45 protein-coding genes (2 of these 45 cut by a window edge) are annotated in these 57,671 nt (G+C 47.9%); 27 read left to right on the top strand and 18 right to left on the bottom strand.

Going from position 1 to position 57,671, the window contains the following annotated elements:
* The 5 genes from RDN79_RS04880 to RDN79_RS04900 all read right to left on the bottom strand — a co-directional run.
* Positions 1–309, bottom strand: partial view of an L-ribulose-5-phosphate 4-epimerase gene (locus RDN79_RS04880; protein WP_298547328.1) — the 5' portion only. The gene continues 378 nt to the left of window position 1, outside the view; only the first 309 of its 687 coding nucleotides appear in the window; it begins with the start codon at positions 307–309; the stop codon falls past the left edge of the window.
* Positions 310–558: 249 nt separating this feature from the next.
* Positions 559–1,251, bottom strand: a complete 693-nt coding sequence (locus RDN79_RS04885) for an NUDIX domain-containing protein (protein WP_298547326.1) — start codon at positions 1,249–1,251, stop codon at positions 559–561.
* 26 nt (positions 1,252–1,277) lie between these two features.
* The gene (galK, locus tag RDN79_RS04890; protein ID WP_374044480.1) at positions 1,278–2,423 is read right to left on the bottom strand and encodes a galactokinase; all 1,146 of its coding nucleotides are present in this window, start codon (positions 2,421–2,423) and stop codon (positions 1,278–1,280) included.
* Positions 2,424–2,523: 100 nt separating this feature from the next.
* Positions 2,524–3,807, bottom strand: a complete 1,284-nt coding sequence (locus RDN79_RS04895; RefSeq protein ID WP_298547324.1) for an MFS transporter — start codon at positions 3,805–3,807, stop codon at positions 2,524–2,526.
* A 49-nt stretch (positions 3,808–3,856) separates the two neighbouring features.
* A complete protein-coding gene (locus RDN79_RS04900; protein ID WP_298547322.1) occupies positions 3,857–4,936 on the bottom strand; it encodes an aldose epimerase family protein in 1,080 nt (359 codons plus the stop codon).
* A gap of 189 nt (positions 4,937–5,125) precedes the next feature.
* Between RDN79_RS04900 and RDN79_RS04905 the strand changes: the two genes are divergently transcribed.
* The 9 genes from RDN79_RS04905 (at position 5,126) to RDN79_RS04945 (ending at position 17,861) form a co-directional block, all read left to right on the top strand.
* Positions 5,126–7,078 carry an alpha-L-arabinofuranosidase C-terminal domain-containing protein gene (locus RDN79_RS04905; protein ID WP_298547320.1) on the top strand — a complete coding sequence of 651 codons (1,953 nt, stop codon included), beginning with the start codon at positions 5,126–5,128 and terminating at the stop codon, positions 7,076–7,078.
* A complete protein-coding gene (locus tag RDN79_RS04910; protein WP_298547318.1) occupies positions 7,075–9,018 on the top strand; it encodes a glycoside hydrolase family 97 protein in 1,944 nt (647 codons plus the stop codon). Before RDN79_RS04905 ends, RDN79_RS04910 begins: the two co-directional genes overlap by 4 nt.
* Positions 9,019–9,144: 126 nt before the next feature.
* Positions 9,145–11,697, top strand: a complete 2,553-nt coding sequence (locus RDN79_RS04915) for a hypothetical protein (RefSeq protein WP_298547315.1) — start codon at positions 9,145–9,147, stop codon at positions 11,695–11,697.
* A 120-nt stretch (positions 11,698–11,817) separates the two neighbouring features.
* A complete protein-coding gene (potA, locus tag RDN79_RS04920) occupies positions 11,818–13,224 on the top strand; it encodes a polyamine ABC transporter ATP-binding protein (RefSeq protein WP_298547313.1) in 1,407 nt (468 codons plus the stop codon).
* Between the two features lie 16 nt (positions 13,225–13,240).
* Complete coding sequence (locus RDN79_RS04925; RefSeq protein ID WP_298547425.1) at positions 13,241–14,014, top strand: ABC transporter permease; 774 nt, start codon at positions 13,241–13,243, stop codon at positions 14,012–14,014.
* Entirely contained in the window at positions 14,011–14,799 is a 789-nt protein-coding gene (locus RDN79_RS04930; RefSeq protein WP_298547311.1) for an ABC transporter permease, read from the top strand. The genes RDN79_RS04925 and RDN79_RS04930 overlap by 4 nt, the downstream gene beginning before the upstream one ends.
* 16 nt (positions 14,800–14,815) lie before the next feature.
* On the top strand, positions 14,816–16,144 hold the full coding sequence (locus tag RDN79_RS04935; protein ID WP_298547309.1) for an ABC transporter substrate-binding protein: 1,329 nt from the start codon (positions 14,816–14,818) through the stop codon (positions 16,142–16,144).
* 40 nt (positions 16,145–16,184) lie between these two features.
* Positions 16,185–16,799: an HAD family phosphatase gene (locus RDN79_RS04940; protein WP_298547307.1), complete on the top strand. Its 615-nt coding sequence runs from the start codon at positions 16,185–16,187 to the stop codon at positions 16,797–16,799.
* Positions 16,800–16,898: 99 nt separating this feature from the next.
* Positions 16,899–17,861 carry a FimB/Mfa2 family fimbrial subunit gene (locus RDN79_RS04945; protein WP_298547305.1) on the top strand — a complete coding sequence of 321 codons (963 nt, stop codon included), beginning with the start codon at positions 16,899–16,901 and terminating at the stop codon, positions 17,859–17,861.
* Here the strand turns inward: RDN79_RS04945 and RDN79_RS04950 are convergent, their stop codons facing one another.
* Positions 17,862–18,548, bottom strand: a complete 687-nt coding sequence (locus RDN79_RS04950; RefSeq protein WP_298547303.1) for a queuosine precursor transporter — start codon at positions 18,546–18,548, stop codon at positions 17,862–17,864.
* 321 nt (positions 18,549–18,869) lie between these two features.
* Here RDN79_RS04950 and RDN79_RS04955 point away from each other — a divergent pair, with 321 nt between their 5' ends.
* A complete protein-coding gene (locus RDN79_RS04955) occupies positions 18,870–19,271 on the top strand; it encodes a hypothetical protein (RefSeq protein WP_308572951.1) in 402 nt (133 codons plus the stop codon).
* A 264-nt stretch (positions 19,272–19,535) separates the two neighbouring features.
* Here the strand turns inward: RDN79_RS04955 and RDN79_RS04960 are convergent, their stop codons facing one another.
* The 3 genes from RDN79_RS04960 to RDN79_RS04970 form a co-directional block, all read right to left on the bottom strand.
* A complete protein-coding gene (locus tag RDN79_RS04960; RefSeq protein ID WP_298553691.1) occupies positions 19,536–20,186 on the bottom strand; it encodes a DUF2490 domain-containing protein in 651 nt (216 codons plus the stop codon).
* Between the two features lie 87 nt (positions 20,187–20,273).
* A complete protein-coding gene (locus RDN79_RS04965) occupies positions 20,274–21,815 on the bottom strand; it encodes a ClC family H(+)/Cl(-) exchange transporter (RefSeq protein ID WP_298553693.1) in 1,542 nt (513 codons plus the stop codon).
* Between the two features lie 66 nt (positions 21,816–21,881).
* Complete coding sequence (locus tag RDN79_RS04970) at positions 21,882–22,742, bottom strand: hypothetical protein (protein ID WP_374044483.1); 861 nt, start codon at positions 22,740–22,742, stop codon at positions 21,882–21,884.
* 92 nt (positions 22,743–22,834) lie between these two features.
* Here RDN79_RS04970 and RDN79_RS04975 point away from each other — a divergent pair, with 92 nt between their 5' ends.
* A complete protein-coding gene (locus RDN79_RS04975) occupies positions 22,835–23,743 on the top strand; it encodes a ThuA domain-containing protein (RefSeq protein ID WP_298553698.1) in 909 nt (302 codons plus the stop codon).
* Positions 23,744–23,804: 61 nt separating this feature from the next.
* Here RDN79_RS04975 and cysK read toward each other — a convergent pair whose 3' ends face one another.
* The 5 genes from cysK to RDN79_RS05000 all read right to left on the bottom strand — a co-directional run bounded on the left by cysK (position 23,805) and on the right by RDN79_RS05000 (position 30,570).
* Positions 23,805–24,752, bottom strand: a complete 948-nt coding sequence (gene cysK / locus RDN79_RS04980; RefSeq protein ID WP_298553701.1) for a cysteine synthase A — start codon at positions 24,750–24,752, stop codon at positions 23,805–23,807.
* 33 nt (positions 24,753–24,785) lie between these two features.
* A complete protein-coding gene (locus RDN79_RS04985) occupies positions 24,786–25,913 on the bottom strand; it encodes an isochorismate synthase (protein ID WP_298553704.1) in 1,128 nt (375 codons plus the stop codon).
* Positions 25,910–27,142 (bottom strand): Cof-type HAD-IIB family hydrolase, encoded by a 1,233-nt coding sequence (locus RDN79_RS04990; protein WP_298553707.1) that lies wholly within the window; start codon positions 27,140–27,142, stop codon positions 25,910–25,912. Before RDN79_RS04990 ends, RDN79_RS04985 begins: the two co-directional genes overlap by 4 nt.
* 120 nt (positions 27,143–27,262) lie before the next feature.
* Positions 27,263–28,288 carry a BF3164 family lipoprotein gene (locus RDN79_RS04995; RefSeq protein WP_298553710.1) on the bottom strand — a complete coding sequence of 342 codons (1,026 nt, stop codon included), beginning with the start codon at positions 28,286–28,288 and terminating at the stop codon, positions 27,263–27,265.
* A gap of 362 nt (positions 28,289–28,650) precedes the next feature.
* Complete coding sequence (locus tag RDN79_RS05000; protein WP_298553820.1) at positions 28,651–30,570, bottom strand: AAA domain-containing protein; 1,920 nt, start codon at positions 30,568–30,570, stop codon at positions 28,651–28,653.
* A gap of 135 nt (positions 30,571–30,705) precedes the next feature.
* Between RDN79_RS05000 and RDN79_RS05005 the strand changes: the two genes are divergently transcribed.
* From RDN79_RS05005 to RDN79_RS05035, 7 genes are all read left to right on the top strand, one after another.
* Positions 30,706–31,362, top strand: coding sequence for a glycine zipper family protein (locus tag RDN79_RS05005; protein WP_298553712.1), 657 nt, complete (start codon positions 30,706–30,708; stop codon positions 31,360–31,362).
* A gap of 293 nt (positions 31,363–31,655) precedes the next feature.
* The gene (locus tag RDN79_RS05010) at positions 31,656–32,366 is read left to right on the top strand and encodes a hypothetical protein (protein ID WP_298553714.1); all 711 of its coding nucleotides are present in this window, start codon (positions 31,656–31,658) and stop codon (positions 32,364–32,366) included.
* An 11-nt stretch (positions 32,367–32,377) separates the two neighbouring features.
* Positions 32,378–33,085 (top strand): hypothetical protein, encoded by a 708-nt coding sequence (locus RDN79_RS05015; RefSeq protein ID WP_298553716.1) that lies wholly within the window; start codon positions 32,378–32,380, stop codon positions 33,083–33,085.
* A 12-nt stretch (positions 33,086–33,097) separates the two neighbouring features.
* Entirely contained in the window at positions 33,098–33,463 is a 366-nt protein-coding gene (locus RDN79_RS05020; protein ID WP_298553719.1) for a hypothetical protein, read from the top strand.
* Positions 33,464–33,624: 161 nt separating this feature from the next.
* Positions 33,625–35,100, top strand: coding sequence for a T9SS type A sorting domain-containing protein (locus tag RDN79_RS05025; RefSeq protein WP_298553722.1), 1,476 nt, complete (start codon positions 33,625–33,627; stop codon positions 35,098–35,100).
* Between the two features lie 146 nt (positions 35,101–35,246).
* A complete protein-coding gene (locus tag RDN79_RS05030; protein ID WP_298553726.1) occupies positions 35,247–36,539 on the top strand; it encodes a serine dehydratase subunit alpha family protein in 1,293 nt (430 codons plus the stop codon).
* A 10-nt stretch (positions 36,540–36,549) separates the two neighbouring features.
* Entirely contained in the window at positions 36,550–37,605 is a 1,056-nt protein-coding gene (locus RDN79_RS05035) for a winged helix DNA-binding domain-containing protein (protein ID WP_298553728.1), read from the top strand.
* 282 nt (positions 37,606–37,887) lie between these two features.
* On the opposite strand, the gene RDN79_RS05040 is transcribed toward RDN79_RS05035, so the two are convergent.
* On the bottom strand, positions 37,888–38,814 hold the full coding sequence (locus tag RDN79_RS05040; RefSeq protein ID WP_298553732.1) for a magnesium transporter CorA family protein: 927 nt from the start codon (positions 38,812–38,814) through the stop codon (positions 37,888–37,890).
* 311 nt (positions 38,815–39,125) lie between these two features.
* Here RDN79_RS05040 and RDN79_RS05045 point away from each other — a divergent pair, with 311 nt between their 5' ends.
* Entirely contained in the window at positions 39,126–40,295 is a 1,170-nt protein-coding gene (locus RDN79_RS05045) for an ATP-binding protein (RefSeq protein ID WP_298553735.1), read from the top strand.
* A 58-nt stretch (positions 40,296–40,353) separates the two neighbouring features.
* Here RDN79_RS05045 and RDN79_RS05050 read toward each other — a convergent pair whose 3' ends face one another.
* Positions 40,354–41,697, bottom strand: a complete 1,344-nt coding sequence (locus tag RDN79_RS05050; protein WP_298553738.1) for an MATE family efflux transporter — start codon at positions 41,695–41,697, stop codon at positions 40,354–40,356.
* 122 nt (positions 41,698–41,819) lie between these two features.
* Here RDN79_RS05050 and RDN79_RS05055 point away from each other — a divergent pair, with 122 nt between their 5' ends.
* The 5 genes from RDN79_RS05055 to RDN79_RS05075 all read left to right on the top strand — a co-directional run bounded on the left by RDN79_RS05055 (position 41,820) and on the right by RDN79_RS05075 (position 52,442).
* The gene (locus tag RDN79_RS05055) at positions 41,820–42,758 is read left to right on the top strand and encodes a site-specific integrase (protein WP_298553741.1); all 939 of its coding nucleotides are present in this window, start codon (positions 41,820–41,822) and stop codon (positions 42,756–42,758) included.
* 450 nt (positions 42,759–43,208) lie between these two features.
* Positions 43,209–43,964: a DUF4469 domain-containing protein gene (locus RDN79_RS05060; protein WP_298553744.1), complete on the top strand. Its 756-nt coding sequence runs from the start codon at positions 43,209–43,211 to the stop codon at positions 43,962–43,964.
* Positions 43,965–44,166: 202 nt separating this feature from the next.
* On the top strand, positions 44,167–47,946 hold the full coding sequence (locus tag RDN79_RS05065; protein WP_298553749.1) for a DUF6383 domain-containing protein: 3,780 nt from the start codon (positions 44,167–44,169) through the stop codon (positions 47,944–47,946).
* A gap of 19 nt (positions 47,947–47,965) precedes the next feature.
* A complete protein-coding gene (locus tag RDN79_RS05070) occupies positions 47,966–52,003 on the top strand; it encodes an Ig-like domain-containing protein (protein ID WP_298553751.1) in 4,038 nt (1,345 codons plus the stop codon).
* A 190-nt stretch (positions 52,004–52,193) separates the two neighbouring features.
* Positions 52,194–52,442 (top strand): DUF6364 family protein, encoded by a 249-nt coding sequence (locus tag RDN79_RS05075; protein WP_298553754.1) that lies wholly within the window; start codon positions 52,194–52,196, stop codon positions 52,440–52,442.
* Positions 52,443–52,545: 103 nt separating this feature from the next.
* Here RDN79_RS05075 and RDN79_RS05080 read toward each other — a convergent pair whose 3' ends face one another.
* Positions 52,546–53,490: a GNAT family N-acetyltransferase gene (locus RDN79_RS05080; RefSeq protein WP_298553757.1), complete on the bottom strand. Its 945-nt coding sequence runs from the start codon at positions 53,488–53,490 to the stop codon at positions 52,546–52,548.
* 9 nt (positions 53,491–53,499) lie between these two features.
* On the bottom strand, positions 53,500–54,408 hold the full coding sequence (locus tag RDN79_RS05085) for a DUF2156 domain-containing protein (RefSeq protein ID WP_298553761.1): 909 nt from the start codon (positions 54,406–54,408) through the stop codon (positions 53,500–53,502).
* Positions 54,409–54,622: 214 nt separating this feature from the next.
* On the opposite strand from RDN79_RS05085, the gene RDN79_RS05090 reads away from it, so the two are divergent.
* The 3 genes from RDN79_RS05090 to RDN79_RS05100 all read left to right on the top strand — a co-directional run.
* The gene (locus RDN79_RS05090; protein WP_298553764.1) at positions 54,623–55,429 is read left to right on the top strand and encodes a helix-turn-helix domain-containing protein; all 807 of its coding nucleotides are present in this window, start codon (positions 54,623–54,625) and stop codon (positions 55,427–55,429) included.
* A gap of 35 nt (positions 55,430–55,464) precedes the next feature.
* Positions 55,465–56,301 carry a helix-turn-helix domain-containing protein gene (locus RDN79_RS05095; protein ID WP_298553767.1) on the top strand — a complete coding sequence of 279 codons (837 nt, stop codon included), beginning with the start codon at positions 55,465–55,467 and terminating at the stop codon, positions 56,299–56,301.
* Between the two features lie 248 nt (positions 56,302–56,549).
* Positions 56,550–57,671 carry the 5' portion of an FAD-dependent oxidoreductase gene (locus tag RDN79_RS05100; RefSeq protein ID WP_298553770.1) on the top strand. The gene runs 255 nt beyond the window's last position, so only the first 1,122 of its 1,377 coding nucleotides appear in the window; the start codon lies at positions 56,550–56,552; its stop codon lies off the right edge, out of view.

The following is a 57,671-nucleotide window of genomic DNA, read 5'->3' on the forward strand; positions in this document are numbered from 1 at the left end:
CCAGGATGTAGCATATGTTGAGTGAGTGTGTACGATTCCCCCGATTTCCGGAAATGACTTGTACAGGACCAAATGAGTAGGAGTGTCCGATGATGGTTTGAGGCTGCCTTCCATAACATTCCCGTCCAAGTCGAGCACCACCATGTCACTGGCTTTCATCGTTTCGTAAGAAACTCCGGAAGGTTTGATTACGACCAGGCCTTTTTCCCGGTCTATGGCACTTACGTTTCCCCAGGTAAAAATGACCAATCCGTGTTTTACCAGGTCCAGATTGGCTTTAAAAACCTTTTCTTTTAACTCTTCAACCATACTTATTACTTCTTTATTTGTGGTTTGTATGTGTTCGGGTGTAAAAGTAACACTTTAGTACGGCGAGTGTACAAAAAAAGCTATGTTTTACAACATAGCTACCTTTGTTTTTGCTTTTTATTCTACTGGTATGGGATTTCTGTTCCATGGCCGTAAGATAGTTGTTTCATGGTCATGAGAAGTTTGTTCCATGCCCATGAAATTATAGTTCCATCGGAATGGAAATGAAAAAACATTCGATATCCTTTCCTATAAGGAGAAATAGAACCCTTGTTCGAGCAGATGATCGTATTTTTCTTTGTTGAACATATAATAGAAAGCTCCTCTTTTGGAACCTTTCTTGTCTTTCTCATCCAATTTTTCCAGAATATCCATCGCATTCAGTTTTTTGCGGAAGTTGCGCTTATCCAGCTGGATCTGGTAGATAGCTTCATACAGGCTTTGCAATTGCGGTAACGTAAACTTTTCGGGAAGCAGGTTGAATCCGACCGGGCGGGTAGCCGCTTTTCTGCGCAGACGGACCAATGTGTCGGTGATCATTTGGTTATGGTCGAAAATAAGTTGCGGGACCTCGCTGATCTTGGTCCAGACCGCATTGTGTTCCTCCAGTGTCTCGGCACTGAAGTCGTTCATATTGACGAGTGAATAGTATGCTACGGAGATCACCCGCTCTCCGAGGTCGCGGGTAACATCTCCGTAAGCACCTACTTGTTCCATAAAAAGATTATCGATGCCGGTACAGTCGGTAAGTACGCGTGACGCGGCTTCCTCGATACTTTCACCTGCTTTGATAAAACCGCCCATCAGAGACCATTGTCCCATCATAGGTTCAAACTTACGTTTATAAAGTAAAACATTGAGCTCTTTTTGATCGAATCCGAGTATGATACAATCTACTGCAACGTAAAATTTGGTTTCGTTCTGATAAAAAGCGGCTGTCATGATTTTATGGAATTATAATTAATTTATTATGCGAGCTTGCGTGCGCCGTCGCTGATTACTACATTATACAACTTAGGTTCGTGACCGAATTTAGCAGTGTAAGATTCGAATGCTTCTTTTACGAATGCATCGTATTTTTCTTCTTTCACCAGGTTGATTGTACAACCACCGAAACCGCCACCCATCACACGTGAGCCGGTTACACCGCATTTCTTGGCTACATCGTTCAGGAAGTCCAATTCTTCGCAGCTGACTTCGTACAATTTGCTCATGCCGTGATGTGTTTCGTACATCTTCTTGCCTACGGTCTCGTAGTCGTCTTTTTCCAAAGCGTCGCAAACGTCGAGTACGCGCTGTACTTCTTCGATCACATATTCGGCACGCATGTAATCTTCAGCGCTGATGTCGCCTTTGACTTCATTCAGCATATCCATTGTCGCATCGCGCAGGAATTCGACTTCTGGATGATTGCGACGGATAGCGGCGGCGGCGTTTTCGCACGACTGGCGGCGTTTGTTGTAAGCCGAAGATGCCAGTTCGTGTTTAACGACAGAATCCAGCAAAACCAATTTGTAGCCGACCGGATGGAACGGGAAATATTTATATTCGAGTGAACGGCAATCCAGGCGGATCAAACTACCTTCTTTTCCGAATACGGAAGCGAACTGGTCCATAATACCGCAGTTTACACCGCAATAGTTATGCTCCGTAGACTGACCGATCTTAGCTAATTCAAATTTATCGATGTTCAGGGAGAATAAGTCGTTTAAAGCAAATGCGTAGGTACTTTCCAATGCTGCGGAAGAGGACATGCCTGCACCCAGAGGTACATCACCTGCAAACACGGTGTCGAATCCCTGGATCTGTCCGCCACGTTTGATGGTTTCGCGGCAAACACCGAAAATGTATCTTGCCCAGCTTGCTTTGGGAGCGTCTTCTTCGTTCAGACCAAATTCGGCGTAGTCGTTCAGGTCAACAGAGAAAGCACGAACTTTACCTGTGCCGTTCGGTTTGATTTCGGCAATCATGCCTTTGTCGATAGCACCCGGAAATACGAAACCGCCGTTATAATCGGTATGTTCGCCAATCAGGTTAATACGGCCCGGAGATGCATATACGCTACCTTCTGTTGAGAATAACTCCTGAAATTTATTTCTGATTTTTTGTCTCATGATAGATTTGTTTTTAATTAGGTTATTAAACAATTGAAGAAATTATCCGACTACAAATATAGTTAGATAATTTCTTCAATCATATAGTTACACTTGTTTTTTATTCTACAGGAATGTTCTTGTTTACGTTCTTGCAACCAACCAAAGCATAGAACAACAGGTATGCCAGCGCGATCAGAATAACTACATAGCTGGTCATAAATCCGGACATGTCAGCGATTTGGCCCTGGATCAGCGGTAAAATACCACCACCGCAAACCAAAACCATGAAGATACCGGAAGCGGCTTCCGTATATTTACCCAGACCTTCGACAGCCAGGTTAAAGATACCACCCCACATGATAGAAGTACAAAGACCGCAAAGCGCCATAAACATGATGCTGATAGGAACTTGTGCCACACCGAATGAAATGTCACTTTTGAATACAGGCATGCTTACCATTGTCGTGATCGGACAGATAAAGGCAAGGATAATGAACAGGATGCCGACACCGGATGCCACTGTAAGCATGGCCTTACTTGTAAACTTGCCTCCTAAAGAAGCACCGACCAGACGTCCGATTAACATCAAGAACCAGTAGGTCCCGACTACAGAACCGGCAATTGTTGAGTCGATTGCCAGACCGCCTCCGGCTTCGGGTGTCATCATGAACAGACCAGCAAAGTGAGGAATACCGACTTCAATACCTACATATACGAAGATAGCCAATGCTCCTAATTTGAAGTGGCGGAATGCAAGCGGGCTGTGTTCGTTCTTTGCATTGTTGTTTGCTTTAGCCAGACTTGGTTCCGGGATATTCATGATGAATAATACCAGGAATGCCACGGCGAAGATGGCCATTGCGATGTACAGAGCCGGCAATGCTTTAGCAATCGTACGTTCTTCAACGACGGTTCCCATCAGATAACCGACCAAAACCGGAACGATAGTTGCTGATACCGAGTTCAACGAACCACCCATCTGGATTAACTGGTTACCTTTTTTACCACCGCCGCCTAATGTGTTCAACATCGGGTTTACGACTGTATTTAACATACACATGGAGAAACCGGAAACGAATGCACCGGCAACATAGGTGGCAAATCCCATTTTAGAGGAAAGGACTTGAATACCGACACCCACAAAGCCGACAACGATCGCGATCAAAGCTGTTTTCTTGTAGCCGATCTTCTGCAAAAGCATACCGGCCGGAATACCCATGAAAGCATATGCAATAAAGTTTGCGAAGAAACCTAAAGTGGCTTCGAAATTGGATGCTCCGAACTCATTTTGAACAATTGCCCCGAAAGGTTGAGGCAGACCCGTAACGAAAGAGATCATAGCGAACAATGCGAACATCATCGCTATAGGTAATACATAACTTTTTTGTTTAGTTGACTCCATTTCTTTTTAGATATTTAGATTATTAATTATTTAGGTCGATTGAATAGTCTTATTCTGTTGTGAATTTATAGATTGTCTTGCTCTGGAATGTTTCGCCCGGACGTAGAACGGTGGACGGATATTCCGGTTTGTTCGGACTGTCGGGATAGTGCTGTGTTTCCAGGCAGAGGGCGGCACGTGCCGGATAGCGTTGGCCGTTCTTTCCGACGAAATTGCCCGTCATCCAGTTGCCTGTGTATAATTGCACGCCCGGCTGTGTCGTGTAGCATTCCATTACGATGCCGGTTTTGGGCGATACGCAACGGGCGCAGAGCGACAGCTCGTTTTCTTCTTTTTTATTTAATATATATGTATGGTCATATCCTTTTCCGAAATTCAGCGCTTCGAAATCTTCATCGATACGTTCGCCCACTTCGTGCGGAGTGCGGAAGTCCATCGGGGTTCCTTCTACTTTTTCCTTCGGACCGTAAGGAATAGCCGTTTCATCGGTCGGAAGATAGTAATCTGCATTGATTGTCAGTTTGTGATCGTATACGGAAGGATCGCCCTGGCCGGAGAGGTTGAAGTAGGAGTGGTTGGTCAGGTTCAGTACGGTCGGTTTATCCGTTACTGCATGGTACATGATTACGACCTCATTGTCATCGGAAAGATGGTAGGTCACCGTCGTGTCCAGCTTTCCGGGGAAACCTTCCTCACCGTCGGCAGACGTATATTTCAACTCCACTGTCTGGCCGTCGATTTTGTTCAGATCCCAGACAACGGAATTGAAGCCTTTCAGACCCCCATGCAGACTGTTCGGCCCGTTGTTGATAGCCAGTTTATCGTACACGACACCATCCAATGTGAATTTTCCGCCTGCGATACGGTTGCCGTATCGTCCGCAGATCGCTCCGAAATAAGGTTCTTCGGATACCAGGTATTCGTCTATGGAATTGTGTCCTGTCACTACATCGGTTAACTTCCCGGACCGATCCGGTACCATAAGCGATACAATTTTTGCACCGTAGTTGGTAATGGTAAGTTCTGCTCCTTTGTTATTTGTAAGGATACACAGCATCGTCTCCTTGCCGTCTATTTGCTTGCTGAAATTAGCTACAGTTAAGCCAGACAGCGTGCTTTCGTTCTTCATGTAAATATAGTTTCAAAATTGTGTGTAAAATTACTCTCTTCTTTGTATTCATGCACTACTTTAAAGATGTTTTATAGCATAAAACGGCTTTTTATACACTAAAATGAACGATTTGTCTCCCTTCTATCGAAATTATTAGTGTATATTTGCAACTAAATAATCTTTATATTCACGGAAAAACACATACCTATGACAAAAAGTATGAAAAAAGCCATTTCCCTATGTCTGTTTAGCATGGGCGCTCTCAGTTTAATGGCACAAAGTAATGAATTTAAGATAGATGTGCAGAAAACAGGTGCACCTATCCAGTCGACCATGTACGGGATCTTTTTTGAAGATATCAATTTCGGTGCCGATGGAGGCCTGTATGCCGAACTTATCAAGAACCGTTCTTTTGAGTTTGAAAACCCTTTCGTAGGTTGGACGCCCTTCGGAAATGTCAGTGTGCAGACCAAGAATCCCTGCTTCGACCGCAATCCCCATTATGTCCGCCTTTCGTATGAAAAGGAACTGACCGGAACTGGTCTTGACAATGAAGGCTTCAAAGGGATTGGTATCCGGGAAGGGGAGAAGTACGATTTCTCTTTATATGCCCGCAGTCAGTCCGGCATGCCGATCAAGTTGCGTATCAACCTGGTGAACAGTCAGAACGACCTGTACGAGCAAAAAGAGATCGAGGTGAGCGGCAAGGAATGGAAGAAATACACGGTTGTCCTGACGCCGGGAGCGACGGAGGCCCGTTCCCGTCTGCGTATCACGATGGCGACGAAAGGAACTGTCGATCTCGAGCACATTTCACTGTTTCCGCAAAAGACATTCAACAATCGTCCGAACGGTATGCGTGCCGACCTGGCACAGGCTTTGAAAGACCTGAAACCGGGTGTCTTCCGTTTTCCCGGCGGTTGCATCGTGGAAGGAACGAACAAGGCTACCCGTTACCAATGGAAAAACACGATCGGTCCGGTCGAGAACCGTCCGATCAACATCAATCGTTGGAACTATACGTTCTCGTATAAGAAGTTTCCGGATTATTATCAATCCTACGGTCTGGGCTTTTTCGAATATTTCCAGTTGAGCGAAGATATCGGGGCGGAACCGCTTCCCGTATTGAACTGCGGCCTTTCCTGCCAGTATGAGAACCAGGATCCGAACGAGAATTGTCCGGTTGACAAATTGCAACCTTATATAGACGACGCCCTCGATCTGATTGAGTTCGCCAACGGTCCGGCAACCAGTAAATGGGGGAAAATACGCGTCGATATGGGACATCCGGCTCCTTTCAACCTGAAACTGATCGCCATCGGTAATGAACAGTGGGGACCGCTTTATCCCGAACGTCTCGAACCGTTTGTCAAAGCGATTCGTGCCAAATATCCGGAGATAAAGATCATCGGCAGTTCCGGTCCGCAATCGGAAGGAGAAGATTTCGATTATCTCTGGCCGGAAATGAAGCGTCTGAAAGTAGATTTGGTGGACGAACATTTCTACCGGTCTCCCGAATGGTTCCTGAATGGAGCCAAACGCTATGACTCGTATGACCGCCAGGGACCGAAAGTGTTTGCCGGCGAATATGCCTGTCATCCTGCCAACCGCGAGAACAGTTTCCTGACCGCCTTGTGCGAAGCCGCCTTTATGACCGGTTTCGAACGGAATGCGGATGTGGTGCACTTATGCACGTATGCTCCGCTTTTCGCCCATGTAGACGCTTGGCAATGGCGCCCGGACCTGATCTGGTTCGACAACCTTTCGTTGGTAAAGACTCCTAACTATTATGTGCAGCAGTTGTATGGCCATAATGCCGGTACTAACGTCATTCCGCTGACCATGCAGGGCGAACCGGTTACCGGACAGCAGGATTTGTATGCTACGGCGGCTGTCGACAAGCGTTCGGACGAACTTATCATCAAAGTCGCCAATACCGGAATCCGTAACAAACGGATCAAGTTGAACTTGAACGGTCTTTCAGCCGGGAAACATAAAGGGACGCTTACGTTGCTCCATTCTTCCGACCTGGAAGCCAAAAATACGTTATGCAATCCTTCGGCGGTAGTCCCGGTCGTTTCCGATATCGAGATAGAGGCTCCGCAAGTGGAAGTGAATTTGAAACCGCTTAGTTTTTCCGTTTATCGTATCAAATTATGAAATCTTATTTAATAATATTGGCCCTGTCATTGACTGCTCCCGTGTTGCCGGCACAAGAACTGTCGGTGACAGGTCCGGATCAGCAGCTGAAAGTGCTCGTTTCATTGAAAGACGGGAAACCGGTCTATCGGGTCAGCTATAAGGATAAAACGGTTTTGGAAGATTCTCCTTTGGGACTTGTTTCGAATGCCGGAGACTTTAGTCGGGACCTGACCTATGTGGAGCATAAGGAAGGCCGGATAGACAAATGTTATGTGCAGGATCGTATCAAGCAGTCGAATATCCGCTATCAGGCGAACGAACTGACCTGCACGTTCGTCAATCCGGATAAGCGGAAGATCGATGTCGTTTTTCGTGTCAGCAATCACGATATCGCTTTTCGCTATGTGATGCCGCGATATGGGGAAACCGGTAGTTGTGTGATCGAGAAAGAAGCTACCGGCTTCGATTTCCCTTCATATACGACCACCTTCCTGACACCGCAAAGCGATGCCATGATCGGTTGGAAGCGGACGAAACCGAGCTACGAAGAGGAATACAAGGCGGATGCTCCTATATATGAACGTTCGCAATACGGACATGGCTATACTTTCCCCTGCCTGTTCCGCATCGGAGATGACGGATGGGTGCTTGTCAGCGAGACGGGAGTCGACAGCCATTATTGTGCTTCACACTTGAGCGATGCTACGGCGGAAGGTTTGTACACGCTTGCTTTTCCTATGCCGGAAGAAAATAATGGGAACGGGACGGTTGCTCCCGGCCTGGCTCTTCCCGGCTGCACTCCGTGGCGCACGCTTACCGTTGGCGAGACGCTGAAACCGATTGTCGAAACGACTGTTCCCTGGGATGTGGTGGAACCGCTCTACGAGACGGAGCACGACTATCGTTTCGGGCGGGGCACATGGAGCTGGATTCTCTGGCAGGATGGAAGCATCAATTATGACGATCAGGTGAAATATGTCGATCTGGCCGCTGCCATGGGCTATGAGTATATCCTGATCGATAACTGGTGGGATACGAACATCGGGCGCGACCGCATGAAATCGCTTGTCGGGTATGCGCATAGCAAGCAGGTGGATGTCTTTCTCTGGTATAGCTCCAGCGGTTATTGGAATGATATCGAACAAGGTCCGGTCAACCGCATGGATAATCCTATCGTCCGTAAACGGGAAATGAAATGGCTCCGCAGCTTAGGAGTGAAAGGCATCAAAGTCGATTTCTTCGGCGGAGACAAGCAGGAGACGATGCGTCTGTATGAAGCGATCCTGAGCGACGCGGACGACAACGGCCTGATGGTGATCTTCCATGGTTGCACTCTTCCTCGCGGTTGGGAACGCATGTATCCGAATTATGTCGGAAGCGAAGCCGTCTTAGCATCCGAGAATTTGATATTCAACCAGCATTTTGACGACAACGAGGCCTTTAACGCCTGCCTGCATCCGTTCATACGCAACACGGTCGGTTGCATGGAGTTTGGCGGTGTTCTGCTGAACAAGCGGCATAATCGGACGAACGATGGCGGTACGGTTCGCAAAACAACGGATATTTTCCAGTTGGCAACGGCTGTCCTGTTCCAAAACCCGATCCAGAACTTTGCCCTTACTCCGAATAACCTGACGGATGTTCCCGATTTTGAGATAGACTTCTTGAAGCAGGTTCCGACCACATGGGACGAGACCCTTTTCATCGACGGTTACCCCGGCAAGTATTGTGCCCTGGCCCGCCGGCACGGTGACAGATGGTATGTTGCCGGTGTCAATGCTGGCAAAGAACCTTTGAAGCTGAAAGTATCCCTTCCGATGATCGCCGGAAAGAAAGCCACTGTCTACGACGATGATAAGAAACGCAATCCCCGTATGTCGGAAACCGTTGTAAAAGCCGATGGGGAAATGCAGCTGGTTATCCAACCGGAAGGCGGCATTATTGTTGCAACCCGCTGAGACCGGAATCCGGAGTTCTGCCTCTTTACTTTCAGGAACGGTTCTGAACCTGAAGATATGGAGCCGTCCAAAGCGCTGTCCAATGATCCGGTAAACAACTGATTCTGCTTAAATGTTATTTCCCTGATGAGAAAATTTAAGCAAATATGTCAGTGTTACAGGAGCCTGCTTGTCTGCCTGCTATCCATCCTGCCGTTCTCCTTTTGTACAGGTGCGGGAGCGGTGGAGCAGGACACTGTGAGGCGTTCGATCTATCCGCAGGAGATGAAGGATAAAAGCGACCTGTATAATAAACTGTGGGGTGTACATTACCGGGCGCTCTATTCGATTCCGGTCACAGCCGAGGCCGTTACGTTGCAAACGCTTCGGGGAGGTATGGAGATCATGGAGCAAGCGGCGGACTTCCACGCCCTGATCCTTTCCGACCGGCTGAATCGCCTGTATATGCTCAAACCGTTGGGAGGTTCGACCAGTTTCCTCGAATCCAAGTTCTTTCGCGAGATGTATAATAAGAAAGATTTCAAAGGAACTTATCTCGATGCGTTTATCGGGGATGCTTATACCATCATCAACCCATATACCTTTCTTGCGGCCGACCGGATGGCAAAAGCGGCAGGATTGAACTTCAACAATCCCCATATCTATTTCATGCAAGGCGAGGAGAAGGGAGACACGATTGCCGACGGAAGCCGCATCCGTAACCGGCTGGTCAGCCTACGGAATGTACCCGACACTGCCACCCGGAAGAACATCCTCTCAACCGTCGCCTTGCTCAACCAGATCCGGCAGGACAAATCCCGCCGGGTGAACCCGGAAGAGTATATCGCCGAGCGCCTCTATGACATGTTGATCGGGGACTGGAACAAAATCCCGGAAAACTGGAATTGGCAAGCGAACCATACGGCCGACAGCATTCTGTTCAGCCCGATCGTCCTCGATCGCAGCCATGCCTTTACCAAAGTCGACGGTATTCTTTTCAAACGCATGCTGAAGGTGCTGGGACTCGGTTTCATCACCGACTACGGTAGCCATCCGAAGGATATCGGCAAGATAAACACGCTGGGCTATACGCTCGACATGGCGTTGGTAAGCGGTGCGGACGAATCGGTCTGGACGGCACAGGCCCTCGCCCTCCGGAAGAAGCTCTCCGACGCGGTCATCGATGAAGCCTTCCTTTCCCTCCCTCCGGAGATACGGGGAGCCGAGACGGAAGCCATCAAAAAGAAACTGATCATCCGCCGCGACAGCCTCCCGTATATGGCCCGCCGCTATTATAAGAAATTGCAGCGTACGCCTGTCCTGACCGGAACGGAAGGAGACGACCGGATCTTGCTCGAACGCTTCGGCCGCGACAGCCTGCTGGTCCGGATCTACCGAAAAGGAAGTCCTGTCCCCTCTTTCCAAAAGAAATATTCCGCCGGCAGCACAGAGGAGATCTGGCTGTATGGTCTGGACGGGAACGATGAGTATGAAGTCACAGGAAAGGCGCGGCGGGAGTTTCCCGTCTACCTTGTTTCCGGTCCGGGGAACAATACCTACAAGGCGGAGAAGGTCCGCAAGCTCCGCATTTACGCCTACGAGTCCGACCGGAAGCATCTGGAAGGGATTGCCGGTGTCCGTAAGATCATTTCAGATGATCCGGCCATCCACAATTACGACTACGAGAAAGTAAAATATAAGGAAGCGGACTTTACTCCCTGGGGTTTCTACGATTCGGATGCCGGCTTCAGTTTGGGCGCATTCTTCACCTATACGATGTACGGATTCAAGCAATCCCCTTTTACATTCCGTCATCGTGTCGGATATAACTACCTGCGCGGGTTCATGTACCAAGGGACTTTCCCATTTTATGACGGACGGAAAAGTTTCAATCTGGATGCCTTTATCGCTTCGCCCCGTAACTTCTTCAACTTCTTTGGCTACGGCAATGATTCGGAAGGGTTTAAAGACAAGGGCAAGTCCTATAACCGCGTTACCCTCCGACAGTATTCGGTGGTTCCGTCTTTCCGTATGGAAATGAAACAGGACAGGCAGCTGACATTGTCCGCTTCGTTCGAGATGTACAAAGCCAAGCATACCGAAGGCCGGTATATCGATGAAGTGTATCCGGGCAATCACCCTGTGTTCGGGATGAATCTCTTCGCCGGGGTAGAGGCCGCCTGGCAGGTCGGCATGGCCCCGGCCGCCTTTGTTCCGGAACTGGATATCGCAGCAACGATCGGTTGGAAAATGAACCTGAAGGAGGCCGGACGCAATTTCCCCTACTCGAAGTTAGATGTTTCCGCCACGTTCCGCTGTTCGGACCGCTTTTCGATCGAAACAGGTGTGGAGGCGAAGCTGTTGTACCGCAATGAATACGACTTCTACCAGGCTGCCGGCATCACTTTGCGGGGATTCAGGGATAACCGCTTCATCGGCAAGCAGTCTTTCTACCAGCATACCGACTTCCGCCTGGATATGGGGAAAATCAGGAATCCGTTCACGCCGCTCAAATACGGGCTGTTCGCCGGCTTCGATTACGGCCGTGTCTGGTTTCCGGGCGAACATTCCCGCAGATGGCATACCTCTTACGGCGGCGGCTTCTGGCTGACGATCATTAATAAGGTGACGACACAATACTCCTGCTTCGGTTCCGAAGATGGTGCGCGATTTTTGTTCGCAATAGGGCTGGGTATTTGATCCCGTTATGTAAATTTCAAATTTGACTCGCAATTATCAATTAATTATTACCTTTGTGCCGCTTTTTACATAGAAAAGTGGAAGTATGTTTAACTCTGTATTGGTAAAAGGGGATAGTCTATGCAAAAATCTGACTGCATCATCGGTGTGGAACATGTGTCTAAATTCTTCGGAGACAAGGCCGTATTGAATGATGTGAATTTGTCTGTCCGCAAGGGCGAGTTTGTAACCATTTTAGGGCCGTCCGGTTGCGGGAAGACGACGCTGTTGCGTCTGATCGCCGGATTCCAGACTGCTTCGGAAGGTATTATAACCATTGCGGGAAAGGAAATCACGCAGACGCCTCCTCATAAACGTCCGGTCAATACCGTTTTCCAGAAATACGCCCTTTTCCCTCATCTAAATGTATTCAATAACATCGCTTTCGGCCTCAAGCTGAAAAAACTGCCGGCCGCCGTGATCGAAAAGAAGGTGAAGCAGGCCCTCAAGATGGTCGGGATGACCGACTACGAAGACCGGGATGTCGATTCCCTCTCCGGCGGGCAGCAGCAGCGTGTCGCGATTGCCCGTGCCATCGTGAACGAGCCGGAAGTGCTTCTGCTTGACGAGCCGCTGGCAGCCCTTGACCTCAAGATGCGCAAGGATATGCAGATGGAATTGAAGGAAATGCACAAGTCCCTCGGAATCACTTTTATCTATGTGACCCACGATCAAGAGGAAGCGCTCACCCTGAGCGACACGATCGTCGTGATGAGCGAAGGGAAGATCCAGCAGATCGGGACGCCCATCGACATCTACAACGAACCGATCAACTCGTTTGTCGCCGATTTCATCGGCGAAAGCAACATCCTGAACGGGCTGATGATCCAAGATAAGTCGGTAGCCTTTGCCGGACACGAGTTCGAATGCGTGGACGAAGGTTTCGGCCGTCAGACGCCCGTGGATGTCGTGATCCGTCCGGAAGACATTTATATTTTCGAGCCGTCTGAAGCCGCCATGCTGACAGGGACGGTGACCTCCTCCATCTTCAAAGGCGTCCACTACGAAATGATGGTGCAGACACCGGAAGGCTACGAGTTCATGGTGCAGGACTATCATTGCTTCGATGCCGGCCAGGAAGTCGGCCTGCTGGTTAAGCCCTTCGATATCCACGTGATGAAGAAGGAACGCACCTGCAATACGTTCGAGGGAAGGATGGTCGACACGACGCATGTGGAATTCTTGGGTTGTACGTTCGAATGCCGCGAGGTTTCCGGTATCGGACCGGAAACGGCCGTGCGGGTCGAAGTGGACTTTGACAGCGTCATCCTCGAAGACAACGAGGAAGACGGACGCCTGACCGGTGAAGTCAAATTTATCCTCTATAAAGGCAACCATTATCATCTGACGGTGTTTACCGACTGGGACGAAGATATCTTTGTCGATACAAACGATGTTTGGGACGACGGCGACCGGGTCGGAATCACGATCGCGCCCGAAAATATACGGATTGTTCAATCAACTAAAAAGGAAGGAAGTGATAAGTAAGATTTCAGCTTTTTTTATGCGGCGCAGGAACTGGACGATCCCTTATGCCCTGTTTCTGGCTGTCTTTGTCGTAATGCCCTTGCTGCTGATCGTCTTCTATGCGTTTACTGATGCCGACGGCTCATTTACTTTTGCCAACTTCCGTAAGTTCATGATTCATCCCGAAGCGATGAATACCTTCGTCTATTCGATAGGAATTGCGGTTATCACGACGCTCGCCTGTCTTATTCTCGGCTATCCGGCTGCATATATCCTGAGTCAGGAACGTTTTGGCACCTCCCGGACGATGGTCGTGCTTTTTATCCTGCCGATGTGGGTGAATATCCTGATCCGTACGTTGGCAACGGTGGCTCTGTTCGATTTCCTGAACCTGCCGTTGGGAGAGGGGGCGTTGGTGTTCGGTATGGTGTATAACTTCCTTCCGTTCATGATCTATCCGATTTACAATACGTTGCAGAAGATGGACCGCAGCCTGATCGAGGCGGCCCAGGACTTGGGGGCCAATCCTTTCCAGGTTTTTATGAAAACGATCCTGCCGCTTTCGATGCCCGGTGTGATGAGCGGAATCGTCATGGTTTTCATGCCGACGGTTTCGACGTTTGCCATTGCCGAGTTGCTGACGATGAATAATATCAAGCTGTTCGGTACGACCGTGCAGGAAAATATCTATAACGGGATGTGGAACTATGGTGCGGCGCTTTCTCTGATCATGCTGCTGCTGATCGGCGTCACCATTCTCTTTACGAATGAAGAAGACAGTGCTTCGAACGAAGGGGGAGGTGTGATATGATGACGAGATGGATGGCAAAGGGGTATCTGTGGCTGCTGTTGGCATTGCTGTATTCCCCGATTCTGATTATTATGATTTTCTCATTCACCGAGGCGAAAGTGCTGGGAAACTGGACGGGATTTTCAACCAAACTGTATAGCTCGTTGTTTACGGGGGGCGTGCAGCGTTCGTTGGTAAGTGCGTTGTGGAACACGTTTGCCATTGCGATGATTGCGGCGACGGTGTCGACTTTCTTGGGCTGCATTGCGGCTATCGGCATTTTCAACCTGCGTTCCGGAACCCGCCGGGTGATGAATTTTGCCAATGCGATCCCGATGATGAATGCGGATATCATTACGGGTGTCTCGCTTTTCCTTCTGTTCGTGAGCTTCGGCGTCTCGCAGGGATTTACGACGGTCGTGCTGGCGCATATCACGTTTTGTACGCCTTATGTGGTGTTGAGCGTGATGCCGCGTCTGAAAAAGATGAACCAGAATGTCTACGAGGCGGCGCTCGATTTGGGGGCGACTCCTTTCCAGGCGTTGCGCAAGGTGATCCTGCCGGAGATCCGCCCGGGGATGATCAGCGGCTTCATACTGGCCTTTACGCTTTCGATCGACGACTTTGCCGTTACCATCTTTACGATCGGCAACGAAGGGCTGGAAACCCTGTCGACCTTTATTTATGCGGATGCCCGCAAGGGGGGACTGACACCGGAGCTGCGTCCGTTGTCGACTATCATCTTCGTGACGGTGCTTGTCCTTTTGATCGTGATTAATAAACGGGCGGAGAAGTCCAAAAGCTAATGGAGAAGAGCGGGAAATGAATAAACTGATTGCAATAATAGCCGGCTGCATACTCCTTTTAGGTGCAATGTCCTCGTGCGGACGTACGGACGAGGAGCGCAGCCATATCCTGAAAGTCTACAACTGGGGGGACTATATCGACGAGGAGGTACTGGCCGAGTTCCCCGCTTGGTACAAGGAACAGACCGGCGAGGATATCCGGATCATCTACCAGGTGTTCGATATCAACGAAATCATGCTCACCAAGATCGAGCGCGGGCATGAGGATTTCGACCTGATCTGTCCGTCCGAGTATGTCATCGAACGGATGCTGAAGAAGAACCTCCTGCTCCCGATAGACCGCAATTTCGGCAAGACGCCGGATTACCTGGACAATGTCTCTCCTTATATCCGGGAACAGTTGGACAAGCTGAGCCTGCCGGGCCGGAAAACGACCGACTATGTCGTCCCTTATATGTGGGGGACGGCAGGGATCCTGTATAACAAGCAGTTCGTCTCCGAAGATACCGTCGAAAGCTGGGAATGCCTTTGGGATCCCAAGTTCAGGAACAAGATCTTGATGAAAGACAGCTATCGCGATGCCTATGGTACGGCCATTATCTATGCCCATGCGAAAGAACTGGCTGACGGCGCTGTGACGGTCGAACAGTTGATGAACGACAATTCACCCGAAGCGATCGCCATGGCCGAGGAATATCTGAAACAGATGAAACCTAACATTGCCGGCTGGGAAGCCGATTTCGGCAAGGAGATGATGACGAAGGGCAAAGCCTGGCTCAACTTCACCTGGAGCGGTGATGCGGTCTGGGCGATGGACGAAGCGGAAGCTGTCGGGGTGGAACTGGACTATTATGTCCCCCGCGAAGGCAGCAACATCTGGTACGATGGCTGGGCAATCCCTAAATATGCGCGGAATGTGAAGGCGGCCAGTTATTTTATGGATTATCTTTGCCGTCCGGACATTGCATTGCGGAATATGGACGCCATCGGTTACGTCAGTGCCATCGCGACTCCCGAAATTATGGAAGCCAAGATCGATCCGACGATCGGAAAGGTTTCCGACCTGAGTTATTTCTTCGGCCCCGGTGCGGATAGCATCCGGATCAATCCGGTCCAATATCCCGACCGCAAGGTGGTGGAGCGTTGCGCCATGATCCGCGATTTCGGAGACAGGACGGAACTGGTTCTGGAGATGTGGAGCCGTGTGAAAGGGGATAATCTGAATACCGGAATCGTCTTGCTGATCTTCGCCGTGTTCGGTGTGTTATTCGTATGGCTGGTCTATCGCAGGATACGTCAATATAAGCAGCGCAAACGTCATCACAGACGTCGCCGCCGCTGGTAGCAAATAAGTTAGAATCGGAATTGTCAATTAAAAGAAGGTCATGGAAGGCATAAAGAATTTGGTTATAGATTTTGGCGGTGTGATCATCAACCTCACCCGCAACCGGTGCATCGAGGCGTTCGAGAGCTTGGGCGTTGCGGATATACGCGAGCAGATTGTCAACAACTACCAGCATAAGGATCTCTTTATGAAGTTGGAACTCGGTTCCATCACGGCAGCCGGGTTCCGCGACGGCATCCGCCATCTGACGCAGCAGCCTTTGACGGACGAGCAGATCGATGCCGCCTGGATCGCCATGCTCGATGATGTCCCCGATTATAAGCTGGATCTTTTGCTCGACCTCCGCAAACGCTACAATACGATGCTGCTCAGCAATACGAACGAGATTCATTGGGACTGGTCGGAAAAGACCTGTTTCTCTTATAAAGGCCGCCATGCTTCCGACTTTTTCAATCATATCTATCTTTCCTACCGCCTCCATCTGCTGAAACCCGATGCCGGAATTTTCGAATACGTCTTGCAAGACGCCGGCATACGTCCGGAAGAAACTCTTTTCATAGACGATGCCGTCCCCAATTGCCGTACGGCGGAATCGCTCGGATTCCATACCTATACGCCGCAACCCCGCGAGGACTGGTCGCACTTGTTCGGATAGTCCGCCTGTTCCGAAAGTTGTTAATTAACTCATTTCGGACAACCATATTTGCCGTTAGTTGTTTTGATAAGACAAAAAACGAAACAAATAAGGTTCATTATGAATAGGTCTATTATAACGATGTTTATCGCTGCTGCCCTGTTGGGCAGTTGTTCCAATGATGACGATGACAAGACGGGCAACGACGGCCGGCAATTGGTTTCGCCGGAAATGGCCGATATGGCTGTCTCGTCGACTACCGCTTTTACGGGGGCATTGATGGTGCTTCCTTGTATGGCGGATACGTCCCTCTATTATGGCAATTATAATAAGAATGGAGAGCTAAGCCCCGTACATGGCTACTATACGGTCGGCAGCGGTTCGATTGCCGCCAGTCCGATTCCGGTCCGTCTTCCGGTTGGCGATTACAACTTCCTGTATTGGGGGATACTGAAGAATAGCCAGGCGGATTCGACTTATGATGCGGTTGCCATTCTTGAACCCCCTTTGCGGACGGGAACCAACCTGGCGGAACTGTCTTACTCGTTGCGGTTGGAAAACTATTCGGATACGACGTATTATCCCGTTTTCGACTTTGTCTATGCCGTACAGCCGGTCCGTGTCGGCATCGACAAGATGAAAGCGACCTTGCAACGGGCCGTCACCGGCTTGAAAATAACGATCGTCGATCACGACGGATCGACGATGGATTCCAGTATCGCCAATGCACGCATCCTGGTGAGCGGCATTGCCGGCAAACTGAACTATTACACGGCGGAACCTTCGGATTTCACAAAAACCGTAGCTTTCCCGCTCACCATGTCGAAAGACAGCCTTTCCCTTTCGGCCAATTCTACGGTGATGATGTTCCCTTCCGGCCCGTCTCCTGATTTGACAATCGTCCTGTATCTGAAAAGCGGCCAACAGAAGAGATTCGGCAAGCCCCTTGCCGGTCCGCTGACAGCCGGAAACCGTCTGACCCTGGATGTCTCGTTAGGCGACCTGTATGTCGAGGAAGGTTCATCCGACGGCTTTGAAGTCAAAGAGTGGAACGAAAAGACCGAGTCGATCGACTTTCCGTAACTAAATATCCTTTACTTTCAATATATTGTATGATGTTCCCACGTCATACACATCGTTCCCGTCCACCTTCTTGATGTATTTGACTACTCGGATGGTGACGGGAAGGATGATTACCTCATAAAGGGATTTCAGTACCGCTTGTGTCCCGATCATGATAAAGAGTTCGCGAACCGGGATCAGCCCTGCGAAAGCGATCGGAAAGAAGATCATCGAATCGGCGCTCTCGCCAACGAGGGTAGAGGCGATGGCGCGCAGCGAAAAATTCTTTCCGCCGGAGGCGATCTTCATCTTGCTCATCACATAGGCATTCAGGAACGAACCGACCAGAAAAGCGATCAGGCTCGCTATGGCAATGCGCGGCGCCATCCCGAAAACAAAGTTAAACCCCTCTTCGCCTTCCCAGAATGGAGCGGCCGGCAGCATCACCGCCAGTTGGGCAAATCCGATTACCAGGAAATTCGAAGCGAACCCGCTCCAGATAATCAGGCGTGCTTTCTTGAATCCCCATACTTCGGCGATACAGTCATTGATAATGTAGGAGATCGGGAAAACAATCAGTCCGGCGGTGGCGGTAATGCCGAATACCTGGATGACTTTGGTTTCTAACAGGTTGGAAGCAACCAGACAGATGTTGAACAGGATGCCCAGCAGCATAAACGGTACGGTCACAGTAGATGTCTTCTGCATATTTCTTGTTTTTAACGAGGTTTAGCAAGCACTCGGTGAATGATGTAAAGGAACGTTTTTAATATTCCGGACGCAAAGATAGCGATATTTTTATTTGTTTATCTGCGAAAAGATGTATATTTGCAGCACTCAACATAATTCCCAGAAGCAGTGAACCTGCTTCTGCATGGATGCAGGCATTTTTATGCCTGTCTCTATCCCCATAGGCGGTTCCGTACCCCCGTGGGGAGCATTAATGTGCCTCCAGCTTCTGGGAAGTGTTGAGTAACGGGAAAGGCGGGACCGTTCTATTTTCGCCCCACTTTTAATACCTTATTTATTATGGAAGCAGCAAACACCTTGACACTTCCGAAAGAAGCAGTCCAAGAAATCTTTTTCAGGGAAGAAGCCAGCCGTATCCGGAAAGCGTTTGCCAACAAAAGCGATGAAGAAGATCTGGATTATCTCCTTCACCAGTTACGATGCATAAAAAGCCTGATGGTGCAACTGGAATTGCCTTGGGATCGCCTGATCACTGTCCTTTTCAGATGTTTCGCTTATTACATGCGGCAACCGAATGTGGAGAACACCCGTAAAACCTACCAACTGGCTACCCAGCTGATGGATTGCATCGTCTTCATGTCCCGGAACGGAAGGGTGATGAATGCATTAGTCGAGTTCTTTGATCACCAGATCGACGATTTGGGCAATTTGTTGGAGGAGGAGGCCGAAACGCAGCCTTAAAACCGCGAGAAAGCACATATGCGAAATCGCCATTCCTCTGTCACTCTATCACACTTTGTCTTATAGGCGTTGATATACTTGCTGCGCAAGGAGTGATACATGCCGGATTTATGTATCACTCCTGTATCACACGCCCGATTGGAATTTTACAAAGGATTAGATGCTATGGTTCCGGACATCCGGGTGTAGCCGTTTCGAACATCCGGGTGTCCGGAGCGTAACACCCGGGTGTAGAAAGCCGGAAGATGGGGGTGTTGCGGACTATTAGAACCGATGCGAATAGGTAAGGCCGATACCGTGGCGGTAGTTGATCGGGTCGTACACGTTGAAGGTATGGTAGCGGTAATAGAGCTGGATGCAGTTTCGGCTATCCACCCTGTAATCGCAGCCGGCGGAATAACGGATTTTGTCGGCACGCATCTTCCCGTTGTAGCCTGCGTTGTTAAAAGGCTCGACATAGAGGAAAGGTTCGAACCCCGAAGAGGCGATCCGGCAGGAGAGGGTGAACATGCTGCGGAGGTAGAGGGTCGGATGCAGGCAATTTTTCTTGTACGTGCTCTGGAAACGCTCCCGGACCGCAATTTTAAATGCCCCGAACCGGTGGGAACCGGCGGCGTACAGGTAATAGCGGTTGCGCACTTCCTCCGATGCCTTGTAGCGGACTAACGACATATAGCCGGCTCCCGCCCGTAAGTTCGGCAAGATGCGATAGTTGATCTCTCCGGTGGTAAGGAACCATCCGGCTTCCCTGAAGTCGTCGCGCGGGCGGATATCTTCTTCCAGGACGAAGGAGAAGCGTTTGTATATTTTCCCGGACAGGCTGACTTTCAATGCGACTCCCGTACCTTCCATCGCCGGGAGCGGAGGGCACAGGAATAGAAATAAGAAGGAAAAACAACAGATCGTTACTTTCATGGCGGAATATGGCGTTTGTTATCTGGGCAAAAGTATAAAAAAATGAAGTCCCTTCCGCATACATGCCTGATAATTCCGGCTTATAATTTAGTAGATGTTGGCCATGCTTACCAGCGGCTCGTACAGTTTCTCTATATCCTGCGCATCCAGTTCGATCGTGAGTTGGTCGCCGGGGAGGATGGTTTGTCCGGCGGGAGAGATGTCTTTGCGGTCGCGGTGGATATTCAGGATGACACAGTGGTTGGGGAGTTCGAGCGTGTCGACCTCTTTCCTGTCGAAATAGGCTCCGGCCATCACTTCGACGTTCAGTGTCAGCCGCTTTTGCTCCCGGAAGAACGGCTTGTTGATCATCTCTTCATAAAACATCACGTTGAACGGCTTGATCTCCAGCAACTCCGTGAAGTAGTAGGTGAGTCCGCCCACCACGATGGAGGGATAGAAGATCTCGAAATGCCCGGTGATCTCCGTGATCAGGATGATGGCTGTGATAGGCGTGCGGACGACGGCAATCAGGAAGGCGGCCATCCCGATCAGCATGATATAGCTCACGCTTTCCATCCCGATGATCCCGTGTTGCACCAGGAGAAGGGCGTATAGCTTGCCGATCAGCCCGCCTGTTACCAAAGTCGGGATAAAGCTGCCCCCCGGCAGCCCGGAGGAGAACGAAAAGACCGTGAAGACCATGTGCAGGAGCATCATTCCGGCAATCCAATAGATGTTGCTGTTACCGCCTTCCGCCTGCTGCATCAGGAACTGTTCGCCTCCGCCTGTCAGGTCGGTGATCGTCAAGGAGATGGCATAGGCCATAGCCATGAGGCCCAGAAGCTTGATGTATTCCGGTTGGCGGATAGCCGGGTACATCCGTTTGGCGTAAAGCATCAGGAGGGAATAGAATTTGCCGAAGACCGAAACGATGACGGCAAACAGGAGGTACAGCTTGATGTGCAGCCCCAGCGTGATGTCGGGCACGATGGCCTGTATGTCATGGTACGGATTGATCGGGAAGATCGTGCTGGCGATCGCGCCGGCGACGACGCCTGCCAGGATGGTCGTAATGGCTGTTTTCGGAGCGTCGAAGCGTTCGATCGATTCGATCACCAGCGTGGCCGCGGCGAGTGGCGCGGTAAAGGCTGCCGCCAGTCCGGCGCCTGCACCTGCCGAGAGGAGCTGCTTGCGTTCGCCGCTCAGGATATGCCCCCATTTGCCGACCAGGTCGCCTATGTAGGAACCCATCTGTACGGAAGGCCCTTCGCGTCCCATCGAAAGGCCGCTGCTGAGCGTCAGGACGCCTCCGGCAAATTTGGCTAAAAGCTGGCGGAAGGAATGTTCGTATTCGATACGTCCGTTGATCGCGCCCCGGGTCTGCGAAATGCCTCCGCCTCCGATGTAAGGCCACCGCCTGACCATCCAGGCGACGAGGCAGAGGACGCCCCACAGGGCAAGGAATAAGGCGATATGCTCATACCAGGGGGGCGAAGACCGGAAGAAGCTCTTCCGCATATTGAAGAAAAGTTGCAGCAGATAGTGGTAAGGAACCGCCACCAGCCCGGTCAGCAGCCCCACGATCAGGCTCACGAAATAGAGCCTGGCATCTACCAGCTTCAGCTTTACTATCCGATTCATCTTCATCTCCCCTTAAACAGGAAGCGAAGCCCCTTAGTTTAATTTTTAATTCTTAATTCTTAATTTTTAATTTTAAAAGCATCGGATATACCCCAACGACCAGCTCTCATACAGGTTATCCTTCATCCCGTGTGTATAGCGGAAGGAGAGGATGTTTTTCTTGATCTCGTATCTGAGGTTGTTGCGCCAGTGCATGGGGCGGTCGCCGTTGTTCTCGTATCCGTGAAATCCGGTGAGGTTGGTGGCGAGCGTGAACCCCCTGTATTTTCCGGTGAACCCGATCCCGTAGGTGATGGCGTCGTTCTGGCGGTGCTCCATGTCGTTCGTCATCCAGCAATAGAACCCGGCGAGCGCCTGCATACGGACCGAGGCTTTCCCGTCGGCGCTTTTCCACAGGTTCCGGCCTACGTTTACATCGAACCAGTAGGAGGCGGCATCGGTAAAACGGGCGTCGCACAGGCGGCCTCCGCTGGCCGTCTTGATGTTGGCGCTGAGGGTCGCATCCACCCATTTCTCGCTTTTCAGGACTTGGAAAAAGGAACTGATCACGATGTCGCCGTTATATTTGATCGGGCTTTCCGTCTCTACGGCAAAGCGTTCGTCGCGCGTTTCCGGCGTCATCTTGTATTTTTCCTTGAAGCACCAGTTCACTTCGACGCCCGCACGCCCCCTGAAGAACGGCAGCAGGGCGCGCCCCACGATGTCCCAGGTCTTGTCGCCCGTATAATAATGGTATTCGCCCCGTACTTCCGCCTCGTACCGCTCGCTTACCTGCCCGTCCCTCATTTCCGGCATCGGGAAAGCGTTCGGGCCGAAATAGCGCGGGGAGTAGATGAGCAGTTCTGTCTTGTCACGCCAGCTGTCGGCATGGCTGTCGGTTGCGGAAAGAGCAAATATGGATGTTGCCAGTAGTATTCGGAATAGATATTTCATCATGGATATGTTTTTCTTAAGGGCACAAAAGTACATATTTCATATTGATTTAGTACATTTGCTTCATACAAATCTTTAAACCATAGAATACCATGAGACATTTACATTTAGGAAAGCTGCTTTTCGTTGTCTTTTCCCTTTTGTTCGCTTGTACGGTTTCGGCGCGTAAACCGATTAAAACATTACTGATCACAGGACAAAACAACCATAACTGGCAGGTGAGCCACGTTGTGCTGAAGCAAATCCTGGAAAATTCCGGCCGTTTCGATGTGGACTTTGCCGTCTCTCCCGGACAGGGAAAGGATATGTCCGGCTTTGTGCTCGACTTCAGCCCTTACCAATTGGTCGTGCTGGACTATAACGGCGATTCGTGGCCGGAGGAGACGAACCGCCGCTTCCTGGAATATGTGCAGAACGGCGGCGGCGTTGTCATCTACCATGCGGCCGACAATGCTTTCTCCAAGTGGCCGGAGTTCAACAAGATCTGTGCCTTGGGGGGCTGGGAAGGACGTAATGAGAATTCCGGTCCGTATGTGTATTGGCAGGACGGCAAGCTGGTCAAGGACAGCTCGGCGGGTGTCGGCGGTTCGCATGGACGCCAGCACGAATATGTGTTGAACGGGCGTGACAAAGTGCATCCGATCATGAAAGGCCTGCCCTTGAAATGGCGCCATGCCAAAGACGAACTTTACGACCGTATGCGGGGTCCGGGCAATATCCGGGATATTTTGTACACGGCCTATTCGGATAAGGAAACCAATGGTTCCGGCCGTGAAGAGCCGCTGGTCTTTACTGTCGATTACGGGAATGCCCGCATCTTCCATACGATGCTTGGTCATGCCGGCGCTACTCCGGAAGATAATATCGCGATGCAGTGTACAGGCTTCCAGGTGCTTTTGCTTCGCGGCGCCGAATGGGCGGCAACCGGAAAAGTGACCCAGAAAGTCCCCAAAGACTTCCCGACGGAGACGACTTGTTCTTATCGGAAAGATTATAAGTGATGGTTACTTTTGGCTTGATCCAAAAGTAATCAAAAGATCAAGCCAAAAGTAACAGATAAGTTTATAAAGGGTATTCCTCGAACGCGTACAACGCCGTAGACAAATACCTCTCGCCCGTATCCGGCAATAATGCCACAATCGTTTTCCCTTCGTTCTCCGGGAGCCGGGCCAGTTGCAGGGCGGCATATACGGCTGCGCCGGAAGAGATGCCGACCAGCAGGCCTTCCTTTTGCGCCAGTTCGCGCGATGTGCGGATGGCGTCGTCTCCTTCTACCCGGATGATTTCGTCCACCACCGAGCCGTCGTAGGTTTTAGGGATGAAGCCTGCGCCGATCCCCTGTATCTTGTGCGGTCCGGGCTTGCCGCCTGAGAGCACTGCCGAGTCGGCCGGCTCCACAGCCACGATCTTGACATCCGGGTTGTGTGCTTTCAGTCCCTTGCCAACGCCGCTGACCGTACCGCCTGTTCCGACTCCTGCGACGAAGATGTCGACTTTGCCGTCCGTGTCGCGCCAGATTTCCTGTGTGGTTGTTTTGGCATGGCGGGCAGGGTTTGCTGGGTTTTCAAACTGTTGCAGGATGATGGAGCCGGGTGTCTCGTCGCGCAATGCTTCCGCTTTGGCGATAGCGCCTTTCATCCCTTCCGCTCCGGGAGTGAGGACCAGGTTGGCTCCTAATGCTTTCAGCAGGTTGCGACGTTCAAGGCTCATGGTTTCGGGCATTGTCAGTACCAATTTATACCCTTTGGCGGCCGAGACGAAAGCCAACCCCACGCCGGTGTTTCCGCTGGTCGGCTCTATGATTGTCGCTCCCGGTTCCAGCAAGCCCTTTTCTTCCGCGTCTTCGATCATGGCCAATGCGATGCGGTCTTTTACGCTGCCTGCCGGGTTGAAGTATTCCAGCTTTCCGATTACTTTCGCTTTCAGTCCTTTACTTGCGTTGAAGTTTGAGAACTCCAACAGCGGTGTGTTGCCGACGAGGTCGGTCAGTTTTTTTGCTATGGATGACATGTGAATTATAAATTAAGAATTAAAAATTAAGAATTAAAAATTATGAATCAGTTGCTTCATTGTTTGCATTTTTGCTTCTGTTTCCAGCCATTCGCTCTCTGTTTCCGAAGAGGCGAGAATGCCTCCGCCTGCATATAGAACAAACGCGTCGGCAAGGATGTTCATGCAGCGTAAGTTGACATACAGGTCGCTCTTCCCTTCGGGGGCCAGCCAGCCGATGAAGCCCGAATAGTAGCTCCGGTCGTAGCCTTCGTTCTCCCGGATAAAACGATACGTCTCCTCTTTGGGCAGCCCGCAGACGGCAGGCGTGGGATGGAGTCGTTTCAGCAGGTCGCCGAGTTTCTTATTGTCGGGCAGAGGGAAGCAGAAGTCGCTTTTCAGATGCGATAGTTCGCCGGCGCGTACCGGGGCCGGCGGGGTTTCTGTCGGTCTGATGCCTAATGCTTGCAGTTGCTTGCGGATGTAAAAGGCCACATATTCCTGCTCTTCCCTGTTTTTGTCGTCCCATTCTGTCGGCAGTTCCCCGTTTTGGAGCGGTTGCGTGCCGGCAAGGGCGACCGTATGCCATTCTCCTTTCTCGCCGGAGAGGATGATTTCGGGCGTACAGCCCAGCCACGTGCCTGTCGCGGGAGTATGGCAGAGATAAACATACGAATATTTGTACCGTCCGGTTGCCTTGAGGAAAGCGGCGGCAGGGGAGAAGTCCGCTTTGCCTGCCGGAATCGTTTGGCTGCGTGACAGCACGAGCTTCTCGAATTGTTTTCGGCGCAACGGTTCGATGAAGGAATTGAAACGGCGGCTGTAATCTTCCTTCGGGTTCTCTTTGCATGAGACGTTTGTTACATGAGCGTGAAACGTTTGATCCATGAGCATGAAACTTTTGTCCCGTGGGCATGGAGCGTCTTTCTCCTCGTCGAGCGGAAGTTCCTGTATGTCGGGCCGGATCAGTACGATCGGATGCCGTTTGCTGACATGGAACGGGGCAACGACGAAACCGCTCTGTCCGTCCAGCTCTTCGATGTTATAGAGAAGACGTGCAGAACCGGAGGCCTGCATGGCGAAACGGGAGGATTCTCCCGGTATCCGCCAGAGTGCAAAACTCCGGTCCTGTTTGATGAATGTATCGACAGCGTTGCAAACCTTTGATTCGTCTGGTGTCATTTCTTTTTTAATATACTGTTGACTACACGGATGGACGATACCAATTTGTCTGTGGATGTGAACACGTCGACGTTCCAAACGTGCGAAGAGCGTCCTTTGTGGATGATGGTTCCGACGGCGCGAACGGTATCTCCTTCGTGGGCGGATGACATGTGGTTGCCGCTGACCTGCATGCCGACCACGATTTCGTCCGGCTTGGCGAGGATCATCGATCCCAATCCCGCAACCGTTTCGGCCAGTGCGAGCGTCGCCCCGCCGTGCAGGATGCCGAACGGCTGGCGGGTACGTTCGTCTACCGGCATGGTGGCTTCCACGCGGTCTTCGGAGGCGTAGGTGTACTGGATGCCGAGGTTACCCATCAGAGCGTGTCGGGCACGCATATTCAACTGGTCGAGCGGTACTTCCGTCGGACGTATCTCGGCCAGGATTGCCCGTTCGACGGCTATGGCCACGCCGTCCTCTTCGTTGGTAAGCGTCGTTTTATCCACACAGGCCTTCACCGAATCTTCCGCGTTTCCCATCGCGATCCCGACACCGGCAAGTTGCAACATGGTCACGTCGCAGACGCCGTCGCCGATGGCGATCACTTCTTCCGGCAATACGGACAGTTTGGTCATCAGCACGCCTAATGTGTTTCCCTTGTCGATGAACTGGGGAACGACTTCCAGGAAATAAGGTTCCGACCGGAATGCCTCGAACACACCGTCGAGACGTTTCTTCCAATGATTTTCCAAGCCGACCAACGATTCCTTGTCGTCACTCGCCAGCATGCATTTGCAGGGTGAGAAATCGACGGCTTCGGCAAAGTTGTCGACGCCGATCACCTGCATGTTGTTCAGGTTGGCTTCTTGGATGACATACTTGTTATCCGGTTTGTCCGTCAGGATGAAATCTTTGTGATAGGTGAAGATGGCAAAGTCGTTTTTCTTCGCTTTCTTCTCAAAATAGGGAATCCATTCCGGATCGATACGTTTCTCGAATAATAGCTCGCCGGTCTGCACGTTGATGATCTGACCGCCGTTGTAAGAAAGAATGTAACCTCCGTAATGATTCAGTTCCAGCTTTTCAGCGATGGGCATGACTCCGTTAGTCGGTCTTCCTGATGCCAATACAATATGTACCCCCATTTGCTGTACCTTCAGAAGGGCAGCGTGGGTACGGGGACTGATCTCTTTCTGGTTGTTGAGCAGCGTCCCGTCTACGTCGAGAACTAATAATTTATACTTCATGGCCTCTCTGTATTTTTTGTTAATGATACAAATATACGGAATTTTTGAAAAATGAATAAATAGAATCTGTTTCTATTTGAATGTTTGTTCTTGAGTTTGATTGCTGAGAGTGATTTTCTTTTATGGTATATCCTTTAGGCTTAAATATCCGAATTGTATATCATCATTGCAGGCTAAAATAAGTCTGTTGTTAGATTCGTCATAACAAAAATTTGTAATATGATATTCTGTTTCTAATGTAAATAAGTAATCTCCGGATAAATCGAAAACTAAAAATTGAGTAGCTGTGTTTCCTATTAATCCTTTTGCCGGGTGGTTGATTATTCCAGCATTATTAAGATATAGAGCGAAAATCTTATCCCCTACAATACGTACAGGTCGATAGTATTCTTTGCGACCTTTTTGATTTTCTTTCCAGTCATACCCTCCATATATGTTATATTTGAGAGTTCCATCAATAGAACAAATAGACATTAAATCTTGTCCTTGATAACATTCAACATAAATCTCTTTTTGGGGAGATACATCAAAGTATACGCGTTTGTTATTTACATAAGGATGAGTATAAGGCATAGTTTTAAATTCTCTATTGAGTGTGTTTTGTGTTCCAACTGATACGCTGTAATTAGAGGTGCCATTAGGGGTTAAAATCAATCCCATTTTTGTTATAGTATCAATATATTGGTAATAATGTAAAAGTTTCTCTCCGATAATCTTGCTTTTTTTTGATGGAGTATAAAGATTATTATAAAGTAAACTGTCTAAATTGTAATAATATATTTCTTGTTTACCTAAGTCTGTGAGTTCTATTTCTCTGAGCATTTCATTAATCCCAACATATCCAAGACGTGTTATTTCATCGGGACCGGCTCCGGTATAAGCAAAACTTTTAATATGATGAAAATTATTTTTATCGAAAATGTGGATGCATTCGTCATACGCTTTGAAGTCTGCTATGAGAAGAAAGTCTGAAATTAAATAAGGCTTGGAAATTGAACTGAAAAGAATGCTATCAATCTTTATTTCCTTTATTCTATTTTTAATATTAATGATATTATCTCTTTTTATTTGTATTTTGTCTGTCTTTGTCTGTTTATTACAACAAACAAATAATATGATAAATAATATATAGAATATGTGTTTCATTTTGTCCTTTTCATATGAATGCCATAAATTTAATAACTTTTTTTGAATAACAAATTTTTTCTTGAAGAATATAAAATATTGTATTCCCTGTCTTTCTCGAAAAAGTTTTGCCGGGAGGCATTTTGTGCCGTTTTTGGGGGTAGGAAGAGGCGATGCTGACTTTGCAAAAAAATACAATATCCCCCTTGAAAATGGCGATTTTGTATAGTTGTTTGATTTACAATAGTCTGTGAAAATAGTAGTTTGTTAAAAAATATTACCCTTGCGTGCAATTTGAATTAAATGGGGTATAAATTCGAAATAGATGCGGTAGTAGTTTCGATTTGGACTAATGTCTTTTTTATGAATATGACAATAAGGGGTCATGGCGGAGGAAGGGGATGAACTTCTACCACCTGTCCGTTCAGCCGGATATACTCATATAGTTCTTTGTAGAAGGCATGCCGTGTCAGTGTCGGGGCGTCTCCCAAGATCATCAGTTTCATGCGGGCGCGGGTGATGGCGACGTTCATGCGGCGCAGGTCGCCGAGGAAACCGATTTGTCCTTTGTCGTTGGCGCGTACGAGGCTGATCATGATCACGTCGCGCTCCTGTCCCTGGAAGCCGTCTACGGTGTGGACGGTTATCAGGCGGCGGAAGGGTTTGAAGAAAGCGTTGCGCTTGATCAGTCCGCGGATATACTGAACCTGCGATTTGTAAGGCGAGATCAGGCCGAAGTCGATGCTTTCGTCCAGGACCCGCTCTTTGCCGATCTTTTCGATATACTTCTGCAATGTCGAGACAAGCAATGCCGCTTCATCCTTGTTGATACGGCTCATGCTGTCGGTGAGCCGGTCTTCCTCAAAATGGCAATCCGCCGTGTCGAGCCAGACGACAGGCGTATCGAATTCCAGGATGCCGCGATGCTTGACTTCCGGTGCGGATTGCAGCTCGTCATGGTAGAACCAGCGGGAAGGGAAGCGCATGATGTCCTCGTTCATCCGGTACTGTGTTTTCAAAAGCGAGACGGTTTCGGGTTTCCGGTCGGTTATTTTTTGCATCAAGGTGTGATCCAAGCCGCCGCGTGCCGCTTCCATACATTTGATAGTAGGAGGGAGTTGGTGATGGTCGCCCGCCAAAATGACCCGGTCCGCTTTGCCGATCGCAATCCAGCAGGCGGCTTCGAGCGCTTGGGCGGCCTCGTCGATAAAGAGAGTCGTGAAGTTACGGTTGGTCAGCACCCGGTTGACAGATCCGACCAGCGTGCAGGCTACGACACGCGCCTCGTCGAACAGTTCCGTGTCGATCTTCACTTCCAGTTCCGTTGCCCTGAAACGGAGGCGGGAGAGGCGGTTGCGGATTGTTTCTTTCTCACTGTGGCTCTTTTTGCGGAGGTTGGATTGTATTTCGCGTATCGCCTTGCGGATTCCCCATAGTTCGGCATAGTCGGGATGCGACTCGAAACGCCGTTCGTATGTGAAGGAAAGCATCTTGTCGTTTACCCGCGTCGGGTTGCCGATACGCAGGACGTGGATGCCGCGATCGACCAGTTTTTCGGATATCCAGTCTACGGCCGTATTACTTTGGGCACAGACCATTACCTGGTTCTCCCGGTGCAAAGTCTCATAGATCGCTTCAACCAAAGTGGTCGTTTTGCCGGTTCCGGGAGGACCGTGCACGATAGCCACATCTTTTGCCGCCAATACGTGGTTGACCGCCTCCTCCTGCGACAGGTTCAGCCAGGGAAAGCGCACGGGGAAAAGCGTGCGCCGGGCGACGGGGATTTTGCCTAACAAGACGTCCCGCAGGTAAGCCAGCCGGTTCCCTTTCGCCTGGATAACGGCAGACAGGGCGTTGAACATCGTCTTGTAGCTGGTCTCGTCGAAATAAAGCTGGACGCCGATCTCGCCTGCCTTTTGCAGGTCGAACAGTGCGGCGGGTGAAGGAAGCACGACAACCATCCGGTCGTCTTCCACATAACTGATGACAGCCGGGAAATTCAAATATCCGGGTTTTCCGCTTCCGTTTGTCGTGAAGAAGCAGACCGGACGGCCATATTCGAAATTGTGTTCGATCTCCTTGTCCTCCCGCCGTTCGACTTCGACGACGAGCTGGTTCAGGGAATTATAGTAGCTCTTCCCCGGTACGACAGGATACCAGCAAAGCCCTTGTTGGATGCGGCGGTGTATGCCGGCCCGTTCGGTTTGCTGGCGGTACATCTCTTTTTCATATTCGAATTCTTTTTGCAGAAGATCGTACTGGTGTTGTAATTCTGCTGCCGGAGTCTTGAATTGAGTTGCCATCATTCTTTGTTTAATCGGGCGCAAACTTACATAAAAAAACGCAATCGGATAGGGGTTTTTCTCCTTTCCGTTGTCATTAAGTCAAACGGATGACTATCTTTGTTTATTAATTTGGAAGGATTAAAATAGCTGAGTATGAAAAATAAAATTCTATGCGTGATTATGTCTTTGTTAATTCTGACGGGATGCGGGTCGATGAAGAATATGAGCCGGGAAGACCGGGCAGGCGTAGGAGCCCAGATCGGCGCCTTTGTCGGGTGGCTTTTCGGCGGAGCGGTCGGAAATGCCATAGACGATGATATCGGGGGTGACATAGGGGCGTTTGTCGGGACGGCGGTCGGAGGAATCGCCGGTGCGCAGATTGCTGCAAATACAGGCGACGAGGTAAGAGTGGAGAAGAGGAATCCGGGAAATTATACGCCGTCCTCGCATGTTTTGCTTCCTGATTTGCAGATCGAAGACATCCTGCTGGAAGAGGACAGCGTCACCCGCGATAACAAGATCAATGCAGGCGAAACCTGCCGTATCTCCCTCGTGATCGTGAACAACAGCTTTCAGGATGCTTTGGACGTGGAACCGATAGTGAAAGTTGAGAAAGGAAAGCATCTGAAACTCTCCGAACCGGTCAAGATAGCTAAAATCACCCGCGACGACCGTATCACCTATAACGTCACGGTGCAGGCCTCCCCGAAGTTGCGTACGGGCGAAGTTGTGTTCAGCGTCCGCCTGAAAGAGGGGCGTGGCAATGGCACGGAGGAGGAGACGTTCACGGTCGGGACGCTGGGCGACTGACTGCATACGATTTGTACCAACGGATATTTGAGGAAATACTACAATAGGACCGGAGATGGCAGGAGGTTTGATTTGTTTTTCATTACAAAAAATAATATATTATATTGCGAAGTAGAATATATTATTTATATTTGTCATATATTGTTCAACCTTAAATAAAAGGACGGAATAAGGAAGGAGGATTATTATTCGTCTATTAGTCTGAAGCAAAAGAATCGGGGGATCCGGTGTGATTTCGTGCGGACGTAAGTCCTGATGTTCGCTTGATGTGTTAACTAAAAAAATAAAAATATATGAATCAAAAAAAAATCAAACGAAGGTTGTTTCCTCTTTTACTATTTTTTATTGTCTTCTTCCCACTCTTGTCTTTCGGTCAAGCGGAGAAAGCGCGTTTTTTAGATAAATGGTCGATCGGTGGCGGTTATAATTTCTTGCATCGATCGAAAAGACCATTTGATGAGAGTACTATTGAATTGTCGGTCAAATATCGGTTAACCAATAGGCATTCATTCTATTTGACCTTCCCTCTTTATTTCGAAAATCATAAACGCGAGCAAGGGGATTTCCAATTGGTCGTATTTGATGATCCTTGGCTATATCGTATTTGGGGAACGGCTTTAGGGTATAATTATACGGTTTTTGGCAGGAAAGGTTTTTCCGTGTTTATCGGAATCGGTTTTGATTTTAAGAGGAACTATAGGCAATATAAAGATTATCATTATGTGGATGACAATCAAGAGAACAAAATAGAAGATCATGATCTACGTGAGTATCAAAATAATGCTTATGGCGTGTCTCCTCAAGCCGGCCTTTCTTATCGGTATGGTCATTTGGGTTGTGATTTGAAATATACATTCTCTGCTATGTTGGATATGTATAAACAAGATATTATTCTTAGCAACGGGGATAGATACCATGCCGATTTAAATCCCCGTTTTGACAAATATATCAAATCTTACCGAAGCCTGCATGGCTTGTCTCTTAGTCTGTTTTATTATTTTTAAATTGTAGTATTATGAGAAGATTATTTAAACGAAGGTCTTTGTCCATTTTATTGTTTGTTGCTTGCTTCTTCCCACTCTTGTCTTTCGGTCAAGCGGAGAAAGCGCGTTTTTTAGATAAATGGTCGATCGGTGGCGGTTATAATTTCTTGCATCGATCGAAAAGACCATTTGATGAGAGTACTATTGAATTGTCGGTCAAATATCGGTTAACCAATAGGCATTCATTCTATTTGACCTTCCCTCTTTATTTCGAAAATCATAAACGCGAGCAAGGGGATTTCCAATTGGTCGTATTTGATGATCCTTGGCTATATCGTATTTGGGGAACGGCTTTAGGGTATAATTATACGGTTTTTGGCAGGAAAGGTTTTTCCGTGTTTATCGGAATCGGTTTTGATTTTAAGAGGAACTATAGGCAATATAAAGATTATCATTATGTGGATGACAATCAAGAGAACAAAATAGAAGATCATGATCTACGTGAGTATCAAAATAATGCTTATGGCGTGTCTCCTCAAGCCGGCCTTTCTTATCGGTATGGTCATTTGGGTTGTGATTTGAAATATACATTCTCTGCTATGTTGGATATGTATAAACAAGATATTATTCTTAGCAACGGGGATAGATACCATGCCGATTTAAATCCCCGTTTTGACAAATATATCAAATCTTACCGAAGCCTGCATGGCTTGTCTCTTAGTCTGTTTTATTACTTTTAAAAATTTAATATTATGAGAACATTGATTTTTATTTTAGCAATATGGAGCAATATTACCTTCATGGTTCAAGCACAGGAACTTAAAGAAAAGGGAGAGCATAAAGATTTTGTTTTGCCTGGTACAAAAATAGACTATACCCTTGCAGATCCAGAAGGAGGAACGATAAAAAACATAGAATGGACGGTTACCGGAGGTTCTTTCAATGAGTTGTCTGATGTTACATCTATCAAATATAGTAAGGAAAAGGAGATGACTGTATATTGGAGGAATCCGAAAGCTACAGGTACAAACGCTCCACAAGGGACTATCAGTGCAAAGATTGATTATACCGTAGGTAATACTGATTACAATGCGGAAAAAAACTTGTTCAAAAAATAAAAAGTTACAATGGAGTAACGCCTCCTCCTATCAGAATAAAAAGTGGAAAGAAAACAATTCCGTTGGGAACGGAGTCATTTGTGGTAGAATTGACAAGTGTTTTTAATTTGCCGTATATTATTGATAATAAAAATGTTAAAGTAGATAACCTTGAATGGATAATGCCTAAATCCTGGTATGGAAATGATACTGTAATTAAGAATACAGCTTCTTCTATCTCTGTTACTCCCGACTATTTTACCGACGGAATGATAAAGGTAAGAGGCATAAATCCCGAATATGAGAAAGACAAGACTGCTTTTTCGTCTATCACCGTCAAGCGGGAATTCAACTATTCCGCTTATCCGGCTACGATTCAATATGGCGTGTCACAGACATTCACCTATACGGTGCCTGCCGTATCTGGCGTGGCTTACGAATGGTCGGTGCCATCCGGATGGACGATTGTTTCGGGGGCAAACACCAATTCTATCCGTGTGACGAAAAGCCCGTGCGCCACAAGTGCTGATGTGAAGGTTCGGTTAAAAAACGGAAACAAATATTCGGGGTGGTTCATGGCTCCCAACACGACGGTTCTGCCACCGAACCTGACGATACCGTCCATCGAGCAATTCCGTGACATCAGTATATCCGTCGATATACCGAGTGACAAGATCGAATCGTTTACGATCACGGGGACCGGAGTTTCCATTGCCGGAGGGAAGGGAACAAATACGTTGGTGTGCCGGTTTGACAATGTCGGGAGTCAGGAAATAAATATCTCTCTGAAACTGAAAGAGTGTGGAAGCTCTTATACGTTGAAAAAGACGGTTGATGTTTCGAAGATACAATTGGAAATTACCGGTCTCGACGGAATATGTCCGTCCAGCCAAACATATAATTATTCTATTTCGGACTTGCCGGCAGGAGCAACGGTATCTTGGAGTTGCGGAAACCATATAAGCATAGTCGGCAGTTCGTCCGGTAATAATTGCAGTGTTAAAGGAACTTCCGGAGGAGGAAGCGCCATATTTGCACATGTGACTGTAAGGGGAGTGACTGTCCGGATCGACAAGGATGTTGTTGTCTCGACTCCGTTAAACGATCCGTATGCCAAAGTCTCGATAGATTATTCCAAGGAAAGCAATAATAAATTGATGTTGATTGCCAAATTGTCTCAAATATATGGCGTCTTAGGATTTATTTGGAATGCCACTCCTATAGGGACAGGCAACAGCTATAGTACGCAAACCGGACCATCCGGTGATTATTGGACTATCCCGAATGGAAATTATAATATTGAATTAAGAGTGATTACTCATTGTGGGTTATTATTACAGACAAGAGCGGTTTACGGAGTAGGTTCTTATGCTTTTTCCGTTTATCCGAATCCGGCCGACCGAACTTTGTTTGTCGATGTTGCAGAACCGGAGAAAACCATCAGTGCGGATGAGGCTGTATGGGCTCCTAAAACGGCATCCACCTCGTATGAACTGCGTTTGTTCAATTTCCAAGGTCTCCTTGTCCGCAATTTGCGTATGACGGACCGGCAAGTGTCGATTGATGTTTCCGGGTTGCCCGGTGGCAATTATTTCTTACATATTTTTCGTGATGGTGTGGCGGAACCGGAGGTTCATAAAGTCATAGTCTCTCATTGATGTTTTAAGAGCGATCTGAAACCGGATTGTTTTTTGAAGGAGTCATAATCCTATTGGTTGGGCAGTAATTTCCATAAATGACTGTCCAATCTATCTAATTAATCGTTACCTTTGTCCGTATAAAGTCAAAAATATCGATCTATATCATGGATAAAACAACTCAAACACAAATCATCAAACTTATACATCAGGAAGTGATTCCCGCTATCGGCTGTACGGAACCGGTTGCGGTCGCATTGGCAGCCGCCAAGGCTGCCGAGGTTTTAGGCTGCAAGCCGGAGAAGACGGAAGTATTCCTGAGTGCCAATATCCTGAAGAATGCGATGGGCGTCGGAATACCCGGAACCGGAATGGTCGGGTTGCCGATAGCGATCGCTTTGGGTACGCTGATCGGCAAGTCCGCATACGGCCTTGAAGTCTTGCGCGACCTGACACCGGAAGCGCTCGCCGAAGGAAAGCAGGTGATCGAAGATAAACGGATTCATATCGCTTTAAAGGAAAATGTCGACAAACTCTATATCGAAGTGATTTGTTCGGCCGGAAATGAAACTTCGCGGGTGATGATCTGCCATGAACATACGAATATCGTGTATGTGGAGAAGAATGGCGCTGTCCTGACAGACCGGAGGAAAGAAGGGGCTGCCTGCGATGCTTCGGACGATGAAGACGAACTGAGGCTCTCTTTCTCTACCGTGTATGAGTTTGCGATGGAAATGCCGCTCGACGAGATCCGTTTTATCCTGGAGACTGCCGATCTGAACCGGAAAGCGGCCGAGGCTTCCCTGAAGGGGAACTTCGGGCATACGGTCAGCAAGACCGTTTCCGGCGCATACGGACGTAAATATATGGGCGATTCTGCCTATACCCACATGTTGGCTATGACGGCTGCCGCCTGCGATGCCCGCATGGATGGCGCCATGATACCGGTGATGAGTAACTCCGGTAGCGGCAACCAGGGGATTGCCGCGACGCTTCCCGTCCTTTCTTTTGCCGAAGACATCGAATGTACGGAAGAACAGTTGATCCGCGCCCTGATGCTAAGCCATCTGATGGTCATCTATATCAAACAGAGCTTAGGACGCCTGTCCGCTCTTTGCGGTTGCGTGGTGGCCGCTACGGGAGCCAGTTGCGGCATCACCTATCTGATGGGGGGCGATAAGGTGCAGATTTCCTATGCGATCAAGAATATGATCGGCAACATCACCGGCATGATCTGCGACGGGGCTAAACCCAGTTGCGCCATGAAAGTTTCCAGCGGCGTTTCGACCGCGATGTTGTCCGCGCTGATGGCAATGGAAAACAAGGTGGTGACTCCGGTCGAAGGCATTATCGATGAGGATGTCGACAAGTCGATCATCAACCTGACTTCCATCGGTTCCAAAGGTATGGAAGCCACCGATAAGCTGGTGTTGGATATCATGACCGGAAAATCCTGCTGACAATAAGAATATGCTGACCGATATCCGCCTGTTAAGCCAGCAATTGGCAAAACCCCGGTTCAAGAGTCCGAAGGAAGTGGTTGCCTGGATGGGAGCTATCCAGGCACAGGAATATGCAATGGCGAAATGGGCGGTCGGAACCCGCTTGAAATCGTCATCGTTGCAGGCGGTGGACGATGCGCTTGCAAAGGGGGAAATCCTGCGTACCCATATATTACGACCGACCTGGCATTTCATCGCAGCAGAGGATATCCGCTGGATGTTGCAATTGTCGGGAGGCCGTATACGGACGGCTTTCGATTCTTATGCCAAAAGCCGGAAGATGGAGATAACCGGAAGTTTCTATGCGAAAGGTTGCAGACTGCTGGAACAATTGTTGGGTGGGAACAAGAGCCTGACAAAACAGGAGTTGACGGATGAGTTCGGCCGGGCAGGGGTCGAGGCAGACAATCACTTGATACATTATTTCCTGGTCCGTGCCGAAACGGATGGCCTTATATGCAGCGGGGTGGATAAGAACAGGAAGCCGACCTATGCTTTGTTGGAAGAACGTGTGCCTCCGGTGAAAGAACTCCTTCGGGAAGAGGCACTTGCCCGGTTGGCTACCTTGTATTTCCAAAGCCATTCTCCGGCGACGTTGCCCGATTTTGTCTGGTGGTCCGGTTTGACGACGGCTGAGGCGCGGCAAGCGGTTGCTTTGATTGAAGGTGATCTGCTTGCCGAAAAGTTTGATTCGGAAACCTTTTATCTGCATACAACCTGTGACCAGAAGGCCCGTTGCCGGAAAGTGCTGCATCTGTTGCCTTCGTATGATGAATATCTGATCAGTTATAAAGACCGGACGACCGTTATGCTACGTGAACATCATCCTAAGGCATTCAATACGTACGGCATCTTTTACCCCGTGATCCTGTATAATGGCCGTATCGTCGGCAACTGGAAAAAAGATCCGAAGAAGAAAGTACTTGCTGTCGAAACTTCTTTGTTCGATGAATCCTTCGATCTCCCGGAAGATTTGCTGAAAAAGGCTGTCGATTATTATTGCTCTTTCCACATCAAAAAGTAGGAATTCCACAACCGGTTGTGGAATTTTTACACACTGTCCCCAATTTGTTCCACACTTTCCCGATTCCTTTTATATTATGTGTCGTTTTTATAACCGTGTATATCAGTATCTTATTTATAAATACATCCCGTTTTTCATTTCTGGCACGTCCTTTGCAACTTATTTATCAGAATTAGATATTATCCTTCCCAAGATATTGTTTTCTGATTAAATATTTGATTAGAAAAAACTTATCGATTTTAAATCCGCTTCGCCTGTGAAGGTAAAGCGGATTTTTTATGTTTAGAACCATTTTATCTTCTTGAAAATAAAGAACGATAAGGCCGACAATGTGATAGAGACAATGACGATGACGGCAAAACCGTATGGCATGTTCTCACCATAGATCGGGACGTTCATACCGTAGAAGCTGGCGATGAGGGTGGGAACCATCAGGATGATGGAGATGGAGGTCATGCGTTTCATGATGGTATTCACGTTGTTGGAGATGATGGAGGCGAACGCGTCCATCGTGCCGGTCAGGATGTCGCTATAGATATTGACTGTGAGGTGCGCCTGCTTCAACTCGGTTTCCACGTCTTCCACCAGCTCGTTGTCCATATAAACCGGTTCTTGGAAGATGCTTTGAAGCTTGGTGAGCATCACTTCATTGCCACGGATGGAAGTATTGAAGTAAACCATGCTCTTCTCCAACTTCATCAGGCGAAGCAGGTCTTCGTTCCGAATGCTTTTTTCCAAAGCTTTTTCGGCATGCGCCACCTCGTTGTTGATTTGTTTCAGATATTTCAGGAACCATACGGCGGACGAATGGATCAGCCGCAGGATCAGGTCGTATTTATGACGTACGACAATCTCTTTACGGCGTGTGTAGCGGATAAAGTCCGGTATCAGTTCCGTCTTATAATAGCAAACGGATATGATGATTTCATTGTTTGTCATAATCCCTAAAGGGATAGTCGTGAAAGGAATACCTTGTTCCTGGCTCTGCACCGGGATTCGAATGATAGTCAATAACCAATTCCCTTCATATTCGATACGCGGGCGTTCGTCCGTATCGGCAATATCGCTTAAAAAAGATTCGGGAACATTGAATTGGTTTGTCAGGTAATGGATATCCTCCGGTGTGGGACATTCTACATTGATCCAGCTGTTTGGAAGCCACTGGTCTTTTTCCACAAAGCCGGCTTCACAATAAAGAAAAGTTCTCATTATTGCCTCCTTTCGTTTTTTTGTCAACGTACAGAGGCCTTGCTGTTTTTACCCCTGCGCGTTACGTGTTACTTACTGTTTCTGTTTCTCGCGGAATACTGTCGTCCATAATTTATCATTACTTTTTACGGCTGCAAAGATAGAAAAATCCGGCAAGAGTCAAATCTCTTGGAATAGATGTTTTGACTGTTTCATCCTCTTGTTATGTAGATATTATACGAAATTGCACTGTGAGAGTGCAATTTTATATACCATTTTGCACTATCAAAGTGCAAAATGGCTATCTTTGTCTGAGACAAGAAATAAAGATCATGGATAAACTTCAAGAGCATTTTAGTAAACTGTTGCAAGAGACTACAACCGGTTTTCATCGTTATATGTATTTCCGGATCAACTGGAAGAACCGGATGATTGGTTTGACCGGTCCGCGAGGGGTTGGCAAGACAACGCTAATCCTGCAATATATCAAAGAAGAATTGGATAGGAATGTTTCTTTATATGTCACAGCCGAAGATTTTTATTTTGCCAGCCATAAATTGATAGACTTAGCTGATAGTTTCGTAAAGTTGGGAGGAAAGTATCTGTTTATAGATGAAATTCATAAATATAAAGACTGGTCTAAAGAACTTAAATTGATTTATGACTATCATCCTGAACTGAATGTCGTTTTCACAGGTTCTTCTGTATTAGACATCAATAAAGGTGTATCTGATTTGAGCCGCAGGGCTGTTATGTATCAAATGCAGGGTCTGTCTTTTCGGGAATATCTGAAATTGTTTCATAATATCGATATCGATATATATACGTTGTCGGATATTCTTCAACATAAAGTGATTTTGCCGGAAGGTTTTCGTCCGTTCACATTCTTTTCGGATTATCTGAAACGAGGATATTATCCTTTTGCCTTGGATGAAGATTTTGATTTGCGGTTACAGCAAATAATAAATCAAACACTTGAATCCGATATCCCGCTGTTTGCGGATTTGAATGTTTCTACAGGGCGTAAGTTGAAACAACTGTTAGCCATTATCGCTAAAAGTGTCCCGTTTAAGCCGAATATGAGCAGCATTGCCATGATGCTGGGAGCAAGCCGGAACAGCATCGCTGATTATTGCCTCTATATCGAAGAAGCCGAGTTGATTGTACAGCTGCGGGATGCGACGGGGGGAATCCGTGGTTTGGGAAAGGTTGATAAAATTTATCTTGACAATACGAATCTGATTTATTGTTTAGGTCGTGATGCTTCTGATGTCGGTAATATCCGTGAGACTTTCTTTTTAAACCAAATGCGTGTCAGGCATGATGTAATAGTTTCCCCGGTTTCTGATTTCTTGATTGATGATCTCACGTTTGAGGTAGGGGGTAGAAATAAGAAACAAAAGCAACTGCAGGGTTTGGACAATGGTTTCATTGTGAAAGATGATATCGAAACCGGCTATATGAATGTAATCCCTTTGTGGCAATTCGGCTTGGAGTATTAACATCCTTCTGACCGATAGCCGTTCTATCTGTTATCCTGTTATGTCTGTTCCTTTTTTGTCAGGCCCGTAAGGCTGCATATTTGCGGTAGCGGTAATAAGCGATGCCGGCCAAGTCGGCCAGGAACCAACCGATAGGAATAGACCACCAAATACCGGTGACCCCGATAGAAGGAATGGAGGCCAGCCAGTAAGAAAGAACGACACGTGTGCCTAAAGACAGAACAGTGAGCACGACGGACATTCCCGGCATACGGACGGCACGGTAATAACCGTAAAGGAGAAACAAGATACCGATACCTGAATAGAAAGTCCCTTCGATGCGTAGGTATTCTACTCCGATGCGAAGTATCTCGGTTTCATCCGGACGGACGAAAATAAGCATCAACGGCTTGGCAAAAAAGAAAACCAACAGCGAGATGACAAGGGAAAAGACGATCGTTATAAGAAATGCGCTGCGTACTCCCCGGCGTATGCGATCTCCTTTCCGCGCCCCGAAATTCTGGGCGACAAAAGTGGAAAAAGCATTCCCGAATTCCTGAACGGGCATATAGGCGAAAGAGTCGATCTTGACTGCCGCGGCGAATGCTGCCATGACAGCCGTGCCAAAACTATTTACCAACCCTTGCACCATCAATATACCGAAGTTCATCACAGATTGTTGGATGCAAGTCAGTGTGGAGAAGGAAGTGATTTCTTTCAGGCTGGAACGGTCGAAGCGCATATCCTCCCGGTGCAACCGCAGTTCGGGACGTTTCTTGTAAGTATATAACAGAATGCCGGATGCTGCCGCTCCTTGTGCGACGACCGTTGCGACCGCTGCTCCTTCGATACCCCGGTCCAGGATGAGGATAAGGAACAAATCAAGCCCGATATTCAAAACAACCGATACGGCCAGAAACCATAGAGGTGTCACGGAATCGCCCACGGCGCGAAGCAATGCCGCATAAAAATTATACAGGAAAGTAAAAGCTATCCCCCAGAAAATGATCCATAGATAGCCGTGCATCAACGGATAAACATCACTGGGAACTTGCAACCATCGCAAAATCGGATCGAGCCAGAAAAACGCCGCCCCATTCAACAAGACGGTCACCGTGCCGATCAACAGGAAAGAAACATAGACGCTACGTCGCAGGGCAGGCAAGTTGCCGGCTCCGTATTGCAGCGAGAAAACCGTACCGCTCCCCATCGACAACCCCAGCAGGATAGAGATCAGGAAAACCATCAGGGTATAGGCGGAACCGACCGCGGCCAACGCATTTGCACCGATACATTGTCCCACGATCAGCGTATCGGCTATGTTATAGCATTGTTGCAAAAGCGACCCTGCCAGCATCGGCAATGTGAATTGTAGCAGGGTGGTGGTTATGCCTCCTTGTGTAAGGTCTCCTTTCCGTAACATTATCAGCTCTTTTTATCCATATAATTTTGTATGAATTTGCAAAAGTACGAATTTAATCAGATAACCATTCCTTCGGGTATCCTGTTGTATATTTACCTTTTTTAAAAAGAGGTGATTAGCTTATGGAAAAGAATGATTTTTATGAATTGATGCGGGAGCAAGAAAAGAAGAAGCGGGAGGCTGGTGCAGAGAGTACCGCTGACCTGTACCGGGCGGTGCGGAACCGCTTTTTACGTTTCTGCGGGAAGGAAACTTTTTCGTTTAAGGAATTAAGGCCCCTGCAAGTGACCGATTTTATGTCTTCCCTGAGAAATGAAGGCTTGCGTGTGAATACGGTAAACAGTTATATTAGTTGTTTCCGGTCCATGTATAACAAGATTTGCCGGAAAGCCCGTTATAAACCGAAGATACATCCGTTCGAAGGAATCCGGTTAAAGCGGGAAGAGACCGTGAAACGTGCCGTGACGGTGAAGGTAATGGAGATGATGGCCCGTCTGGATTATAAAGACTGTCCGGAACAAGCCCAGGCGGCGGGGCTTGCCCTGTTTAGTTTTATGGCTTGCGGGATGCCTTTTGTTGATTTGGTGCATCTGACGAAAGATAATATTCAGAAAGGAGGACGTATTTTGACTTATCATCGGCAGAAGACAGGAACGCTGATACAGATTCAGATCAGCACCAGCATGAAGTATCTGATCGACCGCTATGCGGATATACGCTCTCCTTATCTTTTTCCGCTGTTGTCGAAGGAAACCAATCATGAGCAGTATAAAGCATTGCTTGCCGAATACAACCGGCAGTTGAAAAAGATCGGCGAACGCTTGCGGCTGCCTGTTCCGCTGACGAGCTACGTTTTCCGGCATACCTGGGCTTCGGAAGCCTACCGCCAACATGTAGCCGTGAATGTAATCAGCCAGGCATTGGGGCATACTTCCGAGAAAATGACTCATCATTATCTGGCAAGACTTGACCCGCGTGAGATCGGAAATGCGAATGAATTAGTAATAAATAAAGTGGAAAAATTGATAAGAAAGGAGAAAATACCCTTATTTATGATATAAGGGAAATCGGCTGCTTTTCGATTTATATACAGCTTTTTATGATTTGTGAATACCCCTTGTATCATTGAATACGTGGCAAAGGTCATAATAAAAAATATGAAAAGCAAGTTAATTCCAGGAATTTAAAAAAATAATCAAAACCCCCTTGACAATAATTCAACCAATGTCAGCCTAATCGCCTGTTTGATAGTACCCTTCTTTTTTACAGGCATAAGACGGATCGGGACTGTCTTGCTTTTAATAATCCTTAGATTAAGGATATGAAATAAAAATACCCTAATCTTTAAAATATTACATCAAAGTCAGTACGATATACCCTGTTCTTAGAAATTACTTTTCTCGGATAGAGACCTGAAAGCACTCATTTCACCTTATATCATAAATAAGGGTATGAAACAAATGTATTGGTATTTCCCGCCTCACCAACGGGCAACTTAAATTTAGAATATTATGGCTACCGAAAAAACGATCTTGTCTGTAGACTTGTACGACAACGTCCTGACCGAAGCTCCCGGCGATTACACCGGAAAAGTGAATATCACCGGCACGGTCCACAACGAGAACATTGCCAAAGACATCGTGGCTGAACGTACTGAGTTCCGTTATGAAACCATTCTCATGATCCTTGGCCTTGCCGACCAAAAGAAGATTCAAGCTATCCTCGGTGGCAAAAGCGTTGTCGACGGGGTAGGCCAGTGGTTGCTCAACACCTACGGCGGGTATAGTGGCGAAAAGCCTGTCTTCGATCCTGAGAAGAACGGCTTCGGCATCACTTACACGCCTGGTCGCGAACTCATCAAAGGCCTGAAAAATCTCACTGCTAAGTTGCACATGGCAACGACCGGTCCGGTGATCAACAACATCACTGACTCGGCTACCGGCAAAGTAAACCAGGTACTGACATCCGGTAAACCTGCCGTTATCGACGGCAACACTCTTTTGTTAAAAGGTAACGATCCTTCCGTAGGTGTTTACTTCACTCCCGATACCGCAGACGGCAAGCCTCAGAAAGTTGATCTGGTGGTCACTAACACCACATCGCAGATCATCATCTCGATCCCCGACCTGGCCGACGGCTCTTACTATTTAAGTATTACGACGCAGGCCGGTGGCAACTACTCGATAGTAAAGGAACCGCGTACCTATCGTTTCCCGATCCTACTCACGGTGGGTGGAGGCGAAGAGGAACGCCCCGGTGAACTCTAACCTGTCCGGGGGCATCCGCCACTCTCGCATTAGAGTGGCCATGTACTCCCGTACGAGAGGGGTGGCACCCTCTAACGTTAGAGTGGCACATGCCCCTGGCATTGGAGGGGTGGTGTACTCTCGTACGAGAGGGGTAGTCCCATGTAATAAATGTTAAAGATTTATTTCAATATTAATAACTCACTTTTAAAATGAAAAGCTTATGAAGCGAAAATTACACTTTTTGCTTGCCGTCGGAATAGGGCTGACGGCAAGTGTCGGTTGGCTGCATGCAGAAACAGCAACCGGTGGGAAACTACATTCAAGTAGTTCCGCGATGACCTTTAAAACCGGAGCCAAAGACACTCTCTTTGCGAATGGAAATCCTATTAGAATCGAACTGCAAAAAGGAAGTACGACAGAACTCGATTCAATAAAAGTTTCAGTCTTAAATGCCGCAAAAGACGGAACAACAGCGGATTACTTTACCTGTAAAAATGATGCGAAACTGGTTGTGATAGGAGGTAAATGCAGCGCGGAAGCAGAGACTTCTTATATCGAAATGATCAGCGGTAAACTGAGTGACATTTTCGGTGGCGGCTTCGGGTACGGCACGACAACGGCAGGCACGATTGCCAAAGTCGGAACCGCCACGCTGAAGATCAGCGGAGGTGAAATCACGAATAAGATACTTGGCAGCGGAGGCATGTACTCTTTTACCGACTCGGTTTATATGGAAATATCCGGTACTGCAAAGGTTTCGGGTTATGCTTTTGCCGGTCCGTTTGCGAATGCCGGTAGATGTGGTAATACGAGTGCTACTACTTATGAATCGTCCAATTGTAAGACGCGTACTGCCTATTTTAAAACGGGGAAAGTGGAAATCAACAACTTAGCTATAGGCGGCGGAGAAAGTTATTCCCATTTAAAGAACGTTAGGGCTGAACTTAACGGAACTAAGATCCATGAGTTTAGTGCGGCCGGATCAAATGGTTGGTCGGATAGTATCAATATAGTGGCAACCGGCTGTATCTTTGAAAAAGGCGACATACAGGAATCTACATCCGGACAGGGTGATAATAATGCAAGCGTAATATCGGGAACTGTCAGAACCCGCATTGAAAGTCTTTTGAATGTGACCTTTGATAACTGTACATTCCCGGCTGATGCCAACCAGCATTACAGCCTTGGGGCGGTGGATGCTTGGGGAACTTCAGGGTCAAATGAAGCGAGTGCCCCTTATCTGAAAGGGAAAGTCAACTATACGTTTAAAGGGGATAACCTTCCTGTCTTTAACGTGGGATTCGGCCTTGACGATGCCGACCTTACCGTCACTGGAGCTAAGGTGAAGATTGCCGCAGCACAAAGGGGAAACAGCACTAAAGATAGTACATTCACTATTGCAGCAGCTAAAACCTGGACTTTCAACAACGGTCTGTCTATTGAAAAAGGGGCAACCTTGACAAAGACAGGGACTTTGGTCTATGCAGGCTCTCTTGAAGCCAATGTCTCAACTGCCGATGAATTGAAAGCGGCTGTTGCGGTAGAGGCCGATATTGTTAATCTGGCGGATACGACATATGTGATTTCAGATAGCTTATTAATAAAAAAGAGCATCGCTTTGCAGGGGACGGACACGGCAAAATGTATCGTAAAAGGTAAATGGGTGATTACTCCTTCAGATATGGTAGACGTTACACTTTCCAGTCTGAAATTGACTGAATCGGCCACTGCTGCGGATAGTGCAGCCATCATTAATATCGATCAGCCAAAAGTCCACCTTACATTAGATAATGTGAAGGTAGATATGCAGACTGTAGGACATCGTAAGGGTGATCTTTACAAAGGAGAACATGCAGCAATTAAAATCGCACCAACAGTGACTTCCTCAACAGTTGAATTAAATAACTCAAAGATCCAGTTGGGGGCTAATAATCAGGTAGGTTTCTATAATGAAGGCGGTTCCTGCAATTTCATAATGGAAGGATCCGAAATAAGTGTTATACAAGGAAAAGCGCTGACAGGCGTGAATGCTATTCTTGCCATTGGCGCTGCCGGTGCGACTTATAATATTAATAACGCAACTTTGTCGGTTGGTGATAATTACTATTATGCAATTTGGATTAAATCTCCCGAACAACATTTCGTAATCAACAATTCCCAGGTTTATGGATGGGCTGCTTTCTATATGCAGGGGGCTTGGTATAGTGCAGATGGTGCCGACGGAATGACTTTGAAAGCAAGCCATTCTACTTTTGCGGGTGTTGGAAAAGAGGGGAGTTCCAATGGCTTTGGGGTTATTGTCTTTGAAGGTACTGAACGTTCAGTTGTTGAAATGGATAATTGTACTATTACGAGTAAAATCATAGATAATACAAAGGATTATGGATTTGTACCTCCTATCGTATTCCAGAAGGGGGGTGGAACGGGAGGCACTAAGCGTCCTTGCATGAAGCCAAGTGCCGATTGCTCCGTTTCATTAAAAAATTGTACCCTTCAGAATATGGCAGAAGCGACGACCTCTGTTTTTGTCTCTTATGAAAATGTACTTGAAAAAGAATCTAACGGGTATTTGGATTATAACAGGAATATAGTTTCGATTGATCCGAGCACTCGGTTCTTGAATGCAGACGGTTCGAAAAGCATCTTGATCCGGAATGGCGATACGCTCCGCAATGCGACCAAGACATTGCCGAATGCGTTAATTCAGTTTAGTAAGTCATATGGTGATAATAATGAAATAGTATCATCTTATAAAAAACCAGTCGCATATCCTGGTGACACTGTAATGGTTACGGATATATCGATGGTCTTGGCTGTGAAATCATTAAACGATTCGGTGCCGACTTTGTTTGCTGCGCCTACGACTGGAGGGTTGAAATATATTACAGCACCGGACAGCATTGTTATCAATTGTAAAGATGGCTATTTGGTGACAGGTGAGGAAACGGCTAAAGCCTTTGCCGCGAATACGAATCCGGATAAACTTGTTTTCTGGCTGAAACAAGATACCTCGGCTACTAATAATGATGTTATGTTTACCAAAGTAGCCGTCGGCAACCAGCGTCTTACGATTGCAGGTTCTGTTACGATTAACGATGCTAATAAAGCACGCTATAACAATCGCACGATCGCATTAGCCAAAGATGCCGATCTGACCGTCAATGTCCCATTGGTTCTTGACTCTGTTATCTTCCTGACCGACGCAGCCCGATTGACAACGACCCAGAATGTGACGGCAAACGTCTTGCAGTTGAACTACCTTGTGAAAGCAGGCAAATGGACGGCATTCGGATTCCCGAAAGGGGGCACGACAGGCGATCTGATCGTGAAGAAAAGCGGTGCTGACGAAGCGTTGAAGTTTGCCGCAGAAGATGCTGCCGATGGCATCTGGCAGGCAAATGTCTCGCTTGCTACCGGTGGATTACTGCCACAGATCAAGGTGAAAGAAACGAATCCGCAAGTCTTGGATTCCGCTTGTCTTATTGCTACTTCCGGACACGATAGCCTGATCGTCGTCACCTCTCCCGAACAGCAGACCGTGTCATTGTCTACGAAACCGGAAATCGGACAGCCTGTTCTTACAAAAGCAGAAGCCCAAGCCGCTTTCTCGTTTGTGGCAAACCCGAATACGCACCCGATCACATTGAACAAAACGGCTTATGTCTTGAATCCCGAAGGAACGAAGTTCGAACGGACGGATGGCGCTGAGATCCCGGCTTTCGGAAGCTATATCCTGGCAGATGCGGGCACGACCTCTACGTTACGTTCACTGAAGATTGGAGACACGCCGACCGGTAATGAGGTCATTGCTGTGGAAGGCTATTTCGTTCGGACCGGAAAGGGTACGATTATTATCCATACAGCAGAACCTGTACAGGTGACGGTTGTCGATATGTTAGGACGTGTTTACTTCAATGCCCGTGTGGCTTCGGACGGCTATCAGATCTCCGTTCCTGCCGGCATCTATGCGGTAAACAGACAAAAAGTAATCGTTAAATAACAAGTAAATCAAGAAGAATATGAAAAAGATAAAATCCGCAATATCCCTCGCCCTCCTGAGTGTGGCTCCGGTGATATGCGCACAAAATATAGACACGAAGGCGCACCCCGATTATCCCACCTTTACCGTGACACTGAAAGTGGCCGATAATGGGGATGCCAAGTTGAATGACGACACGCTGAAAATCCAGAAGCAGGTAGCTGGTCTTACATCATCAGCTAAATTGGATTCGATCGTGCCGAGAGGCAGCTGGGAGTCAATCAAAGTCCTCCCCGGAACAAAAGCCGCTATGGGCCTGAAAGCCGATCCGCAGATGATGCTCGAAAGCATTACCATTAATAATAAGGAAGCCGGACGGACAAATGCCTCCGATAATGCCGTTGAAGGCGCTGTCAAGCCCTATGCTTTCAGCATGTTGAAGGATCGCAACTACTATACCATCGATTTCGGCGCACTGGCGAAGGGGACCGATATTGTAGTCAAATGGGTAAAGAAACCGGCTGTCACGTTTACGGCAAGCAACACGCAGCAGACTGTAAATACAAGTAGCGGCGCAACGGCTGTTACCGTCAAGGCGGTGATTGCCGGAACCAATACGATGGTTACTCCTGCTGTTTCCTATGCCGATTCAAAAGGAACTGCAATTAGTGGAGTCGGTGATATAAAGACTGCCGGAACCTATTATGCCAAATTCACTCTGGCAGAAGATACCAACCACCTGGCCTTGAACGACTCCGTCAAGCTGATCATTAACGAGAAAGTCACACCGGTAGCCGGGGAACTGGCCGTTAAGGACACCTTGCTGCAAGGACAACCTTTGTCGGTCGCAACCTTGACAGGTGGCGAGATGAAGGTCGGGGAACGTAAGATTTCCGGTACATGGAGTTGGGTAGAACCGAACAACGCTGTTACAGCAGGAGAAGGAGATAATAACAAATATGCTGCGATCTTTACCCCTGACTCGGCTGCCGTTTATAATACGGTGACGAAAGAGGTAGAGGTTAAGGCTAAACATGTAGTGACCGCAACCGTTAAGCAATCCGTCGGCGGCACGGTGAAAATCGAGAATGCGTCCGCCGATAACCGGTATATAGGGGATAAATTGGAACGGCCCAAGATTAAGGCTATTGCCACTCCCGATGCCGGATATAAGGTTGTCGGTTGGAGCGGGGTGACTGATGCTGATCTGAGTACAGGTTCGGAAATCGCTGTGACCTCAGATGAAACGGCTCTTACTTCTGACAACACGGTCGTCTCTGCCGTATTTGAAAAGGCAACCCGCGTGGTTACCATTGAAGCGGCAAAGGAGAATGGTGGCGATGGTTCGATTACGATAACAGACGATAAAGGGGGAAGCGTTGCCTCTGGAAGTCAAGTTGCTGTCGGTACGACCCTGACCATTACGGCTACGCCTAAAGACGGAGCCTCACAGGTTAAAAGCGGAACGGTGGGGTATGTTTTTACCACTGAGCAGAAATCAACCGAAGAACTGAAACAATACACCAGTTTCATAGTCGGCACTGCTGCCGGTTCTTATAAAGTGAAAGCTACATTTGAAGCGGTGAAATCGACTGAAGCGCGTATTTCTGTACCGGCGGTAGAAAATGGCTCTTTGCTGATCAAGGAAGGAACAACGACAGTCGCCCCTAACTCGTCGGTCGCAAAAGGGAAAACGCTTTCGATCATTGCTTTGCCGAACAAAGGCTATAAAGTGACGACTCTGACTGCCAACAACAAGGATATAAAAGTCTCCGGAGTATATACGATCGGGGAGGTGGACGATGTTACGATCCAGGTATCCTTTGAGAAGGAAAGCTATCCGGTAACCGTTTCCAATACGGATCAGGTAACCCTGAACATTGAAGGGAAAAGCTTTGAATTCGGTTCTAAAATCGAAAATATCCAGGCTACGGTGAAGGATCCGAAAAACTATAAATTAGTGGGCCTATTGGTCAACAACAAGCCAATGGAAAACGGAAGCACGATAACGGTAGAAGGTCCGGTCAGCATTGCAGCAGAAGTGCAGAAACTGACTCCGGTAACGATCCAGAATCCGACGGAAGCCACTGAAGTACTCTATTCCGGCAATAAACAGGAATATACCGTGAAGACGGCTGCCGGCCTGGGCGGTTTCAATGTCGCCTACTACTCGGATGCCGCTTGCAAAACTGCGGCGGAACCGATCAACAGCGGAACGTATTACGTGAAGATCACCCGCGAAGCGGATGCCGTATATGCTTATTGTGAAGAGGTTCGGACATTAAAGATCAACCCGGCCGTACCGGGTATCAAGAATATCCCGTTCTCAGGTGATGTAAAGGGTAATGCTATTGATGGTTCTGCCACCGTTCCGGGTAAATGGCAAACAACTAAACCGGATGGTCGTGAACCGATCGCTACAAAAGGTTTTAAAGGTACAACGACAACTACTATCTATTTTGTACCGGATGATCCGAATATCGGGTATGTAGTGGCAAATGCCGTGGCAAGTGGCACTACTGAAAAAGCGATCACGATGACCTCTGATATTACGGGTGGTTCCGTTGTCCTGAAGAACGGTACGATAGCTGTAACCGGAGAGACGAAGACCTATGTAGGACAGGAATTCTCATTGGATTTGATTCCGGCTGAAGGTTATTATCTGGACAAAATCGGAGCGGTAACGATTGGAAGCAAGGCTTATGTGAAGGGCAAAACCTTCACTTTGGAAAGTGATGGCTTGAAATCATCGAGTCCGGACATCGTTGTCGGAAATGTATTTGCTGCACAGCAAGCTATTACTTTGTCGAACACGAATCAGACTGTTACGAGAGACTTTAATAATCAGGTTGTTAATATCGCTGCAAGTGAACTGACTTTGGGAGGCGACAATACTGTCAAGTGGGATATCTATTGCAAATCGAATGGTGTTGTTGTTTCTCCTGTCAATGCCGGTGATTATGATATTTATGTAAAATGTGAGAAAACAGAAAAGTACAAGGCTTGTCCGGAAACAAAAGTCGGCACGTTGACGATCAATAAGTTGAAAGTAAACTCTGGTGATGTTTCGGCTCCTTCGGCAAGCGCAATCCTGACAGGCGCTTCTTTGTCTACTTCCACGTTAAATGGCGGTTTGGTAAAGATCGGCGATCTGCTGGTCCCCGGACAGTTTAAATGGACAAAAGAGACTACGGAAGTTGGAGCAGCAGGTTCCCAAGATGTGACTTTTACGCCGTCTTCGGATAATTTCGATGTAAGCGGTTTGAGTGGAATCCAATCTTATGTCTCGCTGATCGATGTGGCAACGCAAACTGTCACATTTAAAAAAGCCGGCGCAAGTGGCAGCTTTGTTGTAACGGATGCTACCAACGTTACATTGGATACTGATAAAGAGATTCATGTCCAGAGAGGCATGCAGTTGACCATTACCCCGACATCCGGTACTGTGGAAACTGTTTCCGGTGTAACGACAACCGTGCGCAATGATGCGAACGGTAAACCCATATCCTGGACCTGTATTGTAGAAGGAGATGCAACAATTACCGTAACCTTCAAGTCCGGTAGCGAAGGTGTTGGCGACACCCCGGCTGAAGGAACTCCTGTTACGGGCATCTCCCTTAACAAGTCGACGCTCACCTTGCAACGTCTGAAATCTGAAAAGTTGGTAGCCACCGTAGCTCCTACAGGGGCAACCAAGAAAGATGTGAAGTGGACCAGCACAGCCCCGGCAATCGCCAGCGTAGAGGCGGACGGTACAGTGAAAGCGTTGAAGATCGGTCAGGCAACTATCATTGCCACAACCGTGGATGGTGGTTTCACCGCTATGTGTGAAGTGACGGTAGACTTTGCAACCGCTCTCGAAAAGATCCTGTCCGAAAGCCATGTTTACGGGCAAAAGGGACAGATCGTGATCGAACCGGCCGCTCCGGTAGAAGCGACGATTGTCGACCTGAGCGGAAAGATCGTCTATCATAGTTCAATTAATTATACCCTGCGTATGCCGGCTTGCAGCGGCGTATATATTGTACGTCTGTCCGCATCCGGTACTACGACTACAACCAAAGTCTTTGTACATTAACATTGGTACAGAAAGAATGGAATGAATCCTTCTCATAAGAGCAGGAACATTTGATTCAAAGTGAGGAAAGGGAGGGGCCGCGAGGTTCTTCCCTTTTATCTTATCCGAGAAGAACAGTTGATGGATAACATAAGTGCTTTATATAGAATATTGATTGAGAATGATTATCTTTGCAGAAAAGTGAATGGCTATGGAAACAAAATTAACATTAAGACTAAATGAGTCGATAATAGAGAAAGCAAAAGAATATGCGCGGTCGCGGAATATGAGTCTTTCTAAAATGGTAGAACAGTATTTGGATTCTGTCGTTTCAACAAATGATATTTCAAGTAAGCAAATAGAATTGACTCCATTAGTGAAAGAGTTAAGTGGAGTATTGAAAGTCCCTGCTGATTTTGATTATAAGAATGATTATTCGGACTGTAATTACACCAGATGAATTCTTGAAAAGAAGCTATTAATTATATAGGAAAATATTTATTAGGAGAATCCCCCGCTATGATGAAATGGCGAGGGACTTTATTTTAGAGTAAAATTGAAAACTAATCGAGCATCAAGCTCATATAAGCCTCCCGGCTCTGGTAGTCGAGCAACAGGCGGGTAAGAGATTGGGTGTCCATTTCTTTCAGTTCGCCGATGTTGAGAACGGAGTTTTCGTGGGTGGAAGCCCAGTGATGGATAAGGCGGTCGCGGTCGAGGACACGTGCCATGCCTAAGGGGAAAGTTCCCGGTCCGGTGAAAGGAGTGCGGTAGACGGCTTTTTCCACCTTGTTTTGGGTTGTCGCTTCCTGCAAGAGCAGGTTCTTGATGTGATCGTTGTCGTACATCAATTCTTTGACATAGATATGGTCGCCGGCAGGATGGAAAAAGATCATGCCGATCGGTTCGTCCTGAATGTTCAAGGCGGTCAGCATCTGTCCGCCGGAGATTTGCAAGTCGCGCAGGATGGTGACGAAATCGTCATAACCGTGCAGCACATAGCAGGTACGTTCCCGCTGCTTCTTATTGAAGAACTTATAAAGAGATTCCATAGAAGGAACTTCCGGCGGAACCACTAAGATCCCCTGTTCCCAAGCTATTTCATAAGGGCGGACATACGTCTCTTCCGAATAGTCGAAAGCCTCCGTATATCCTAAATCGCGGTAATAATCGAACAGCCACGGATCGGCCGGGATAATGACCGTCAGAGCCACCTTCCGGCTTTCCATCACCTTGAAGGCTTCTTGTATCAGTTGGCGCATGAGCCCCTGCCCGCGTTCGGAAGGAAGGGTGCAGGCGCCATATATATAGTTCACGGATATCTCCGTCCCATAGTAGGTCATGACATACGGAAGCATTTGAAGGGCGGAAACGATCTTTCCGTCTTTCTCTATAAACAGGGCGTTTTCCTTTTTGTAGACCCGGTCGAAGAACAGTTTGATAAATTCTTCGCTGTCGTCGAAAGAAGTACGCCACAGGTTGATCAATTGAGGCTTGTTGTTATCCATCGTTCAATATTATTTTGCAGGTTTCTTTATTGCTGCGGATTTTTCCAATAGGATGAACGGGTTATACGAAAGTTTAGCCTGTCGCAGACCGGGAATCCCCAAGTCTTCCTCCCGGTTCACATATATATATTTCTCCGGAAGGTGGGAGGCGAATTCTTTGTTGATAACAGCATAAGCCCCCTCATAGTTCACATTCGCCTTTTCGACATGCACCCCGAAGGTGTTGTGATTGATTGGGGCGCCGAAGGTGAAAGCGACAATCTGATGGTCTACGCAAATAGCGCCGCCTATCAGCCCCAACTTATCATAATGGTCCAAGGCATAGATGATGGAACGGCGTTCGTCGTTCAGGTCCTCCACGTCGTTGTCATCCCGGTTTGCCTTGAACCATTTGCATTCGAGCTGGAGGCATTCGGGGACCAGTTCCGGTGTGATAGGGATATATTTGTAAGAATATTTCTTATTGAAGTTGTTGATATGATTGCGTTTCGCCTGGTATTTTTTCCCTTTCAGGGTTGCCAGGTCTTCACGCAAGTAGATGTAATCGAAATAATCCCGTTCGGGGATGTAGAAGAAGCCGCCGGGGATTGCCTTTTCGAGTTCCTCCTTGGCATCGGGCGTTACGCCTAACATACAAAGCGGATGGCCCTGTTCGAGCGAGTCGGCTTCCAGCAGATCGATCGCTTGTTTCAGATTGCCCTGTCCGGTTGGCGTCATGTAAGCGATTCTCGTTTTGTTTTCGATCCAGAAGCGGATCAACAAGTTACCGTCGACAACGGCAAACTCGCTATCGTAGAGGAATCGCCAACTACAGATGTTGGCAAATGAATAGTCGCAATTCTTGTAATTGCTCGGTATCGTAAAGGAGGTTATAATATCTCTATCTTCGATTCTGATAGGTTTGAACGGTATCTTCATCTTTTTCTTTTTTGATGTGCAAATATAAAACTAATAAGAATGTATGAATGTTTTATGCGAAATAAAAACAATCGATTTTGTATATCGCGTGATAAACCCTATAAATGTTATTAATAGCAATTTAACTAAACATAAAAATGATTGTGCATAGTAAACTAACATCTATCTTTAAATGTTCGAAGTGAAATGATTTTTATTTAAAAGTGAGAAGGAAATGAATACAGATAAAATATTACCGATCGATCTTTATCATGCCGTGTCGACTGCTAATTTGACATTGGAAAGTACATTGAAGATCATTCACGTCGAAGCCGGGCAGGATCATGACCTGTTGCCTTTGGAATCGGGAACTCTTGCGGTGATCTGCCGGGGAGGAAAGTTCGCATGCAAAGCGCTTGAAAAGGAAATCTCCATAGTTGCCGGGCAGGTGTTCCTGGCGTCTGCGGAGGATGTGAGTGACATATCCCGTTTTTCGCAAACTGGTTTTGAAGGGATCGTGATCTATGCCGGCAGTGATTTGCTGATTAACCGGCAACGTCTGATGTTCCGGACGATTACACCGGACGAGTTGGAAGAGTCCGGGCTTTATATCCGGCTGATACAATCACAAATCGAGCGAATGAGCGATGTCCGGGTCAAAGTGGTGGAATCGCTTTTGCGTGCCCTTATTTTCTTCCTCCAGCAGGGAGGACATTTGGCAGACGACCGGGATAGCGAGGTTCCGCCTTTTTTCCACGATTTCGCTTTGCTGATTAGCCGTTACCATCATTATCCGGTCTATTATTTCGCAGAGAAGTTGGGGATGACTTCGACGGAACTGAATAACAAATGCAAATCGCATTCCGGCATTTCGGCAGCGGAATGGATCAGCCAGTATGTATTGCTTGAGGCAAAAGATTTGCTGATTAAGACTCGCATGAGACCTTCCCGCATTGCCGTGATGCTTAATTTCTCAAATTATGATACCTTTGCACGTTGGTTCAGGCGGCATACGGGAGAATTGCCGGGGAACTGGAGGTGATGGAAATTGAAAATTGAGAATTAAAAAATAATACCATGAGATGGACATTTGAGAATGCGAAGATAAAGGGGCGGGTCGTCTTGACCGATTCGCTCCATGAAGACTCGGATCTTCTGAAAGACAAAACGCTGTATAAATTTATATGGGTGGATTCCGGCGAAGTAGAGTTGGATATCGACCATCAGCAGATTGTTTTGGAGAAGGGGCAGCTCGTTCCGCTTTCCCATTTGCATCATCTGGAATTTCTGCGCGTCGAAGGCAGATACTATGCTCTGATGTTCAACAGTAACTTCTATTGCATACATGGCAACGACCATGAGGTGTCGTGCAACGGATTGCTGTTTCACGGTTCGTCGCATGTGTTGACTTTCATCCTTTCGGAGGATGAGCGACGGAAGATCGATACGCTGACGGGGATCATGCAGGAAGAGTTTCTCAGTACCGACCACCTGCAAGACGAGATGCTCCGGGTATTGTTGAAGCGGTTCATCATATTATGCACGCGAATAGCGGAAGACAGGCAGGGAGTCGTTCGGGAGAACAGTTTCCAGTTCGAGACGATCCGCAAGTTCCATGTCCTGGTCGATACTTATTTTAAGGAGAAGAAACAGGTGCAGGAATATGCGGATATGTTGAACAAATCTCCGAAGACACTGGCCAATATCCTTTCCGCTTATCAGCAGCCTTCCGCCATCCGTATCATCCATAACCGCATCCAGGCCGAAGCTCAACGCTTGCTCCTCTATACGGGCAAAAGCTCGAAAGAGATCGCCCTGCTGTTAGGTTTCGAAGACCAGGCGGCATTCAGCCGTTTCTTCAAGAACGCAACCGGGCTGAGCGCGACCGAATATCGCCGCCAATATAAAAAATGACAATAGTCGCGATGACGGATGTCACGATACCTATATCCCAATAGAGTTGCATCCGGCGGTGAACAATGATTCCCTGATTGGCAGGGAATATTGCCAAATCTTAGGGCAAAATCATTATCCTCTGAAATCAAAAGGCTGTGTATTTTTGCATCATAGAAAAAACAGGACAATAAACAGATACTTATCGGGAACAATCAGGTTAAAAGAAATGTTCCTTAAGTAGAAAATAAAAAGGAGGATGACAAAAGATGAAAAAGTATGATGCAATCATCATTGGTTTCGGCAAGGGCGGAAAGACGCTGGCCGCTGATTTAGGTAGTCGCGGATGGACTGTTGCCGTTGTGGAACGTTCGGAAGACATGTATGGCGGGACATGTATCAATATCGGATGCATTCCGACCAAGACGCTGGTACATCTTTCCAAAGTGGCGCAATATTCCCACTTCACGACGTTCGAGCAATATGCCGATGCCTTTCATAAGGCGATCGAGGAAAAGAGGAAGATCACGGCTGCTTTGCGTCAGAAGAATTTTGAGAATCTCGACAACAAAGAGACGGTGACTGTTTATACCGGCATCGCCTCGTTCCTCTCTCCAACGGAAGTGGAAGTGAAAAACGATCGTGAGACTATCGTGTTGCAAGCCGATAAAATCTTTATCAATACCGGCGCTTCCACCATCGTCCCCAATATAAAAGGGATCGAAGGCAATCCTTTTGTCTACACCAGCACTTCGATCATGGAACTGGACCGGTTGCCCCGTCGCCTGGCGATCGTGGGAGGAGGCTATATCGGGCTTGAGTTTGCTTCGATCTTTGCTAATTTCGGATCGGACGTGACGGTTCTGGAGGGAGGCGACAAGTTTATTCCCCGTGAAGACCGCGATATCGCCGAAGCCGTGAAGACCGTTTTGGAAAAGAAAGGCATTTCGATCCGCCTGAATGCCGTCGTACAGGAGATCGAGCACGATGCCGGGAAAGCTACCGTCGTCTACCGTGATGCCCTGACAGGCGATACGTCACGGATCGATGCCGATGCCATCCTGCTGGCTACCGGACGCCGTCCGAATACCGAAGGACTGAACTTGCAGGCTGCCGGCGTGAAGTTGGCGGAGCGCGGGGCAATCGAGGTGGACGACCGCCTGCATACGACCGCGGATCATATATGGGCAATCGGGGATGTGCGAGGCGGTTTGCAATTCACGTATCTTTCGCTGGATGATTACCGCATCATACGCGATGAACTTTTTGGAGACGGCAAACGCAATACCAATGACCGGGAGGCGGTCGCCTATTCGGTGTTCATCGATCCGCCCCTGTCGCATGTCGGCCTGAACGAAGAGCAGGCACGCCGGACGGGACGTAACATAAAA

It is taken from the genome of uncultured Parabacteroides sp. (assembly GCF_902493135.1).
In the GTDB taxonomy this organism is placed as follows: Bacteria; Bacteroidota; Bacteroidia; order Bacteroidales; family Tannerellaceae; genus Parabacteroides.

Excerpts from the sequence above, each read along its gene's own strand:
- RDN79_RS04885 (WP_298547326.1), bottom strand. The coding sequence starts at position 1,251 with ATGACAGCCGCTTTTTATCAGAACGAAACCAAATTTTACGTTGCAGTA.
- galK (WP_374044480.1), bottom strand. The coding sequence starts at position 2,423 with ATGAGACAAAAAATCAGAAATAAATTTCAGGAGTTATTCTCAACAGAA.
- RDN79_RS04895 (WP_298547324.1), bottom strand. The coding sequence starts at position 3,807 with ATGGAGTCAACTAAACAAAAAAGTTATGTATTACCTATAGCGATGATG.
- RDN79_RS04900 (WP_298547322.1), bottom strand. The coding sequence starts at position 4,936 with ATGAAGAACGAAAGCACGCTGTCTGGCTTAACTGTAGCTAATTTCAGC.
- RDN79_RS04905 (WP_298547320.1), top strand. The coding sequence starts at position 5,126 with ATGACAAAAAGTATGAAAAAAGCCATTTCCCTATGTCTGTTTAGCATG.
- RDN79_RS04910 (WP_298547318.1), top strand. The coding sequence starts at position 7,075 with ATGAAATCTTATTTAATAATATTGGCCCTGTCATTGACTGCTCCCGTG.
- RDN79_RS04915 (WP_298547315.1), top strand. The coding sequence starts at position 9,145 with ATGAGAAAATTTAAGCAAATATGTCAGTGTTACAGGAGCCTGCTTGTC.
- potA (WP_298547313.1), top strand. The coding sequence starts at position 11,818 with ATGCAAAAATCTGACTGCATCATCGGTGTGGAACATGTGTCTAAATTC.
- RDN79_RS04925 (WP_298547425.1), top strand. The coding sequence starts at position 13,241 with ATGCGGCGCAGGAACTGGACGATCCCTTATGCCCTGTTTCTGGCTGTC.
- RDN79_RS04930 (WP_298547311.1), top strand. The coding sequence starts at position 14,011 with ATGATGACGAGATGGATGGCAAAGGGGTATCTGTGGCTGCTGTTGGCA.
- RDN79_RS04935 (WP_298547309.1), top strand. The coding sequence starts at position 14,816 with ATGAATAAACTGATTGCAATAATAGCCGGCTGCATACTCCTTTTAGGT.
- RDN79_RS04940 (WP_298547307.1), top strand. The coding sequence starts at position 16,185 with ATGGAAGGCATAAAGAATTTGGTTATAGATTTTGGCGGTGTGATCATC.
- RDN79_RS04945 (WP_298547305.1), top strand. The coding sequence starts at position 16,899 with ATGAATAGGTCTATTATAACGATGTTTATCGCTGCTGCCCTGTTGGGC.
- RDN79_RS04950 (WP_298547303.1), bottom strand. The coding sequence starts at position 18,548 with ATGCAGAAGACATCTACTGTGACCGTACCGTTTATGCTGCTGGGCATC.
- RDN79_RS04955 (WP_308572951.1), top strand. The coding sequence starts at position 18,870 with ATGGAAGCAGCAAACACCTTGACACTTCCGAAAGAAGCAGTCCAAGAA.
- RDN79_RS04960 (WP_298553691.1), bottom strand. The coding sequence starts at position 20,186 with ATGAAAGTAACGATCTGTTGTTTTTCCTTCTTATTTCTATTCCTGTGC.
- RDN79_RS04965 (WP_298553693.1), bottom strand. The coding sequence starts at position 21,815 with ATGAAGATGAATCGGATAGTAAAGCTGAAGCTGGTAGATGCCAGGCTC.
- RDN79_RS04970 (WP_374044483.1), bottom strand. The coding sequence starts at position 22,742 with ATGAAATATCTATTCCGAATACTACTGGCAACATCCATATTTGCTCTT.
- RDN79_RS04975 (WP_298553698.1), top strand. The coding sequence starts at position 22,835 with ATGAGACATTTACATTTAGGAAAGCTGCTTTTCGTTGTCTTTTCCCTT.
- cysK (WP_298553701.1), bottom strand. The coding sequence starts at position 24,752 with ATGTCATCCATAGCAAAAAAACTGACCGACCTCGTCGGCAACACACCG.
- RDN79_RS04985 (WP_298553704.1), bottom strand. The coding sequence starts at position 25,913 with ATGACACCAGACGAATCAAAGGTTTGCAACGCTGTCGATACATTCATC.
- RDN79_RS04990 (WP_298553707.1), bottom strand. The coding sequence starts at position 27,142 with ATGAAGTATAAATTATTAGTTCTCGACGTAGACGGGACGCTGCTCAAC.
- RDN79_RS04995 (WP_298553710.1), bottom strand. The coding sequence starts at position 28,288 with ATGAAACACATATTCTATATATTATTTATCATATTATTTGTTTGTTGT.
- RDN79_RS05000 (WP_298553820.1), bottom strand. The coding sequence starts at position 30,570 with ATGGCAACTCAATTCAAGACTCCGGCAGCAGAATTACAACACCAGTAC.
- RDN79_RS05005 (WP_298553712.1), top strand. The coding sequence starts at position 30,706 with ATGAAAAATAAAATTCTATGCGTGATTATGTCTTTGTTAATTCTGACG.
- RDN79_RS05010 (WP_298553714.1), top strand. The coding sequence starts at position 31,656 with ATGAATCAAAAAAAAATCAAACGAAGGTTGTTTCCTCTTTTACTATTT.
- RDN79_RS05015 (WP_298553716.1), top strand. The coding sequence starts at position 32,378 with ATGAGAAGATTATTTAAACGAAGGTCTTTGTCCATTTTATTGTTTGTT.
- RDN79_RS05020 (WP_298553719.1), top strand. The coding sequence starts at position 33,098 with ATGAGAACATTGATTTTTATTTTAGCAATATGGAGCAATATTACCTTC.
- RDN79_RS05025 (WP_298553722.1), top strand. The coding sequence starts at position 33,625 with ATGCCTAAATCCTGGTATGGAAATGATACTGTAATTAAGAATACAGCT.
- RDN79_RS05030 (WP_298553726.1), top strand. The coding sequence starts at position 35,247 with ATGGATAAAACAACTCAAACACAAATCATCAAACTTATACATCAGGAA.
- RDN79_RS05035 (WP_298553728.1), top strand. The coding sequence starts at position 36,550 with ATGCTGACCGATATCCGCCTGTTAAGCCAGCAATTGGCAAAACCCCGG.
- RDN79_RS05040 (WP_298553732.1), bottom strand. The coding sequence starts at position 38,814 with ATGAGAACTTTTCTTTATTGTGAAGCCGGCTTTGTGGAAAAAGACCAG.
- RDN79_RS05045 (WP_298553735.1), top strand. The coding sequence starts at position 39,126 with ATGGATAAACTTCAAGAGCATTTTAGTAAACTGTTGCAAGAGACTACA.
- RDN79_RS05050 (WP_298553738.1), bottom strand. The coding sequence starts at position 41,697 with ATGTTACGGAAAGGAGACCTTACACAAGGAGGCATAACCACCACCCTG.
- RDN79_RS05055 (WP_298553741.1), top strand. The coding sequence starts at position 41,820 with ATGGAAAAGAATGATTTTTATGAATTGATGCGGGAGCAAGAAAAGAAG.
- RDN79_RS05060 (WP_298553744.1), top strand. The coding sequence starts at position 43,209 with ATGGCTACCGAAAAAACGATCTTGTCTGTAGACTTGTACGACAACGTC.
- RDN79_RS05065 (WP_298553749.1), top strand. The coding sequence starts at position 44,167 with ATGAAGCGAAAATTACACTTTTTGCTTGCCGTCGGAATAGGGCTGACG.
- RDN79_RS05070 (WP_298553751.1), top strand. The coding sequence starts at position 47,966 with ATGAAAAAGATAAAATCCGCAATATCCCTCGCCCTCCTGAGTGTGGCT.
- RDN79_RS05075 (WP_298553754.1), top strand. The coding sequence starts at position 52,194 with ATGGAAACAAAATTAACATTAAGACTAAATGAGTCGATAATAGAGAAA.
- RDN79_RS05080 (WP_298553757.1), bottom strand. The coding sequence starts at position 53,490 with ATGGATAACAACAAGCCTCAATTGATCAACCTGTGGCGTACTTCTTTC.
- RDN79_RS05085 (WP_298553761.1), bottom strand. The coding sequence starts at position 54,408 with ATGAAGATACCGTTCAAACCTATCAGAATCGAAGATAGAGATATTATA.
- RDN79_RS05090 (WP_298553764.1), top strand. The coding sequence starts at position 54,623 with ATGAATACAGATAAAATATTACCGATCGATCTTTATCATGCCGTGTCG.
- RDN79_RS05095 (WP_298553767.1), top strand. The coding sequence starts at position 55,465 with ATGAGATGGACATTTGAGAATGCGAAGATAAAGGGGCGGGTCGTCTTG.